The sequence below is a fragment of the Bradyrhizobium huanghuaihaiense genome, assembly GCF_007830635.1.
Classification (GTDB): domain Bacteria; phylum Pseudomonadota; class Alphaproteobacteria; order Rhizobiales; family Xanthobacteraceae; genus Bradyrhizobium; species Bradyrhizobium huanghuaihaiense.
Map to the genome: position 1 here is coordinate 1 of NZ_VLLA01000041.1, position 46,896 is coordinate 46,896.

Genomic DNA, 46,896 nt, shown 5'->3' on the forward strand with positions numbered 1-46,896 from the left:
TGTCCGATCGAGCGGGCCTATGTCGACAAGGGATACCGCGGCCACGACGCACAAAATCCCCGTCGCGTCTTCATCTCCGGCCAGAAGCGCGGCGTTTTCGGTGTCATCAAGCGCGAGCTGCGCCGCCGCTCCGCCATCGAGCCCATCATCGGACACCTGAAGGCGGAAGGCCACCTCGGGCGCTGCTACCTCAAAGGCCGCGCCGGCGATGCCGCCAACGTCGTCCTCTCAGCCGTCGGACACAACTTCCGCCGCATCCTCGCCTGGCTGAGATATCTCTTGTGCCTGTTCCTGGCCCAGCTATGGCGCACGCTCGCCCGGCCAGCCTCGATCAATCCGGCTTCTTAACGGACGACTAATTATGACGAGTTCGCTCCGGCCATCACCCAGAAGAATGCAGCCAATCGCCGGCTTGCGCGCCAGACCCGTTCGCGAAAGCTGCTCACGTAAGCCGAATCCATGGGATAATTCGCGCAAGCGGCCAGGCCGCGTCTTGACGTGGCTGCGATGCGCGCTCCTCTATGCTTAGAGCGCCGAGGCTGCGCGCAGCCAATTGCAACCGACATCCCCGAGGAACGTCACACCATGACCACCGCCACTGAAATCGCCGACGAGATCGCCAAGGCGTACAATCTGCCAAAGGCGCAAGCCAAGGCCATCGTGGACGGTGTCTTCAAGTCTATCGCCGATGCAGCAGCGAGCGACGCTGAAACCAATGTGCCGGGCTTTGGCAAGTTCAAGGTGAAGCACACCCCGGAACGCGAAGGCCGCAATCCCTCGACTGGCGCGACGATCAAGATCGCGGCGGCGAAGAAGCTGACGTTCGCCCCGGCCAAGGCCCTCAAGGATGTGCTGAACGGCTAAAGGCAGGAGCGCAGGCCGGCCCCCTTGTCCGAGGGTTCTCGATGCGAGACGGGCCGTGCCTTGACGTTGAAGGCGAGCGTGCGGATCGGACCGGTCAACTCGTTGTTGCCGGTCTTCCGGAAGATGCTGATGGTCGCCACGGTGTCCTCCATGATCTCTGTTTCCGAGCTCGCACCATCGGCGCTAAAGCCGCGGTTAGCGCAGGCTCGATGATGAAGGCTTGGTGCCAGTCTGGATGCCTGGAGCGGCCCCACCGTCCTACCGATATCAGCCGCGCGTCAAGCGGTGTTTGGCTGGTCCGCCTGCGGCCATTCCGGTGAGTCGGACGAAGGCCGTGATGCTGACGGCAATGGCCCCGACGACCGAGAAAATCGTCTGCGAGGCGGGTGAAGGTATCGCTATCTGGGCGATTCCACGAGGCCCACCGCGATGCCGCCGTGCAGCGCTTAGTGGCGTCCGGGTCAGGGGATGATTGGAGCGATCTCGTCATCCTGTATAGCTATCAGCTCATCGGGCCCAAGCCGAGCCTTTGCAACTGTTCCTCTTCGATCGGGCAGTTTAGGGTTGCAGCCTTGGCGCCGCAGTCTTTCATGGTCAACTTCCCGGCTGCCAACGGATCGGTGGCCGCAACCGCGCAAGTTACGTGCCTGAATTCCTCTTCGTCGTCGTCGCTGCCTTCCTTGAAGATGGCGACCGTCGGATTGAGAGAGACTAGTCGCCGTCAGTCACGATAGGCGCTGCACAGGTGTGTCTGGTTCAAGCTCTTTTGTTCGAGACTGGACACCGAAGCGCAAGCCTCACCTCCTCGCGGTCCGGAGCGCGTGTTTGCGCCTGTTTTCAAGCAAGCGTTGCCCATCTTTGATGGCACGTCGCTTGCTGGAACACGGTGACCGATCCGCCCGACCGTGGCGGTCTCTCCGTCGTCGGCCCAGGGATTTAGATGAGACTTGCTCGACTGATCAGAATAAGTGCAATTGCCGCGACAACGTGGAGTTGGGGGCGGCCCGAACTTTGCCGGGCGCAACGCCGGAGTCGTTGCCGTCATCCAAATTGGCTGACGCTCAAGACGATCGGATCGACCTACCATTCGGCTCAATTAGTCCCGAGCAGGCCCGAACCAGTGTGGCTGGCTGGAGCTGTCATGCGGCATGCGGAGGATCCTGCAGGGGCAATCTCGGCATCGCCCAAGAGGCAAACGAGGTTTGGCGCCCTGCGAAAGTGGCGGCTGCGGAGAAAGGAGCGAAGGGAGGTCGCGCGAAAGCTTCGTGGCTCGGAGCGAATTCGCCGAGACCACCTCCGCTTCCAACACGTCTGTGGGGAGCGCATCATTCTCTCGACGAATGCTCGCGCCCGTCGGCGCCGCCGCGCGCACAATGTTCGCACCGACAGCGACATCCTTACGTCGTCGCCGAACGAACAGAACTGCCATCGCACCTTTGCCTTAACGCAAAATCCTAAGGAGCACGAAAGATGAGTACGCCGACCTATTCCGAGGCCCTGGAATTCGCGATCGACCGCTCGTACGACATCAACATTGACATGTTAAGGTCGCGCAATTTGCACCTCGACACGTTTAACGATTACCTGGTCGGCACATATCCCCCCCTTAAGGCCATGGGGGAGATCAATCCAGACATATTGTTGGATCGCATTGCGCCGTCGATTGACCTCTATTTCCACATCCCCTTCTGTCATCAGAACTGCACCTTTTGCCACTTCGGCAAGGAGATCAATCCTCCTCCCCGACGAGTCGAACGCTACTTGGCGGCCCTGGATAAGGAGATGAGTTGGTCAGACGCGGCGCTGGCCGGCAGCGCAATTGAGACAGCCTTCATTGGAGGCGGCACTCCCTCATTCTTGACGAACAATCAGCTCAAAGCATTGTTCGGTATGATTGGGAAGCGCTTTGACTTGTCCAATTCGGAGGTGAGTTTCGAGTTACATCCGTCTCTTGCCAAGCAGGCAGACGCTGCCGATCGCATATCTACTCTCCTTAAAGGCGGCGTAAACCGCTTCGTGCTGGGTGTTCAGACTCTAGATCGAGATATTTTGCGGATACTCAACCGCGGGCATGGTGTGGACGAGGTGATGCAAACCGTAAAGTTGCTGAAGGGGATGGGTGTCGAGAACCTGTCGCTCGACCTGATGTACGGATTGCCGCAGCAGACGCTCCGGAGCTGGTACGGCTCTCTGATCGGCCTCCTCGATATGGAAGTTGAAAAGTTCAATATATTTCCATTGATGTTCAAATCGACCGACCCCATAGCTCGTCACTTGGCGCGCGGACGATATCAATTCGCCGGGGCGAAGGAGCGCGTCATGATGCATTTTATGGCCGAGCATATGCTCACGAGTCTCGGCTACCGCCATGGACCGATTTTCTATTGGACTAAGATGTCGCAACCGCACTCCTTTCAACAAGCCCGAAAATACGATTCCTGGAACGATAATAATCTGGTCCCGTTTGGGGTCAGCGGATTTGGTTTCATGAGCGAGTGTCAGTTCTACAACGAAGTGGATTTGGATCGCTACTTGTCCAGGGTCGAAGCGGGCGAGAAACCGGTGTGGAAAGGCGTCGTCCTATCGCAGGATGATCTCATGCGCAGGACGTTAATGTTCGCCCTGCGAAGCAGCGGCGTGTTGCTCTCCCGCTTCGAACGGGAATTTGGCGTATCCCTTGAAGTATACTTTGCTCGCGAGCTAAGGGCCTTGAAGGAGGCAGGACTCATCTGCATTTCGAAGGATGGCGTCCTTTCGTTAACTGATGCCGGCACTATCAATTCGGGTGCAGTGTCACTGCTGTTCTTCTCGAATAATGTGCTTGAGCAGGTCGCATACAATGACGGTCGGATAGCAGACAAACGAACGGATCTTATCGAAAAACATGATTACTCGCCGGCGGCGAGATACGGCTCAAGTGTTCAGATGAAAGAGGTCTTTCAATGACATCGGTGGTGCGCCCGACTGCGGTCGATAGTGGTTCGCCAGTCGCCCCTGAACGGTCGCCCAACCGTTCGGAGGACATTTTTTCTCATCTAACTGATAGCATTGATCGAAGTGAACGAAAGCGTCCGCTTGGACCAGTGAGCAACTTTACCGTCGAACAACTGCCGCATTGTGTTGCGGAGATCCAACGTAGTGAACGACCAAATGGAGCGATAAAGGCGTTCGGGCGTAGCGTCAACGCAATGATTGGTGAGGCAGACTACAGCGGGCTGCTGTTGAGGCTGCCGCAGTGCGATTTCGAAATAGCCAAAACAGACATCCAGTATCTCGTCAATTGCACTTATCAGATGTCGGCCTTTGCCGGCCTCGATCCTTCTGACGCCGAATTGACCGTGGGAGCGGAATTAAGCCGCCTGGCGAGCTTGACGTGCCAGCGTCAGCCTAGCGTTGGTGTCCTCTCCTACGAAGACATGATCCTTACGAATCCGGTACAGAGCGACCCCCGCCTGTATTGCCTTGGCGCAGTTGGCGTCGAGGAGCGTGATTTTTGCGCCGGCCATCAACTGATCGAGAGCGAATTGCAGTCAGCAATGGATGCGCTGCTCGACTTGCGAGACTTAGGTGGCGCGGATGCTTCTCGATGTCTTACGCAATGCGTGGCGCGGCTTGAGTCCGCACAAGATGTTTTGACGCGTTTCGAGGACCATATGTCGCCAGAACTGTTCAGCCAGTTTCGCGCGTTCTACGGAAAAAATCCTTATAGGAATACGCTTGGTCCAAGCGGCCGTTTCTCGGCTCGCGTTGTCGCGGTCTCGGTTTTGCTGGTCGGCGAAGAGCTATTTCGTCAAAAACCTCAATTTTATTGGGATCTATATCGGCTGTCCGAATACTATCCGCAGACGAGCATTGGCAAGGTGTTCTGTTGGCTGTCGCCAGACAACAGGGATGCATGGCTCAAGCCAGCCTGGCTCGAAGGGAAAGCGGACTTTCCAAGGTCTGCAACCATTTCGCCCGTGGTCGAGCGCGGCGGCCGTGAAATCGAGAGACTACACGAGGCCTGTGTTTGCGCGCTGGACCGATTTACCCGGATGCATCGTCGTGCGGCCCTGAAGCACACGGTTGAGCCAGGTCGACCACTTGTCGGAGTTGAGGCGTCGGAGAGTATTGAGGTCGTGCTTTGCCAGCGGCTATTGACACTGCCTCCGTAGGCCGAGGATTAGTATCTGCTCGGAAGAACCCGGGATCGTGTCGGAGCACCGGCGTCCGATGCCAAAGGATAAAGTATCATAGATGTCTAAGGACGAAGTGATCTTTCGTCGGTTCGCGCCAGCGGACACCGATAATGTCTGGCATCTGCATACAACCGCGTCGCAGGATGTTGGTGTATGTAGTCCGGAAGGGACATGGGGCGATGATCTACGGAATATCGGGGAGGTCTACATCAAGTCAGGCGGCGACTTCATGGTTGCGCATATCGGTTCCGATTTCGCTGCCATGGGTGGCTTGAAACCGCTTGACAATGACGTCGTAGAATTGAAGCGCATGCGGGTCCATCCCTCCTTTCAACGACGGGGGCTTGGAAGACGGATTCTTCGTGAGTTGGAATCGCGAGCCGTTGCGCTGGAATTCAAGCAGATCGTGCTCGACACGACAACGATCCAGGTAGGGGCTCAAAGACTCTATGAGAGCACTGGCTATGTTCGCCGCAGAGAAGGGATACTGGACGGATATGCGGTGATCTTTTACGAGAAGCGGCTCACCGGTCGGGACGAGTTCTCTATGCCAGGTAAGTAAGGCTGGCAGGCGCGCCGGCCCCCAGTGCTATCGACGGCTTCCTAGCGCAATACTATCATTCGGCCCTTTAATTTGCAGTTCAATGTCAAGCAATCCTTCTGGATTCGCCTGCGGCACGACGGTAGCGCTCGCGCCGTTGGCCGGGGTTGTGGAGATGGTGCGAGCGCAGCTGATACATGATCGTCGGCCAAGCATTGCACGCGCCCTGGACCTGCGGATGCCATCGCTGAGATCATGGTCCTTTCCGAGGTCGCGCAGCACCTCATGATGAGGTCCGGGGCGGACGCCTCAACGTCTGCAGCGGAGTACGGTCGAGCCGCCACCAGCCGAATGAATGAACGAGGTCGTCACAAGCACCGTCCCAGCGGGACATCGCTAGTTCGGCGGACCGTACCAGGAGCTGACAAACCGGGTCAGGCTTCCTTCGCCTGACCCCAGTCGAACGATGTGCCATTGACCCAGATGCAGTGAAGAACTATGGCGATCTTCCGCGCAATGGCGACCTTTGCCTTCCTCATGCCGATCCGCTTTGCGAGCTTCATGCCCCAGGCGTTGAGGGAGGACCATTTCTTCGTTCGATAAAGCAGGACGGCCGCGGCTTCAAACAAGTAGGTTCGGGGAAGCCGGCCACCCCATCGAGAGATCTTGCCAATGGTTGCGCCGGGCTGACTGCGCCGCGGTGTAAGGTCCAGATAAGCGCCGACGGCTGATGCCGATCGAAGGTGGGATGGGTCATCAATCGTATGTCGGATCTTTAAGGCCGTCACCACGCCGACACCAGGAACCGTCATCAGGCGGCGTGCGGTCTCGTCCAGTTTTGCCAGTCCGCGGACTTCGTCGTCGATCTTGTGGATCAACAGCAGCGGGGATATCACGCCGAGCAGTGGATGATCGCCACTCAAGATCTCGCGACCTGATACGCCAGCATCATCTGTAACCTGGAAAGGCACCGGATCGTCACCCTGCTGCCGGATCCAAGCCCGGCTCGCCCTCATCCCACGATCGCGATCGCGGCGGGGGATATGGCGAAGCTGCGGCAAAGGCCCTGCCGCACGCGGTTCAGGTCGCAGATCGTTGATGGAGAACGCCAGTCGAGCCTTCCTCGATGCCGTCCACAAATCGATGCGCCAGATCCGCAGCGCAATCGGGGTCACCGTCTCCGAACACCATAGGCAATTACCGCGGCAAAAAGAGAGCCTCGGATTTGTGAGGCTTGCCCTGATATTATTCAGGAATTGCGATTCTTACGGTAGCTGACTTCCCGCCTACGACTGCAGCCTCGAGGTCGTCACGATTGTGCGAGCCTCAACAAAAACACGCATGCTGCCGGGAGGAGTTGGCTGGAACGACATCCTCCACGAGGCGATCGCACGCGTTCTCGACGGCTCGCGCCCCTGGCCGCCAGACGTACCCATTCTTGCGTTTCTGTCGGGTGTCATGCGCAGTATCTGCAACGACCATTGGCGGCGTGCGCGGCTCGAGCAAAGGCTGCTTGTGAGCCGAGATGATCCGGACCAGAGAAGCTGGCCCGGTGACGAGGCCGATGAGGAGCCCGATCCGGAGCGGATCCTGGCCGCCGCCCAGAAGTTGGCCAACGTCTATCGGCTGTTCGAAGCCGATCCCCGGGCGCTGAAGATCATTGCGGGCATGGCCGATGGCCTGACGGCCAGAGAAATCTGCAAGGTCCATGATATGTCCGAGCTCGACTACGACACGACGCGACGGCGGATGCGGCGCACCCTGCTGCGCCATCAACAAAACTGGAGTAAGTGACACGCTAGCACCCCAGTCTCGATCTGGCCCGCCTGCTCGGAGCGCTGAGCGAGGAAATCCTCGCCGCGAGCGATGAGGAGGTACGGCAGACCTCCGCTCTGCAAGGATGGACAATTACCAACACCGCCCTCGACGTCGGAGAGGTGATCAAGGCCGCGCGCGGGGACGAGAGTGGGGGCCTTGCTCGAAATTGTGATCTGAACGAAGATCCGAGCAAACCCGGTGCAAGGCTGCGGCCGACGCGTCGGGGCCGCAGCTCAAATCGCACAATCAGCCGCATTGAGCGAGCCGCAGGCTTCTAGCCGTTAGTGTTTGCGGCAGCGCTTACGCGCCGCCAAACCTCCAGACCGGGATGCCGAGCTTCTTCGCCTTGTCGGCCAGATTGTCCTGGATACCGGTACCGGGGAAGTGAATCACGCCGATGGGTAGCGTCTCCAGCATCGCATCGTTGCGCTTGAACGGCGCGGCCTTGGCATGCTTCGTCCAGTCGGGCTTGAAGGCGATCTGCGGAACCTTGCGATTGCCGGCCCACTTGGCGGCGATCAACTCGGCGCCCTTGGGGGATCCGCCGTGCAGCAACACCATGTCCGCATGCTTGGCGTGCACCTGGTCCAGCTTGGCCCAGATCAACCGGTGATCGTTGAAGTCGAGACCACCGGTCAGCGCGACTTTCGGTCCGGGCGGCATGAGCACCTGATTGTCGGCGCGCTTCTTCGCGACCAGGAAGTCGCGGCTGTCGATCATCGCGGAGGTCAGATTGCGGTGGTTGACCCTCGACCCGTTGCGCGGCCGCCAGACGGAATGGGTGTGGCGTTCGAACTCGTCGGCGGCCTGGTCGCGCATCAGCTCGAAGGCGTTGCGTCGCTCGATCAGTGTTTGACCTTCCGCCGTCAGGCGCTCCAATTCGACGGATTTCACCTCGCTGCCGTCCTGTTCGCGCTGGGAGCGCTGCTGGGCCAGTTCATTGCCGTCGAGCTCTCGTTCGATCCTGTCGCTGGCGCGGTGGAAGACGTTCACCGTCGACCAGAGCAGGTCCTCGAGGTCGGGCTCAAGACGGGTATCGGACAGCTCCACCACGAGGGCATCGAAGATGTCGACGATGCTGCCGGCGAGGACTCGCGCTTCAGGGAGCCGCCGGGGATCGGGCTCATCGTGGAAGGGACGGTAGCCAAAGAGCTGGAGTTCCTGGAGCACTTGGTCGGTTGGGGATGAGCTTTGGTGCGGCTCGAGATCGTCGTCGTGGTCGGTGGTCATTGCGGCTTTCCCTGGTCGGATCGACCGCGCCCATCGCGGCCTCACATGAGAGTTGTTTGGTCAAGGCAAGAATGAGCGGTGGTGAACTCGAGATTATTGTGGAGTACAAATCGGACGCTTGGTGCCGGTGTAGGAGCCATCTTCGCCGTGATTGAACGTACCGATCTGAGCCATTTTCGTTTCTCCTGACTGTTCCTCGAAGCCACCCGATGCGGTCTCGATGGCGGTCGAGAGGCGATGGACGGCCGGCTTGCACCCGGAGGGCCGCAGCACAGCGGAGGACGGCGATAGCCGAGCTTCTTGTCTCGCGAGGAAGGCGTGGCACACGCCGGGGAAGAAGGTCGGCGAAGCCGTTGCTGGCATAGGCCGGACAGCGCCAGACCAGCCAAGAGAGAGGCCGCACGGTGGCTTCGTCGGCAAGTCTGCCGAGAACGACGCTGGCATTGGGCGCACCTCGATATCGTCGGCGCTGCCCCTTACCGGCCTGCTTCCCGCTCTCGAACCCAAGGTCTGAGCCGATCTGCTGATCCGCGCCAATGCACGTATCAACCTCACATCCGGTCGCCGCGCATGCGGCCGCACCAAAATCCCGCCTACGGCGGCAAAGGCTCAAGAGGACGAGACCATTCTTCGTGACGGCGTGCGAGCCAAGCCGCGATCCGGTCGTCCACCCTGGTTCCGGGCGAGCTGATTAGGCCCGGACCGAACTGGGAAGCGATGTTGTCATGGCCGAACGATGGCGCCTTCGATCACAACTCCGGCGCTAACGTATTTCCACAGAGCCACGATGAGCTTGCGCGCCAATGCCGTGATCATGACTTTCTTGAAGCGGCCGCCATTCTGGGCGACACGCTCGTTGAACCATCGGCTGAGCGCCGAGCCGGGCTGATGACGCAACCAAAGCCAAGCCATCTCCAGCAGTGTGGAGCGCAGGCGCGTGTTTCCGGACTTTCCGATTCCTTGATCCCGGTCGAACTGGCGCTTCATATGCTGCGGGAGATCTCGTCCATCACCGGTTCGCACAGCCTCGAACCGCTCGCGCCGACCACGCCGGAGTGGATCGTAATCGGTGACGCCCTGCGAGAAGAGAAGGCCCTTGATTCGGTTGCTATGCTGGATTCGCTCCTGCATCAGCACCATGCGTTCGCGTGTTATGCGGCGACGGTCCTCGTCGTCGGGCGAGGGCACACGCAGCATCGAGCAAACACGCGGCTCGCCTCGCTCAAAGGCCAGCAAGGCTCGGATGAGGGTCTCTCCATCCAGCCGGTCTGTCTTGATCCGGCGACGACGCCGCGAAACTGCGATCGAGGCGGCGTCAACAATATGGCTCTCGTGCCCTTGGGCCTGCAGAACCCGATGGACCCAAAAGCCGTCGAGTCCAGCTTCTTGAATGACGATGATGGGATAGGATTGGTCGGTTCTGTCCAATGCCTTCTGCTTCAGTCGGGCGAGACGTTCCAAAAGCCCCGCAATGTCACCACCCATCACTGTGTGACGTGACAGCTTCTCCCCCGTTCCCGGCACCAGCGATGTGACGAGCCAAGTCTTCCGGCTCAATTCGACAGAGACGAAGATTGCGTTCAGTACTTTGTTCGTCGTCTTGTTAGCATCTCCATTTAATTTCATCTGATCGCTCCCTTTTCGACGATTGGCAATGCCGATCGTATCGAAACGGACCGCCGTCGCCACTCATAGGATCTTCATGGCGACGAAAGCGGCGGGCGGAACGGACTTGCACCCGCAGCGCAGCGGAGGGCCGGAGCGTTAGCGGAGGAACGAAGGGGGCCGACTATTTTGCCTCGCGATGTAAAGGCGGCTCTGCCGCCGACGGAAAATAGTCGGTCCACGAGGTTGCCGGTCCGGGCCGCTTGCCGCCCGATCGCCCTCTCGGAAGGCCGTGGGGCGGTCCTCTCCGGCGCCGAGGGGAAGCAGGACCACCGGCCTCGCGATAACGAAGCGGCTGCGTCGCACCTCATCCCCGTTCCGGCTATGCCGCCAGCTCGATAAAGCGCGCGACGTCCTGCGCCGCGATCTGCACGCGGCTCGCGGCCCGAAGGGCGTCAAATCCGAGCAGACGAAGATCCTCGTTGAAGTCGCCAAGCCGTGGCGAGATCACGATCGCCTCGATCCCGGCCTCCTGCGCCCGATCGATCAAGGTCGCCATGGCGCCGTCACCGGCAGGATCGTCATCGCGGGCGATGTAGAGCCGGCGGAGCGTGTCCGGGAGAAGGATGGCTGAGAGATGCGCCGCCGATAGGGCCGCGACCATCGGCATGGTCGGCAGCACGCTGCGGAGCGACAGCATCGTCTCGATGCCCTCGCCGGCCGCCATGACCTCACCCGCTAGGCCAAATCGAACGGCGTGACCAAGCAGGTCGCCCATCGCCCGTTTCGGCGTGTCGATCAGCGCCTTGCCGAGCGTCGTCTCGCTGAAGCCTCCGGGGTCAAGCCAGGTGCGATGCGCGCCGGTCAGGTGGCCGCGGAGATCGGTGACGGCGGCGATCATCGCCGGCCAGGTCTCGGTCGCGCTGTGGTCGTCGGGCCTGTAGTAGCAACGTGGGTGAAAGCGCAGACTTCCGGTTTCGTGCAAAGCCGTAATGCCGCGATTGCGGAGATACGCTTCTACGAGTGTGCCTGCGATCGACTGAGACACGCCGAAGAGCCGCCGCGCCGCCTCTGGCGATCCGAGGGGCGCGGGCGACGTTCTCGACCGGAGGCGATTTGGCGCAGGCTCCGGTTCTGGACGCGGCAGGCTCAGAAAGCGTCGTGCCTCATTGGCGACGTCGCGAAAGTTCGTGAAACAGCAGCTCTCGCGGATCACGTCGAGGAGATCGCCATGCTCGGCCGAGGCAGCATCTCGCCAATGCCCAGCGGCGCCGGGTCCGGATTCCGGTCCGCTGAGCCGGACGAACATCGACCGGCCGGGCGTATTGCGGACGTCGCCCACCGTCCAATATCGGCCCTGGCGCCGCCCGTTGGACAGGTAATGGCGGCACACGGCCTCGGCGTCACGCGCAAGACGGCGGGCCAGTTCGGAGGCGTTGTCGCGGGCCATCAGGCGGCCTCCCGCTCGCCGATGCGCACGATCGGATAGTGGTCGAGCACCTTTGCCAACACGGCGGCGCCGGTCGCATCTGATGGCACGAACATGCGCAGCTTCCACGAGATGATTTCGCTGAAGAGGCCGTATGCGCGCAACCGGTCACGCATCACATCTGTAAAGCCGGACAGTTCGAAGCGATGGGCGCCCATCACGCGGACACGACGGAGCTGCAGATCCTCGGCGAGCTCAAGGACGGTGCGCCCCTCCATCAGCGCCGAGAAGGCTTCGTTCGGGGTCAAGCTGCAGGTCGCGGTCATGCAAGCGCTCGCGGCCCAAGCTGGCGAGACCCTGCGACCGATGATGCGCTCGCCAGCATCGGTCTGGAGCCGATAGACGCGCGTCGACTCGTTCGGCAACCGCTTCCAGATCGGCAGCAGCAGACCTGCGACGATGTGGAGCGTGCTCTCAGCGAACTCGGGAACGTCGACGACTTCGCCGTTCCATGCCGCGGCGAATGTCTCGCGATCCGTAGGCTGCCAGTGGCTCTCGTCCATCATCTTCATCGAAGCATGATGGTGCTCCATCGGACGAATCAGCCGCACCCGACTTTCGATCTCGCCGTCATCGAGCATGAAGCTCGGCGCCGGAATCTGCACCGCGGCGCGACCCGAGCGCTCGTTGACCAGCAGCACCGCCCGAGCATCGGCGAGATAATCGAGCGCTTGATCCAGCGTCATGGGACGGTTGCGCCGGCGTTCGGTGATCGTGAGCAGCCGGGTTTCCGCGCCGGTCGCAGGGTGCGTGTAGATCGGATGCCGACCGGTGACGACGAAGCTGTCGGCCTGTAGCGTCTCCAGGCCAATGTCGTAGACGCCGCTAGCAATGGCGCCTTCGACCTTGGCGTTCAGCAATTGCTCGAAGGCCGTGAACAGCAAAGCTTGCAGGCCTATCGTGAGCGCGAGCAGCCGGTTCAGGAACGTCGTGATCGGCGGTAGCTCGTCCTTGATGCCGTTTTCGTCGACGAGCTTCAGGCCCGTGGCGTCCTCGAACATCTCGAGCGAGCAGCCTTCGACCTTGCCGCGCACGAGCAGCAGGTAGAGCTGGCGCAGCGCATCGCGGGCGTAGTGGCTCTCGAGATTGTCCTCAGGCCGAAACAGGCCTTGGCCGCCGGTCTGGCGCTGGCCGCGCGTGATGGCACCCAGCGTGTCGAGCCGGCGCGCGATGGTCGAGAGGAAGCGCTTTTCCGCCTTCACGTCGGTCGCAATGGGGCGGAATAGAGGCGGCTGCGCCTGGTTGGTGCGGTTCGTTCGGCCGAGACCCTGGATCGCGGCATCGGCCTTCCAGCCCGGCTCGAGCAAATAATGGACCCGAAGCCGGCGATTCCGCGCCGAGAGTTCGGCATGGTAGCTGCGGCCTGTGCCGCCAGCCTCCGAGAAGACACGCACGCGCTTCAGGTCATCCATGAAGGCGGCGGTCTCTGCGAGATTGGCGGAAGCTGCACGGTTCTCGACGGTAAGGCGGTCACATCTGCGCACCACGCGCCGCGAACGGCCGGTCACTTCCGCCACGAGGTCCGTGCCGAAGCGCTGCACGATCTGGTCGAGCGCGCCGGGAACAGGCGGAAGCGACGCGAGCCGCTCGATCAGCTCATTGCGGCGGGCGACGGCCTCGCGGCTCTCGACCGGCTGGCCGTCGCGGAAGACGGGCCGCGACGAGAGATTGCCCTCGGTGTCGGTGAAGGGCTCATAGGCCTGCACCGGGAAGGAATGGGCGAGGTAATCCAGCACGTATTCGCGGGGCGTGATGTCCACGCGCACGTCGTTCCATTCCTCAGGTGGAATCTCGGCGAGCCGACGCTCCATCAGCGCCTCGCCGGTCGATACGATCTGGATCACCGCGGCATGGCCCTCGGCCAAGTCCCGCTCGATGGAGCGGACCAGGGTCGGCGTCTTCATGCTGGTGAGCAGATGACCGAAGAATCGCTGCTTGGCCGATTCGAAGGCCGAGCGCGCGGCCGACTTCGCCTGGCGGTTGAGCGTGCCGTTCTCACCGGTAATGTTGGCGGCCTCCATTGCCGCGTCGAGGTGATTGTGGATGACGCTGAAGGCAGCGGCGTAGGCATCATAGATCCGGCGCTGCTCGTCGGAGAGCTGGTGCTCGACCAGTTCATACTCGACGCCGTCGTAGGAAAGCGAGCGGGCGGTGTAGAGACCGAGCGAACGAAGATCGCGAGAGAGCACCTCCATCGCAGCGACCCCGCCCTCCTCGATCGCCTCGACGAACTCGGCGCGGGTGGCGAACGGAAAATCCTCGCCGCCCCACAGCCCGAGGCGCTGGGCGTAGGCGAGATTGTGGACGGTGGTGGCGCCGGTCGCCGAGACATAGACGACGCGGGCATTGGGCAGCGCATGCTGAAGACGCAAGCCTGCACGCCCCTGCTGCGAGGGCGCGACATCGCCCCGCTCGCCCTTGCCGCCACCGGCATTCTGCATGGCATGGCTCTCGTCGAAAATGATGACGCCGTCGAAGTCGGAGCCCAACCATTGAACAATCTGCCGGACGCGCGAAAGCTTCTCGCCGCGGTCGTCGGACCGCAGCGTAGGTTAAAAATAGGACGCCCTCGGCCAACCGGATGTCGTACCCTTGAGGGAAGCGCGAGAGCGGCGTGACCAACAGACGCTCCATGCCGAGCGCCGACCAGTCGCGCTGCGCGTCCTCGAGCAGCTTGTCGGACTTAGAGATCCAGACCGCCTTGCACCGGCCCTGGAGCCAGTTGTCGAGAATGATGCCGGCGGACTGGCGACCCTTGCCGGCGCCGGTCCCGTCACCGAGCATGAAGCCGCGACGGAAGCGGACGGCGTTCGGTGCGTCGTCGCGGGCGGCCGCGACGAGGTCGAAGGTCTCGTCTACCGTCCAGGCGCCAGCGAGATAGTTACCATGCGCCTCGCCAGCATAGATGACCGTCTCAAGCTGGGCGTCGGACAGAATGCCATCGCTGACGAGGTTTGCCGGCAGCCGTGGCCGATAGCTCGGCTTCGGCGGCGCGACCGAGGCCATCGCGGCCGACTGCACCAGCTTGGTCGGATGCGCCTGCGCACCGTGGATCCGGATCGATTGGAGCCGGTATTCTTCGTAGATGGCGTCGCTGAGGCGCGCGCCCTCGGGCGGCGCCCAATCTGTCGCCTCATAAGCGAGGTCGACGGCTTCGGGATCGGCGACCGACGCCTTAACCGGCTGTGCAGCGGCGCTCGCGAGATAGCCGCGCACGGTGCGACGCGCCGGCGAGGCTGACACGGGAAGCACACCGGTCGATGCGACGCTCAGACGAGGTGGAACGTGTTCGCCGATCCAGCGGAGCAGTGTCGCAACGTCGGGCGCCATTCCCGGCGACGCCGGGAACGCGCTCGGATCCGCGGCAGGCACTTTGTCGATGACGGTGAGACGCGTCTCGATCGTGGTGCCGTGCTTGGCATAGACCGCGCCGGCGATCGCCGCAGTGAACACCACGCGGCCGCGTTCCTGCAGTCGGGCGAAGGCGTCATGCCAGGCTGAGGCTTCGGGTGAGACGTTTGCGCCTGATATCGTGACCAGCCGGCCGCCATCGGCGAGACGCGCCAGGGCCGAGGCGATGTGACGGTACGCGGTGTCGGCCATCCGGCCCGAAACGTTTGCCATCGCCGAGAACGGCGGGTTCATCAGCACGAAACTCGGGACCACCGTGGGATCGAGGTGGTCGTCGATTTGGGCCGCGTCGAAGCGCGTGACGGAAACGGCCGGAAAGAGAGAAGAAAGTAACACGGCCCGGGTCTTGGCCAGTTCGTTCAGCACAAGCCCGCTGCCGGCAATCTCGGCGAGGATGGCGAGCAGCCCGGTGCCGGCGGACGGCTCCAGCACGCGATCCGCCGCAGTAATGGCGGCCGCAGTCAGCGCAGCCAGGCCGAGCGGAATCGGGGTCGAGAATTGCTGGAAGATTTCGCTCTCGGCAGAGCGGCGCGTGTGGGTCGGCAGAAGCCTTGCGATCTTTTCCAAAGCGGAAAGTCGTGAAGCCGCAGAATCAGCTTTGCGGAAGAGCGCCTTTCCGTATTTGCGTAAGAACAGGACGGTGGCGACCTCACAAGTGTCATAGGCCATCTTCCAGTCCCAGGCGCCCGTCGCATCGGATGCGCCGGAGGCCACTTCCATTGCGGCGCGGAGAAGCGCGGCGTCGATGCGTCGGCCACGCTCGAGATGCGGAAGGAGATGACTCGCGGCAGCGATGATGATACTGGCGCCCTCGGGAGCGCGAACAGGCGAGATCGGAGCGGCCGGGTCGGCCGCGATCGGGGAATGGTCATTCATGGAGGAAGCCTTCAGGAGAGCGGGAATGGGCGAGCCGATCGGCGCTCTCTCTGACCGCGCCGGCTCAAACCCGTCCCGGCCGTCCTCTCCCTCTCAGCATCAAGGCGGTGCCCGACATGAGAAACGGCGCCCCACCGGGTTGGCGGCGCGCCGTGTACAAAGCGTTCGTCAGTATCCGAACTGCCAGGACGGCTACGCCTGGCCTTCGTCAGCGGCGCCCGCTTCCGCGAGGTAGCTCGCATCGCCTTCGACGACGGTGACGGCGTATTTCGTCACGACGCAGCTCCTTCGATCGGATCATTTTCGCCCGCGAGAATGGCCTCGGCCTTCGCGATGGCGGCGTCTGCCCGCCGGCGCCAAAGCTCGACATCCATTGAGCCTTCCTCCGGAACGTGGATGAGTATTTTGAGCAGACCGAGCAGCAACTCGAAATGGCCGGCCTTGCGCTGGACCTGCTCGCCGAAACGTGAGGGAAACGCCAGGCGTGGGCCGCTATAGGCAGCGTCGCGGCCTTCCCAGGCACCGGTAACATAGGTATCGCCAGACGTTTCAACGTCCGACCTGTTGTCGTCCCAGCCCTCGTCGGCGATCGCAAGATCGCAGGCTTGGTCGAGCGTTTCGGCTTCGTAGGTTCGCTGCCGATAGATCGGCAAATGATAGGTCGTCTCGATGGTGAAGAAGGGCACGATAGCCTCCAGAATGCAAAAGCCCGGCTCGCGCCAGGCTTTGGTGTGAATGGCAGTGAAAAGACGCGGGACGGCCGAAGCCGCCCCGCGTGCTCGAGCTATTCGGCCGCGATCATGCGCGACTCGTCTGCTTCATCGGCCGGAGTTTCCTCGTCGTCGCCGGCGAGGAATTCCGGCAGCGCCTCGCCATCGCCCTCGGGCTCCGCAGCATCGACAGCCGCCGCCAATTGGGCGTCGGGCATCCGCAGGGGCTCGGGCAGCCAGCCGGCCTCGGCGAGGAGGCGCTCGGCCTCCTTGGCCATGTCGCCCTTCTTCAGATGATCGATGAGCTGCGCGGCCCGCTCGCCGGCCCCCTCCCGCACCGCTTCCAGGATGCGGAGCTTCGGGACGCGGCCGAGATAGTTCTCGACGGTCGGGCGCCAACCGGACTCCACCATGTCGAGGTCGACGGCCCGGGCGATGCGATCGGCCTCAGTGATCCGGTGCTCGACGGTGTGCGGCGTGATGCCGCCGCCGTAGCGGTCGCCCTTCTCGTAGAGCGCGTTGATGCCGAATGAGGCGCAGTGCGCGAAGAGCGCCGCCTGCTCGTCGCCGGTGAGGCCGGTCAGCCAATCCCAGAGTTCGGTCTTCTCCTTGGGCAGGCGCTCCTCCCACGTCTTGTGGCGCGCGTCGATCGCCTTGGCCGCTGGCGTGTCCTTCAGCCCTTGCGCTTGCACCGGGAAGCTGACGCTGCGCACCGAGACCTCCATCGCCGTCCCGTAGGAGGAATAGCGGGAGAAGACGTCGAGGCAGAATTTGTGCAGCACCGCCTGGAAGGCGACCGAAGGCGTGATCGCCAGCCTGTCGCGCAGCGCCAAAGTCCGCTCCGCCGTGAGCTCGGTCAGCAGGCGATCGGGGAGCGGCTTCACCGCATCATCATCCTCATCCTCTGCCTCCGCGAGCTGCCCGCCGATGGTGATGACGGCGCGCTGGATTCCCGGCGCTGATGGTTCGGCGCCGTCGAAGGTCGCGGCAGCGGGTTCGCCATCGCTGCCCTGCTCTGGCTCGGCCACGGGTAGCTCGTCCTCAGGGCGGACGTAACCGCGATCAACCAAGAGCGTGCCTTCGGCGTCGATGCCGACGAACACACCCGCGCGGGCGATGTCGGCAAGCTGATAGTTGATGGGTCGATCGTCAAAGACGGCGAGAGCCGTCTCGATTTCGCCAAGTCGCTGGTCAACCTCGTCGGGCAGCTCATCCGCGCCGTCATGCTCGGCTTCCAGCCTGGCAAATTCGGCCTTGAGCGCCTCGATGGTCGCCTGCTCTTCGGCGGTGAGACCGGCGGATACGCTGTCCAGCTCGCGCAAGCCACGCGTGTGGCCGTAGGGGAAGTCGATCGCGACCTCGATCCACTTCCAACCTTCGGCAGCGATCGTTTCTGCCTCCGCCTTCAACTTCTCGGCGACCAGGCGGTCGAGCAGAGCGACGTCCTCGAGCCAACCGCCGTCGTCGGACTGGAACAGGTCGCGCAGCACCACACCGCCAGCCGCCTCGTAGGCGTCGAGGCCGACAAACACGGCCCTCCGGTCGGAGGCGCGCGCCGTCTTCTCCGTCAGCATGCGGCGGATCTGATAGGGCTCCTTCTGCCAGGAGCCGGAGATGGCCTGCCAGACCTGTTCCTGGCGTCCATGATCCGCGGTGACGGTGAAGGCCATCAACTGCTCAAGCGACATGCCGTCCTCGGCATAGATGTCGAGCAACGCGGGCGAGACCGAGGCCAGGCGCAAGCGCTGCTTCACCACATTGACCGAGGTGAAGAAGACCGCAATCGCGATTGCATTGACCTGGAGTTCCACGCGTCAGGCACGCGCGCTCCTGGATGCGGCGATCGAAGCCGGACAGGAGAATGCTCGGTTCGTCGGCAACGTCATGAACGCGATGGACACGTTGCGCCATTTCGGCAGTCACTCCTGGATCAACGAGTGCTTTATGATAAGGGCGCGGGAGGTGCGTGATAACTGGCGAGCCTACGTGTTGCAACGACTGGCCTACATCGCCGTGCTCGGCCTTGCCGTCGCGCTGCAATTTGCGGTCACGCTTCTCCTTCTTATACCTGAATATCACGCCGGCGCGATCACCATTGGCGATATGGTGCTATTCAATACGCTTCTGCTTCAGCTCAATATGCCCTTTGAGACGGTCGCGAGGGCGATCTCTGACGTGGCGCGGTCGCGAGCCGACCTCATCCCTCTAGGTAGACTGTGGGCCGCACCAGAAGAGCGGCAAGCATCTCATGCTCACGATTTCAAGCCCTCCGCTGACCAGCTCTCTTTCGAGAGCATTGGTTATGCCTACGACAACGGTCGCGGCGTTACCGACGTCTCGTTTAAGGCCGGGCGCGGCGGGATTACTTTTCTTGTCGGTGAAACCGGATCGGGGAAGTCCACGATCTTTAAGCTCGCCCTGAAATCGATTGAGCCCGACTACGGCCGAATTCTCGTCGATGGAACGGATATAGCGAGCGTCGATCGCGCGGATTGGTATGCCGCAGTTGCTCTCGTGCCGCAGGAGGTGATGTTGCTCAATGAGCCGCTAGCTGACAACATTTTGTTAGGACGGCCCCGCGACGAGGTACGCCTTCGCGATGCGTCGAAAGAAGCCGCTATTCTCCCGTTGATTGAGGCGCTACCGGAAGGATTTGAAACAACCGTTGGAGAACGCGGCTTGAAGCTTTCCGGCGGGGAGCGACAGCGCGTTGCTATTGCCCGCGCGCTCTATGGACAGCCGGCGATCCTTCTTCTCGACGAGGCTAGCTCCGCGCTCGACGAACGAACCGAACGGGACGTTATGGACCATATACGCACGCTAGCTGAGGATGTGACTGTGCTAGCGATCACTCATCGGAGAGGTGTCATCTCCACGAGCGACGTCGTGGTCGATCTGACCGACTGCGCCTTGTCAGTGACTTAGACGAAGAGTGCCGCAGCCGTTTCGTAAGACGCCCAGTTTCAGGCACCCGGCATGCCCACGAGCACGACCGGCCGCTCGCCGTGCGCTGTCGGATGCGATCATTGTTGTCGTAGTGAATCTGTCTGTAGATTTCAGCGACAAACTCGCCGAGGGAAGAGAAGCGGACCGGAATCGCGAGGTCGATCTTGAATTTGTCGTAGAAACTCTCCCGGTACCCATTCTCCCAGTGACGGTCTTTCTTCGAGCGGGAGATGGCGATATTGAGCGACACAAGGAAGGCGCGGGCGGTTTTCGCGTTGTACTCGGCACCGTTGTCGGGGCGGAAGATCGCGGGACGGCCGTGCGCAAGGAGCGCATTGCCGAGAGCGGGTCGCGCAAGAATTCCTCGATCTGCCGCCGGAGCGCATGAGCGCATGGTCGCGCTCCGGCATCTTGCGTTTGTAGTACAGCGCAGGGGCTGAAACGGCGAGCGATTGCGCGCGCCTCGCGTGCGGCCACGCCGGCGTCTCTCATCTCTTTTTGGGCCTCGTTAAGCTTCAGGGTGACGAGGCGGACCATCCTCAGGAGCTCGTCGTTCTCCCCTCGGAGCTTGGCAATCTCCATGACGGAACGGCCACTTGATACCGTGCCCGCGATTAAAGAACGGGCCACTCATCGAGCTAGGCTCGAAAGGTGAAGCAGTAAAGAACGCGCAAAGGGCGTTGATTGAGCGTAAGCACGATTTTCCTCGCACGTTGACGCGCGGGCTTTTGACGGATGGCGTTCGTATCTGGCGATACTGGGCTGTTCAGGCCGTGGCGGCTTTGGGGCTCAGCCGGCAACCTGATATTGCCGCACCGGATGGCGGACCATCGCATCGATATCGATGCCGTCAAGGATCGAGTGCAATTGCTCGGTCGTCAGCGTGACGACCGCCTCTTGGCGGCGCGGCCATCGGAACTTGTCCTCGGTTAGCCGCTTCAGGACCAGCACAAAGCCGGACCGATCGAAGAACAGCAGCTTCATCCGGTCGCAACGGCGATTGCAGAACGCAAAAACCGCAAGAGCGAACGGATCGAGCGCCATCGTCTCCTGGACCAGAACCGCAAGGCTGTTGATGCCAGCCCGGAAGTCGATCGGCTCACGGTGCAGATAGACCTGAAGCTCACCGCCCAGTCTGAACATGGCCCAGTGCTCCGATGATCGCCGTCATGCATCCACATCGCCGCATTCCAGCGCAAGCTTCACGCCGTTCGGCAGGGACGCGCTCACTTGGGCTAGATTTGGTCTCTCAGGAGGTTGTCCATCTGGTCTGAACCGAGGAAGCTGAGGTTGCGAAGCTTCAGTGTTCCAAGGCAGATGAACGTCCACAAGAATGCGCCTTTGACGCTCAAAGGTCGAGAGGCGATGGTGCGAGGCGTGGTCGAGGGCGGGCTGAGCCAGGCTGATGCGGCAAATCAGTTCAACACGACACCGAAAACCGTGGCCAAATGGGTCAAGCGGTTCCGCGCAGAAGGCGTGGATGGTTTGCGCGACCGCTCGTCGCGACCTCGTTCATCGCCGAGCCAAACCCCGCCGGCCACGTGCGCCGCCGTCGAGACGTTGCGCCGGCAGCGCCACACCGGCAAGCAGATTGCTGCCGAGGTCGAGGTGTCACCGGCCACCGTCAGCCGTATCCTTCGCCGCTTGGGATTAAGCCGGATACGCGATCTGGAGCCCGCCGAGCCGGTGCGCCGGTACGAGCGCGAGCACCCCGGCGAGCTCATCCATATCGACATCAAGAAGCTCGGCAGGTTCGTAAGACCAGGCCACCGCATCACACACGATCGCCAGAAAGGCGAAGCCGCGGCGCCGGCCACGAGTTCGTCCACGTGGCCATCGACGATGCATCGCGCTTGGCCTTCTCCCAGATCCGGCGGGATCAGAAAAAGGAGAGCGCCATCGCCTTCCTCAAGGAGGCCGTCACTTACTACCGCAGCCTCGGCATGAAGGTCACCGGCATCATGACCGACAACGGCTCCTGCTACCGCGCCAAGGCCTTCGCCAGAGCGTGCAGGAAGCTCGGCCTCAAGCACATCTTCACCAGACCCTACAGACCGCAAACAAACGGCAAGGCCGAACGCTTCATCCAGACAGTGCTGCGCGAATGGGCCTACGCTCGCGCCTATGACACCTCAGACCAGCGCGCCAAAAACCTGCCAATCTGGCTTCATCACTACAACTGGCATCGCCCGCACGGCAGCCTGCAGGCCAAACCACCCATCAGCCGCCTCGGCCTCCCGAAGGACGACCTGTTGAGATTCCACAGCTAGAGAACAAAAAGCTGTAGTCCCCTTGGGTTCCGACCCGCGCACTTCATCGCAAGTCGCCGGCAAATCAACCGTCGCCACGCTGTCTTGTCGCGACAGGGCTCGATCGGCGGTCTCCTCAAGCTGAACCCGGATGAACGCCGATGGTGAAGATGGCGGCAGAGACCTGGTCGCGGTGTGCTTCTTGATCCACTTCCGAAGCAGGTTCGCGTTGACCCCGTGTTCGAGCGCAAGTCTCGATACCGAAACCCCAGGCTCAAGACAGGTCGCGACAAGACGCTCCTTCGATGCCGCCTCGTAGCGCCGGCGACCGTTCCGGCCAACAAGCCTCACTCGCAATTTCTGATCATCGTCTGCCATCACAAGGTGCCCACCTATTTTGGTGGACACCTCATGCATCAGAGTACTCAAAAGCAAAAGGTGGAGGGAAATTCGCGCTTACTGTCGATCAGCATGCTTCGACGCAGCAAGTATTTTTTCGCCGCTCTACGCCCGCTTCCTACGACGCCTGAATACTTGTTGAACTAACCCGTTTCCTGCCTTTTCTATCCATCCCCGTTGCTGATCGCTTGCCGCGATTGGTACTCGACGGGGGACGATCGTGGCGGGCACTTCACTCCATTCGGAAGCCTTCTCGCGTGGCGCGCGCATGCTGCGCACCGCGCTTGGTCCCGCGATCGCCACCTTCCTGGAAGACCCCTCGATCGTCGAGGTGATGCTCAACCCCGATGGTCGGCTCTGGGTCGACCGGCTGTCCGGCGGGCTGGAGGATAGCGGACGAACGATGTCCGCCGCCGACGGCGAGCGGATCGTGCGCCTGGTCGCGCACCATGTCGGCGCTGAGGTGCATGCCGAAAAGCCCCGCGTCTCGGCCGAGCTTCCCGAGACGGGGGAGAGGTTCGAGGGGCTTCTCCCGCCTGTCGTTGCGGCGCCGGCCTTTGCGATCCGCAAGCCTGCGGTGGCTGTTTTCACCCTGGATGACTACGCGGCGGCCGGCATCATGACGGCCGGGCAGGCGGGCATGCTCCGCGAAGCCGTCGCGGCCCGCAAGAACATCCTGGTCGCCGGCGGCACGTCGACCGGCAAGACCACCCTGACAAACGCGCTGCTGGCGGAGATCGCCGGCACCACCGATCGCGTGGTCCTGATCGAGGACACGCGTGAACTGCAGTGCCGCGCGCCGAATCTGGTCGCGCTGCGCACCAAGGACGGCGTGGCGTCCCTGTCGGATCTGGTTCGGTCTTCCCTCCGCCTACGCCCCGACCGGATTCCGATCGGCGAGGTACGGGGCAGCGAAGCCCTGGAGCTCCTCAAAGCCTGGGGCACGGGCCACCCCGGTGGGATCGGAACGATTCACGCCGGCACGGCTCTGGGCGCGCTTCGCCGCCTCGAGCAGCTCATCCAGGAAGCCGTCCTCACTGTTCCCAAGGCGCTGATCGCCGAGACCATCGATCTCGTCGCGGTTCTGCGCGGCCGCGGCAGCGAACGCCGCCTCGCTGAACTTGCTCTCGTCGCCGGCCTCGATCCCGCCACCGGCGACTACCGCGTCAACTCTGCCGCGGCGGGCGGCCCATCCTCACTTCCCGGAGACCCCTCATGATCCAGTTTCCTCCCGCGATCCGTCGCGTGCGACTCCGCTTCACGGGCCTCGCCGCAATTGCCGTCATCTCCATTGCAATCGCGCCCGCGGCCTACGCCTCCGGCTCGTCGATGCCGTGGGAGACGCCGCTCAATCAGATCCTGGAGTCGGTGCAAGGGCCGGTCGCGAAGATCATGTCGGTCATCATCATCACCGTGACCGGCCTGACGCTTGCGTTCGGCGATAGTTCCGGTGGCTTCCGCCGGCTGATCCAGATTGTCTTCGGTCTGTCGATCGCCTTCGCCGCGTCGAGCTTCTTCCTGACCTTCTTCAGCTTCTCCGGCGGAGCGCTGGTGTGATGGCCGGCATCATCGATCTAGACGTGCCGGGCTTCTTCGCGCCGGTTCATCGCGCGCTCACCGAGGCAATCCTGATGGGCGGCGCGCCCCGCACGGTTGCGATCGCCAACGGCACGTTGGCCGCGGCAATAGCGCTCGGCCTCCACCTCTGGATCCCCGGCGCGCTGATTTGGGCCGTGGGCCATGCCGCGGCGGTCTGGGCGGCCAAGCGCGACCCGCAGTTCGTGGACGTCGTTCGACGCCACCTCCGCTATCCTTCTTACCTCGGCGTGTGAGACTTCCATGCTGAACCTCGCCGAATACCGCAACCGGCCCCACAGTCTTGCCGACTTCCTGCCCTGGGCCGCTTTGGTCGAGAAGGGCGTCGTCCTCAACAAGGACGGCGCGTTCCAGCGCACGGCGCGCTTCCGCGGGCCGGATCTCGACAGCGCGACGCCTGCCGAACTGGTCGGCGTAACGGCCCGACTCAACAACGCGCTCCGCCGTCTCGGCTCAGGTTGGGCGATCTTCGTCGAGGCCCAGCGCATCGCCGCCCAGACTTATCCGCACAATACTTTTCCTGACGCCGCATCAGCGCTGGTCGATTTGGAGCGGCGGGACGCTTTCGAGGAGGCGGGCGCGCATTTCGAGAGCCGCTATTTCCTGACCTTCGTCTGGCTCCCGCCGGCTGAGGACGCCTCGCGGATCGAAGGCTGGCTCTATGAGGGCCGCGCGCAGAGCGGCGTCGATCCCCACGAGCTGCTGCGTGGTTTTGTTGATCGGACCAACCGCGTCCTGCAACTTGTCGAAGGGTTCATGCCTGAGGTGGCGTGGCTCGATGATGGCGAGACGCTGACCTACCTGCATTCGACGATCTCGACCCGGCAACAGCGCGTGCGCGTCCCCGAGACGCCGATGCATCTCGACGCGCTGCTCGCGGACGAACCGCTTGCCGGTGGCCTCGAGCCGCGGCTCGGCAACCATCATCTTCGTACACTCACGGTGGTCGGCTTTCCGACCGCGACCTATCCCGGAATCCTCGACGAGCTGAACCGGCTTGCCTTTCCTTACCGCTGGTCGACCCGCGCGATCCTCCTCGACAAGACCGAGGCGGTGAAACTCTTGACCAAGATCCGCCGGCAGTGGTTCGCCAAGCGCAAGTCGATTGCAGCCATCGTCAAGGAGGTGATGACCAACGAGGCCTCGACACTGGTCGATAGCGATGCGGCGAATAAGGCCACTGACGCCGATCTCGCCTTGCAGGAACTGGGCACCGACGACGTCGGTCAAGCCTACATCACCGCGACCGTCACCGTCTGGGACGAGGACCCCGGTCTCGCCACTGAGAAGCTTCGCCTCGTCGAGAAGGTGATCCAGGGGCGCGACTTCACCTGCATGCCGGAAGGGGTGAACGCGCTCGAAGCCTGGCTCGGCTCTCTGCCGGGTCACGCCTACGCCAACGTTCGCCAACCGCCGCTCTCGACACTGAACCTCGCTCACCTGATTCCGCTTTCAGCGGTCTGGGCCGGGTCAGATCGGGATGAGCATTTCCGCAGCTCCCCGCTCTTCTTCGGTAAGACCGAAGGCTCGACGCCGTTCCGGTTTTCGCTGCATGTCGGCGACGTCGGCCACACCCTGATCGTCGGCCCGACCGGCGCCGGCAAATCCGTGCTGCTGGCGCTGATGGCGATCCAGTTCCGGCGCTACCGGAAAAGCCAGATCTTCGCCTTCGATTTTGGTGGCTCGATCCGCACGGCGGCCCTTGCCATGGGCGGCGACTGGCACGACCTCGGCGGAAGTCTGTCCAACAGCGCCGAAGATTCAGTCTCCCTTCAACCCCTCGCACGTATCGGCGATGCGGCCGAGCGCGCCTGGGCGGCCGAATGGGTGACGGCAATCCTCGCCAAGGAGGGCGTCACCATCGATCCGACCGTGAAGGAGCACGTCTGGTCGGCATTGACGTCACTGGCGTCCTCACCGGCCGAGGAACGCACGATCACCGGTTTGACGGTTCTGTTGCAATCGACCGCACTCAAGCAGGCGCTGCAACCTTATTGCGTCGGCGGCTCCTCCGGCCGTTTGCTCGACGCGGAGGCCGAGCAGCTCGGCTTTGCGTCGGTGCAGGCGTTCGAGACCGAGGGCTTGATCGGCGCAGGCGCGGCGCCTGCCGTCCTCACCTACCTCTTCCATCGCATCGAGGGCCGGCTCGACGGCCGGCCGACCCTCCTCATCATCGACGAGGGGTGGCTCGTCCTCGACGATCCAGCCTTCGCGCAACAGCTCAGGGAATGGTTGAAGACCCTGCGGAAGAAGAACGCTTCCGTCGTCTTCGCCACTCAATCGCTTTCCGACATCGATGGCAGCAACATCGCGCCAGCGATCGTCGAGAGCTGCCCGACGCGGATATTCCTGCCGAACGAGCGCGCGATCGAACCGCAGATCACCGCCATCTACCAGCGGTTCGGCTTGAACGACCGCCAGATCGAGATCATCGCGCGGGCGACGCCGAAGCGCGACTACTATTGCCAGTCTCGTCGCGGCAATCGGCTGTTCGAGCTCGGCCTTGGGCCAGTTGCGCTCGCCTTCTGCGCCGCCTCCTCCAAGACCGACCATGCCGCAATCGAACGGCTGCTTGCCGAGCACGGCCGTGACGACTTCACGGCCGCCTGGCTCGCCGATCACGAACTGCTGTGGGCCGCCGATCTCATCCCTGACCTGACAAACCTGGAGGTGCAATCATGACCGCTCTCGAAGTGCGGCGCGCTGGCTTGGCCGCTGCGACGGCTCTCTCGCTCGCCTTTTCGATCTCGCCGCTTTCGACGACCTCGGTCCTTGCGCAGTGGATCGTCTACGACCCCACCAACTTCAGCCAGAACGTGCTGACCGCGGCGCGCGAGCTGCAGCAGATCAACAATCAGATCCAGATGCTGACCAATCAGGCCCAAAGCCTGGTGAATCAGGGAAAGAACCTCGCCAACCTGCCGTTGTCGACGCTGACCCAGCTTCAGTCATCGATTGCCAAGACCCAGTCACTGCTGACCAGGCCCAGAACATCGCCTTCAACGTCGAGCGCGTCCAGACGATGTATTCCAGCACCTACGGCACGGCGGCGGCGACGGGCTCCAATGCAACAATGTTTGCCGCGGCTCAAAGTCGTTGGCAGAACTCGGTGGGCGCTTTCGAAGACTCGCTGAAGGTGCAGGCCGGCGTCGTCGGCAATATCTCGACCAACTCCAGCGCAATGAGTACGCTGGTTACCGCCAGTCAGTCGGCAAGTGGCGCTTTGCAAGCCGCTCAAGCCGGCAACCAACTCCTCGCGCTGCAATCCCAGCAGCTATCCGATCTCGTCGCGGTGCTCGCCGCGAAGGGACGGGCGGATGCGCTGGAGCAGGCGCGCGTAACGGCGACCGAGTCGCAGGGCCAGCAGCAATACAAAATCTTCTCGACACGCAGCGGCTATCAGCCGGGCAACGTCACCATGTTCAGCGGCAACTGAGGCACCGATCATGGAGCGCTCGGATATCTTTCGCGCAGGCGCGATGATCGTCGTGTTCGTGATTTTCCTCGCCGCGCTGCACGTCATCCATCGGCGTCCAGCCGAGCGGCCGGTATCCGACGCCCCCTCTGTCTCCGCTCCCGATGACCTCTCGGCCGAGCTGCTCCGCTGCGCCGAGCTTGGACCCCAGGATGCCGAAGATCCGCACTGCCAGGCGGTTTGGAAGGAGAACCGCGCGCGCTTCTTCGGCAGGCCGGCGCGGCCACGTCTGCCGCAAGCCGCGCCGGCCACTCAGCCGATGACGGCTGTTCCAAAGGGAGAGAAGCCGTGAACAACGTCGGCGTCATCGACACCTTTCTCAATACTTTCACGACCTACATTGATTCGGGTTTCGGCCTGATCAAGGGCGAGGTCACGTATTTGTCGTCGACGTTGATCGTCATCGACATCACGCTCGCGGGCCTGTTCTGGGCTTGGGGCGCAGACGAAGACATTCTCCAGCGACCGGTGAAGAAGACCCTCTACATCGGCTTCTTTGCCTTCATCATCACTAACTTCACCAAGCTCTCAGGCATCATCTTCAACAGCTTCGCAGGCCTCGGCCTGAAGGCCGGCGGCTCGTCGATCTCGACGGCGGACTTCCTGCGGCCCGGCCGGCTTGCGCAGGTCGGCCTCGACGCCGGGCAGCCGTTGCTCGACTCCGCAAGCCAAATGATGGGCTTCACCAGCTTCTTTTCCAACTTTGTACAAATTGCCGTGCTGATGGTGTCCTGGCTGCTGGTGCTGATCGCCTTCTTCATTCTGGCGGTGCAGCTCTTCGTCACGCTGATCGAGTTCAAGCTGACGACGCTCGCCGGCTTCATCCTCATTCCGTTCGCGCTCTTCAACAAGACCGCCTTTCTCGCGGAGAAGGTGCTGGGCAATGTCGTTGCCTCCGGCGTGAAGGTCATGGTGCTCGCCGTCATCGTCGGCATCGGCACCGGGCTCTTTTCGCAGTTCACCACCGCCTATGCCGGCGGCCAGCCGACGATCGAGCAGGCGCTCTCTGTCGTGCTCGCGGCGCTCGCTATGCTGGGCCTCGGCATCTTCGGGCCCGGCATCGCGACCGGGCTTGTTTCCGGCGCGCCGCAGCTTGGTGCGGGCGCTACCGTCGGCACGGGTCTGGCTGTTGCCGGTACAGCGATGGTCGGCGGCGCGGCGCTCGGTTTGGCCGGAAGGGGAGCGATGGCAGCCAGCTCTGGTGCTGCGGCTGCCGCGCGCGGCGGTGCGGCGATGGCGGGCGGCATGTCCTCCGCCTACAGCCTCGCATCAGCCGGTCGGTCCGGCGCCGGCGGCGTCGCGTCCGGTCTCGGCGGTGCAGGCCGTGCGGCGGCTAGTCACGCGGCAGCTCCCGTCAGACGCGCCGCTGCGCAAGCGGCAGGGACAATGACGGAGAGCTTCACTTCTGGCGCCCGTGCCGGCGTCGCCAACACGGGTGGCTCCTCGACGATGGGGACCATTCGGAGCGGCGCGGCCGCAAACGATGGAGCCGCATCTCAAGTGCCGAGCGAGAGCGGTCCGCCCGCCTGGGCCCAACGCGTCAAGCGCAATCAGACCGTCATTCACGGCGCTCAGACCACCGCGCAAGCCCTCAAATCCGGCGACAGCCATGGCGGCGGCCACTCCGTCGACCTCTCGGGAGGAGAATAACGAATGTCAGTCTTCCGGCGATCGTCGGTTCGTTACGGCCGCACGCCCGAACCAGAAACCCCCTACCAGCGCGCAGCGCAAGTTTGGGATGAGCGCATTGGATCCGCCCGGGTGCAGGCCAGGAACTGGCGGCTGATGGCCTTCGGTTCGCTGATGCTGTCCTGCGGCCTTGCCGGTGGACTCGTCTGGCAATCCACGCACGGCACTGTCGTTCCCTGGGTGGTGCAGGTCGACAAGCTCGGCGAAGCGCAAGTCATGGCGCCCGCTACCGCCGACTACAGGCCGAACGACCCACAGATCGCCTGGTATCTCGCCCACTTCATTCAGATCGTTCGCTCGCTTCCGGCCGACCCGATCATCGTGCGGCACAACTGGCTGCAGGCCTATGATTTCACAACCACGGCGGGCGCGGCGGCGCTGAACGACTACGCCCGCGCCAACGACCCCTTCGCCAATCTCGGCAAGCAGCAGGTCGCGATCGACGTCTCCAGCGTCATCCGCGCCTCGCCCGACAGTTTTCGCGTGGCCTGGGTTGAGCACCGCTTTCAGGACGGGGCGCTCGCCGGCACCACGCGTTGGACCGCGATCCTCACCATCGCGATTCAGCCGCCCACCGACGCCGATCGGCTGCGCAAGAATCCACTCGGCATCTACGTCAACGCCATCAACTGGTCAAAGGAGCTGGGACAATGACCCCGCCGATTTTCGCAAAAGCCGGCGGTCCGGCTTCGCGTTTTTCCATCGTTCATCAAAACCGGAAGGACGGCGATACGTCTTTCCGTAAATCCGCTTTGACGGCTTTGCTGATATCCGTCTCAGCCCTTGGCGGCTGCGCGCACAATTTCATCCCACCCGACATCAGCTACGACACTGCGGAGCCTGCGACGCTCACCGTCGACCCGGCGCCGCCCGTCAAAATCGTGGAGTTGCCCCAGCCGCTGCCACTGCCCGGGCAGTTGAAGCCGCTCGCCGCCGGCAAACGCGTCCCGGAAGCCGCCGATCCAAAGGTTCGCGTCAAACAGGCCAACGCCGCGGCACGGGTGCAGCCGGTCCGCAATGGTTTCATCAACGCAGTACAGGTCTATCCGTTCTCCGGCGGAGCCCTCTACCAGGTCTACACGGCGCCCGGCCAGATCACAGATGTCGCCCTCCAGGAGGGTGAGCAACTCGTCGGCTCCGGTCCGGTTGCCGCCGGTGACACTGTGCGCTGGATCATCGGCGATACCGAGAGCGGCGCGGGCGCGACCAAGAAGATTCATATCCTCGTCAAGCCGACGCGGCCGGATTTGGTCACCAATCTCGTGATCAACACCGATCGGCGGACCTATCTCCTCGAGCTGTGCTCGACGGAAAAGACCTATATGGCCTCGGTCTCCTGGCAGTATCCCGAGGACCAGCTGATTGCGCTTCGGCGGCAGAATGCGGCCGCTGAAACTGCGGCGCCAATTGCGGCTGGCGTCGATCTCGCCTCGATCAACTTCCGCTACTCTATTGAGGGCGACGACCCGGCCTGGCGTCCGCTGCGCGCCTTTGATGACGGCAACAAGGTCTACATCGAGTTCCCAAGCGGTATCGCCCAGGGTGAAATGCCGCCGCTGTTCGTGATAGGTCCAGCCGGCGGCTCCGAACTGGTGAACTACCGAGCAAACCGTAACTACTACATCGTCGACCGCTTGTTCGCCGCCGCCGAATTGCGTCTTGGCGACAAGGATAGTGAGCGGCGCGTGCGCATCGTCCGCACCGACGGAAGGCCGCGCGCATGGCGATAGACAGCGAAGACGAACGTCAGGGCGACATTCCGCCCGTCGCGCCGCCGGACCTGCGGCTCCGAGGCGAGCGGCCCCGTGTCACACGGCTCTCGCGCAAGGTCCTTGTCGGCCTCGGCGCGCTGTCTGCCCTCGCGGTCGCGGGCGCGCTCGGCTACGCGCTCCAGACCGGCAACAAGGCGCAGAGCGGCCAAGAACTGCTCAGCACCCAGAACCGGCCTTCGGCCGAGGGTCTGGCCGGGTTGCCGAAAGACTATACCGGCCTGCCGCGTCAAGCACCGCCGCTCGGGCCGCCGCTGCCCGGCGATCTCGGCAAGCCGATCCTCAACACCGGCGCTGCACCGAACACGATGGCGGCGACGTCAGATCCCGAGACGCAGCGCAGGGGCCAGGAAATCGAGGCGGCGCGGGTCAGCCGCCTCTTTGCCCAAACTGCTCAGCAACCGCAGAGCGTCGGCCAACTCATCCCGAATGCCTCCGCTGGCGCCACGGCCACTCCGGCCGCGACACCGCCCGTCGATGCCGGATCTGCCCAGAACATGCAGGACCGCAAGACGGCCTTCCTCACTGCTCCGACAGACAAGCGCACGGTCAGTCCGGAACGGCTCGAAGCCAAGGCCTCACCTTACGTCGTGCAGGCGGGCACCGTGATTCCGGCTGCGCTCATCACGGGCATTCGTTCCGATCTGCCCGGCCAAGTCACCGCACAGGTGACCGAGGCGGTCTGGGACAGTCCGTCTGGCAAATATCTTCTGATCCCGCAGGGTGCCAAACTGATAGGTCAGTACGATAGCTCCGTCGCGTTCGGCCAGTCCCGCATCCTCCTGGTCTGGACCCGCATCATCATGCCGGATGGCAACTCGATCGTGCTAGAGCGCCAGCCCGGCGCCGACACCGGTGGTTATGCCGGTCTCGAGGATGAGGTCGACAACCACTGGGGCATGCTGTTCAAGGCTGCCGTCCTCTCGACCATGCTCAGCGTCGGAGGCGAGGCGGGCACGAGCCAGAATGAGAACAACCTCGTTCAAGCGATCCGTAGCGGCGCGTCCAACAGCATCAGCCAGACCGGCCAGCAGATCGTGCAGCGCCAGCTCAACATCCAGCCGACGCTGACCATCCGGCCAGGTTTCCCGGTGCGGGTCATCGTTACGCGGGATTTGGTGTTGGCTCCCTACCGCCAGGAGGCAAGCCGATGAGCAAGCTGAAGCTCGGAACCATCCTCGACGATAAGCCGGTGAAGATCGCCGTCGAGTTGCCGGCTGCCGTCCATCGCAATCTCCTCGCCTATGCCGAGGCGATCGCGCGCGAGAGCGGACAGCCGGCACCCGATCCCGCCAAGCTCATCGCTCCGATGATCCAAAGATTCATGGCAACAGACAAGGGGTTTTCAAAGGTGAAACGCGCGGCAACAAATTGATAAGGGGACGATCGTTCAGCGTTGCCTTGCAGAAACGGCCGGGACGAAAGCCCATCAAGTCAAATCCGGTCATAGACCAGCATTTTGCTCACGTAGACGCGTTCAGGTGAACAGGAAGTCAGATGCCATATATCGATGCCACGGGTGTGAAGCTTTATTTTGAGGAAGCCGGGGAAGGTCATCCGATCATTTTCCTGCACGAGTTCGGCTCAGATAGCCGCGGATGGAAAACCCAGGTTCGCTACTTTTCTCGTGCCTATCGCTGCATCACTTTCAACGCTCGCGGATATGCCCCCAGCGACGTTCCTGACGATCCGACGCTATATGGCTGGGAGCTCGCTGTGAACGACATCGCCGCCGTCATGCGTGGCCTCGCTGTCGAACACGCACACCTGGTCGGATTGAGCATGTGCGGATATGCCGCCTTGCAGTTCGGATTACGCTATCCGAAGAGAGCCAGCGCGATTGTCGCGGCCGGTGTGGGATCCGGATCGGCTCCTTCCCAGCAGGACGCCTGGTCGAGAGAAACCTCCATTCTCGCGCGGGCTTTCATCGAGCGCGGGATGGACGCGATGGCCCGGAGAATGGCGCATGGTCAGACTCGTATTCAACTCAAATACAAGGACACACGGAGCTGGGAAGAGTTCCAGGAACGCCTGCGTCACCACTCACCGCTAGGTATGTCGAATACGATGGCGCGCTGTCAGGGGGTGCGACCGCCATTGCATGATCTGGCCGATCAGTTCTCAACGATGCGAACACCGGTATTGCTGGCCCTGGGCGATGAAGACGCGCCCTGCCTTGAGACTAACCTGATGCTGAAAGCAGTGCTTCCCAACGCCGGTCTTTGGATCTGTCCCAACACCGGCCACACCATCAATCTGGAAGAGCCGACAGCATTCAATGCTCAGCTCGACAGCTTTCTAGCCGCCGTCGAGCGTGGGAGCTGGCGCCGCGGGCATCCGGAAATTGAGGCTGAATCCGATCTGAAACTTGAGATGACGTGCGATACACGCACGAAGGCAGTGGCCCGTTACTGCAACACTCCAGGCGCTTCACAGTGAGTCCTCTCATGAAATCCCGGACCGGCGTTCATCTCAGCGAATCCATGTCAACGCGGTTGACCGCCGCGGCTACACGCACGGGAGTCACAAAGTCAGAACTTATTGAAGCCGCGCTCGATAGCTTTCTCGAATCCGATAACGCTGCTGAACATTTCGCGATCGTGGCAGGCCGCCTCACTGAGTTGAACGATCAGATCGGGCGTCTCGGTGCCGATCTCAAGATGGTGAATGAGGCCGTCGCCCTTCACGCGCGCTTTCACTTGGCTGTTACGCCCTCGTTATCGGCGGCAGAGCAGCATATGGCGACTGTGGTGGGCTCAGAACGCTTCGATGAGTTCGCTGCGCAAGTAGGACGTCGTGTTGAGCGGGGGACATCCCTCCTCCGGGAGACGATGAACCGGCGCCTCGTGACGAATAAGAACCGCTGGGCGAGCCACCTTGCGGCAAGCGCGGATCGCCGCACGAATTGCAGGTCTTCAGAACCAGACCGTCGTCTGTCCGACACGGTTGATGGCGGGTCAGAGCCGAATGCTGCCGTGCGGGAGGGCGGCAGCATTCGAACCTTTCCAGACCGGACCAACATCCCGCTACAGCGAGAGATCTAACGGCGCTGAAACCACGCCTTATTCGCGGCCGCCTAGCCCAAGCCGCACCTACGTGCCGCGACGATCAGTTGCAGACGTGATGGGTGTCTCCGCACTTGTCATGCGGGTGTTTCTACCTTTTGCTGTCGGTTATTACCTCTCGTACCTCTTCAGGACAATCAACGCTTTGATCGCCGCTCCCCTGACATCGGAATTGGGGCTCGACGCTGGTGATCTTGGCTTGCTGACTTCGGTCTATTTTCTCACCTTCGCGGTAGCGCAGATACCCGTCGGCATCCTTCTGGATCGATATGGTCCGCGGCTGATCCAGAGCGTGCTGCTGGTTGCTGCTGCGGTCGGCGCCGCATTGTTTGCTACGTCAGACAATTTGCTCATGCTGCTTCTAGGCCGGGCGCTACTCGGTCTCGGCGTCGCCGCGAGCCTGACCGCCGGATTGAAAGCCCTCGTTCTCTGGTTTCCGAAGGACCGTCTTCCGTTTCTCAACGGCCTGATGGTCATGCTCGGTGCATTGGGAGCAGTCACCACGACCTCGCCGGCGCAGTGGTTGCTGGCTTGGGTTGGGTGGAGGACGCTCTTCGCATTGTTAGCTGTCTTCACGGCCGGCTGTTCGGCGATGATCTATCTCGATGATCTATCTCTTGGTGCCGGAGAGTGCATCGGCAACGCCGGTCCTGCGTGGAACAGCCGTGGCCAGCTTGAAGAAGATTTATACCGATCCGCATTTCTGGCGTCTGGCGCCGCTATCAGCGACTTCCGTCGGCACCGCCTGGGCGCTGCAGGGACTTTGGGCAGCGCAGTGGTTCACTGACGTCGAGGGACTTGATCGCGCTGCTTTGGTGCAACATTTGCTTGTCATGACCGTCGCGCTCAGCCTGGGTGCGCTCCTGCTAGGCGTTCTGGCTGATCGGCTGCGTCGCTATGGCATTGGAACAGAGGCGCTCCTCGCGGTCGTCGGCCTTATGTTCATTGCCGTGCAATTCGCGATTATCCTGCGATGGCCGTTGTCATCATACGTCCTGTGGGCCGCTGTGGCCGCCGTCGGCGCAGCTACGGTGCTTAGCTATGCGATCCTGGCTAGTTATTTCCCGAAAGAGCTTGCCGGACGGGCCAATGCTGCGCTGAACGTGTTCCATATCGGTGGAGCGTTTGTCCTGCAATATGCCACTGGCGTCGTCCTTGAACATTGGACGCCTCAGGCGGGGCATTATCCGGAGATCGCGTACCAGATAGCCTTTTTCCTCAATCTTGTCCTTCAGATCATCGCATGGGTCTGGTTCGCTTTCCCGTGGGTGCTTCGGCCGTCGACGAGCGCTAGGTTCAGCGATTAGGGGCGCGAGTCGGCGGCAGCCAAGGTTCAGCCTGCCGGGACTGTGAGCGATCACAGCAAGCACCGGCGAATGTTCGACACCGCGACGCACCTCGTCCAGGAAATGCCGCCCCCCAGGGGTGATCGTGACACCCCGATGCCGATGCTCGAACAGATGCTGCAGTCTTCAGGGATCTCAAAGCTATGCCGATTCTGACGCGTAGCGGCGGCGCGACGACGCCGACCAAGGCTGCCAAGTTGATCGCCAATGGTTGGGCGCTTTATCGCAACCGACCGCGCCTTTGCGAAGGCCCGACGAAATGCTGTTCAGCTCGCATCTGGGGCAGCGGAAATATCAGGATAGCGCTCCCGAAGCAGGTCGAGCAACGGACGCAGCGATGGATTAGCGTTGTCCTGCCGCCAATAAGCGCGCAAGCTCAGCCGCGTCGGCCCCTCGGCATCATGCACCTCGCGGAAGGTGACACCCGGATAGACTGCGCCCGTCGCACTTTCCAATACCAGTAGAATGCCCCAGTCCACGCCGACCAAGGAGAGAAGACGGTCGAGCACCACATCATGGCGAACCAGCGGGCAAGGATCGGAAGACCCCAATTTGCTGTCAAGGAGCTTCAGGAATTCCGGTCCCGGGCCTCGCTGCGACATCAAAAGCGATTCGTGCCTCAGTTCGCCCCAGTGAATTACGTCACGACCTGTCAGCGGATGGTTCGCGGGGAGGGCGGCAACGACACGCTCGCTCCAGAGCAACAATGACCTGTCGCTCCACCTTGGACTGAGGCCGGCCACAAAGGCGACGTCAATCGCGGAGCTGGCGAGATCCGAAATCAGATGGTCGCTCGCTCCGTCAACCAGTTGTCTGTCGACATCGGGGAAGCGGTGCCGGTGCTCGATGAGAGTGGCCCGGAGATTGCCGGCTGACAGGGAAGTGTGGATGCCGATGGTCAATCGGCCGCTCTCACCACGCGAGCGGTTCTTGCCACGAACCGTGATTGCTTCCGTCTCATCAACGAAACGCCGGGCAGCTTCGAGGAATTCCTGCCCTTCAACGGTAGGTCGTGTGCCGCCATTGGTACGCTTAAACAGAGTGACGCCCAACCTGTATTCGAGATTGCGCAGGCCGCGACTAAGAGTGGGTTGCTTGATTCTGAGCGCCTCTGCCGCTTGGCGGAGGCTTCGGTGCTTGGACGCGACGATCGCCCAGCGCAGGTCTCGAAATTCCACAGGCACGGTCGAAACCCTAGGGTAAGTTGCCGGTGACCAATTGACCAATTTTTGTCTTGAATGGCGCACGCCATTTGCTTGCGCTGCTTCTGGATCTTCCAATTTGGCAAGCGCAAAAATGGGCGAGGCTGGAGCCAAAAAAGTTTGGCAAGTTTGCCTTTCATTTGCTTGCGCTGCTTCAACCCGCCAATTCGGCCTCGAAAGGGCCATCAAAAGACATCCGCCCTCCGGGCCGGTTAAGACCCTGCCGCCATTTGCTCGGTACCTAGGCTCGCTGGAGGCACGAGAAGCGCAAGCTCTTCTAACTTCATGTTTCGGGTAAACTGCTATGATTCCAAATGACAGTGAACCAATCGCCAACCCAACCCGATCATGAAAAAGCCTCCCGAACGACCCGAGAAGCAGTCTTTTCGATTGAAATGGGTAGAACGGGGAAAATCCGTTTTTGTGACCGAGCGTGTGATCCTACACGAGGTAATTTTGCGACAGGGCAACAGAAACCGACTGAGCTTCAGGTCAGCTTGGTTGTCCGCCTAAATGCTGTCCGCCAACGGCGCGCAACTGAGGATCGAAGTCGACAGGTTTTTGACGACAGTTCAGGCGGCCTGAGCGAACTAGAAGTATAACTGAATCATCGGGATGAAAGCCTCCCACCTATCCAAGTTAAGGCCTAGCTGCCCGCCTTGCCTTTCTTCTAATCCGCAATTCCTTTTCTGCTACCGATTTTCGGGGTAACTCAATCTTACCCAACTTCAGCGTGAAAGGGCGCTTGAGACCAAAAAATGGCGATTAGCCTTTCAGTACTACGGCCCCTGGAAGAGGAGGGGCGCGCGGATTACGGGTCGAAGAGCCCAGGAGGGATTAATGCCAAGGACGCACGCCGTTTTTCGCGGCTATTCGATGAATCTTGCCCGAAACGCTCTCATCTGCTCCACCCTTCTGGCGCGAACGGTTGGATACAGCGACTGGGGCGGTGTCATCCCCGCTAGGGATTGTCCCGGAAGCATGACGCTGGCAGCAATTACAAGCGCGCCAGAACCATAGACGAGATAGTTGTTGGAGGAGTTTGAACTGAGCGTGGTCGTGCCTGAAGAAACAAGATTGGTTGTCACGGCTTGCTCCAAATAGATTACGGAAACTTGGACGAGCTTAATTAGTCAAATTCGGTATCGGTCCTCGCCTGCCGGATCGGCCCAGCAAGGCCACCTTGGATCCTCTGATTGTATTCCCCAACCGCGGCATGCGTGCGCAGCACGCTGTTCACCATCTCGAACATGTCGTGCATGCGCTGCTCGGAGACCGGGCTCTCGACCACGACGACGAGCTCGGGCTTGTTCGAGGACGCGCGCACCAGGCCCCAGCTGCCGTCCTCGACCGTGACGCGTCCGCCGTTGACGGTGACGAGATCGCGGATCGCCTGGCCGCCGATCCTGGCGCCCTTGGCCTGCAAGCCTTCAAAATGCTTCACCACCTGGTCGATGACGCCGTACTTGGTCTCGTCGGCGCAATGCGGCGACATGGTCGGCGACGACCAGGTTTTCGGCAGCGCGTTCTTCAAATCGGCCATCGACTTGCCCGGCGCGCGGTCGAGCATGTCGCAGATCGCGAGCGCCGACACCAGGCCGTCGTCATAGCCGCGCCCATACGGCTTGTTGAAGAAGAAGTGGCCGGACTTCTCGAAGCCCGCGAGCGCACCCGTCTCGTGGGTGCGGCGCTTCATGTAGGAATGGCCGGTCTTCCAATAAGCGACCTTGGCGCCCTGCTTCTGCAGCACGGGATCGGTGACGAACAGGCCGGTCGACTTCACGTCGACGATGAACTGCGCGTCCTTGTGGATCGCCGACATGTCGCGGGCGAGCATCACGCCGACCTTGTCGGCGAAGATTTCCTCGCCGGTGTTGTCGACGACGCCGCAGCGATCGCCGTCACCGTCGAAGCCGAGACCGACATCGGCCTTGTGATGCAGCACCGCATCGCGGATCGCGTGCAGCATCTCCATGTCTTCCGGATTCGGATTGTATTTCGGGAAGGTGTGGTCGAGCTCGGTGTCGAGCGGGATCACCTCGCAGCCGATCGCCTCCAGCACCTGCGGCGCGAACGCGCCGGCCGTGCCATTGCCGCGGGCCGCGACGACCTTGAGCTTGCGGGTCAGCTTCGGACGGCTGGTGAGGTCGGCGATGTAGCGCGCCGGATAGTTCTCGTGGAACTGGTAGGAGCCGCCGGCCTTGTTCTTGAATTCGGCGTTGAGCACGATTTCCTTCAGCCGCGTCATCTCGTCGGGGACGAAGGTCAGCGGGCGGTTGGCGCCCATCTTCACGCCGGTCCAGCCATTGTCGTTGTGCGAGGCCGTGACCATGGCGCAGCAGGGCACGTCGAGGTCGAACTGCGCGAAATAGGCCATCGGCGTCACCGCGAGCCCGATGTCGTGCACCTTGCAGCCCGCAGCCATCAGGCCGGAAATCAGCGCATATTTGATCGAGGCCGAATAGCCGCGGAAATCATGGCCGGTGACGATCTCCTGCTTGACGCCGAGCTCCGCAATCAGCGCGCCCAGCCCCATGCCGAGCGCCTGGATCCCCATCAGGTTGATTTCCTTCTGGAACAACCAGCGCGCGTCGTATTCGCGAAAACCCGTGGCCTTCACCATCGGCTCGGATTCGAAGGCATAGGTGTTGGGCAACAAGACGGATTTCGGCTTGGGGAACATTGAGACAATCTCAGAAATGCGAGGAATTGACCGCCGCCATAGCGAATGCCCAGGCCGAGGTATCGCGGGCATCACACAATGGACAAGGTAGGCTTGTTGGCTAAGTCTTGGTCAGCTTTCCGTCATCGAAAACCAGGAAACGTTGACCTGCACAGCGAGAAGAATGCAGCCGGCCGGCCAGTTTGGATGGGCGGGGTTATAGAAGCCGGGACAATAGCGAGACTAGCTCAGCTTGCCGCCTGGTCCCGGTTCGCAAAAAGACAGCTTTCAGATGGTTTCGCGCTGTCCCCGACGAAATGTTCATATAAAATGCAATTTCTTCCAGCGACTTTCCCTCCACCAGCAGCGATGCGAGACGAGCCTGCGCGGGAGTCAATCCAAAGATCTCCATGACAGAGCTCTGCGAGACGCGAGGTATTTCATTCAGATCAGTCAGGATCAGAAGGGCGCCCATGTCCGGGAGGAGGGGATCGCCTGCACTTTCCCAGTCCTGAACGATGGCATCAATGACAATCGGCCGGCGCTGACTCCGGGTGACAACTGTTTGCAAGGTGCTACGGCCCGGTTTGCCAGACAAAAAGCGGACCTGAGTGATCAGTCGGTCCAGCCTCAGTCGTGACTGAGCATCCGCTGCAAACAGACGCCGTCCCTTCACCGATAGATCGTCATCGAAAAGCTTCGACGCGTTGTCGTTGACAGCCGCCACGAAGCCATTCTGATCGATCAAAATCGCAGGCCGGCCCAATAGATCAAGCGTACCAATCATACTGGGCCGTTCCCCACGAGCGATGCGCAATTCACTCGGGCAAAACAAAGCTCCTTTCGGACCTGCCCCCGTTCTCTCGTCACCCTCAAGCATAGCAACAGTTCAAAAAATGGTTCGCATAACTAATGCTGAAAACGCCATCGTCCCATGTCTCAACTTATAGCTGCGTGCGTCAAAGTGGACAGTCCCATTTGAGATATGTTTCGCACTAATTTCTAGAGTTTCAGACTGAGTCCGTAGGCTACGGACCTTTCGGGCGCGCGATGAATAAGCGCTCGCTGCGTTTGCCCGTTCGAATTCAGCGCTTCTTCGCCGGCATTCGAGCTGCGCGATCGATGCAAAAGTGAAAATCTAACTAGTCATAGGAAGAAGCCGCTGATCTTCGCAGTCCTGCCTGCACAAATCCGGCGAACTTTCCCATTTTTGTGCTGAATTTGATCACGGCAGGCTCTCTTGAACGCGCCTCCTGATTTTGCCTCGCGCCGCGAACCCTCTAACGCAGAGCGGGCTTCACCCTGAGTGGCTCCGGGCTCTGGTACGCCACTGCTTTCGATCTCCCTAGGAGGCGTAGATGCCTTTGGGAACTTGAAAACCAAGGGAAAAATAGCCGAGACTAGCGCGTCGAGAGCACATCGCTCCTCGGACAGACGTCTTTCGACATACTGGCGGTCAAGCCCCGCGACCTCTGTTTCAAGCAAACGGCGATAGCGGTGGATGCGGTTACGGTGGGTTCGCATGGCGGCGAGCGTTTCGCTGATCATCGGCAGAATCTCATTCGAAATCAAATCCTCTCCTCCTTAACCGCGTGCCTGCGGTGGAGCATAGCTGACTCCGCGGAGCGCTGTGATTTGATGTCCTTTCTCTAGGGACAGCCCTGAAGGGTCAATTGGGTTCGTAACGCGCCGCTTCTGTACGTAACGTACAATGAATCCAGCGGGCGCCGTCCGGACAGTGAATATGGCAAGCCAGATGTTGCGCCCTGTTCTGCCGAAAGCAAGACATTCTGAGGGGCGCGCAAAGCCCGATCGCTAGCTGAGAGCTGTTCGTTTGCCCGAGGCACTCACGGGCCCTGCTCGTCATCGTCGCCGCTAGCCGATGAAGCTGAAGCCGACCTTGCTGACCTGTACGACGAGCGCGGCGACCTCAAGCCCATAGACGCTTGGCCGGAAATTTGGCGGCAAGGCCTCGTTGCCGGTGTCGAGATCGACGCGCTATACGAAGGGGCGGGCGAGGAGCGTAGGCAAGTCGGTCACGTCAAGAAGATCAGGTTGAGTGATCGACTGCGCCGCCTGGAGCTGATCGGCAAGCATGTTCGCGTCAATGCGTTCCAGGAGCGGGTTGAGTTTAGCCTGTTGGAAGGACTGGGAGAGCGCATCGATCGCGCCAAGGCTCGCGCAGCATCTCTTCCAGCGCTTCCGGCTCCGCCGATCGTGAAGGTCGCGTCTGCTCCTCTCCCTTCGCGTGTAGAGCAGCCAGCGCCAGCCGCACCACCTGCGCCGCCGTCACCACCACCGCCGCTGCCGAAGCCGGCTTACAAGCCGATCATGCCCGCGCCTGAACCCGCAGCACCGTGGCCGTCGTTCGGCGGCTTCGCTGCGACCGACTACGATCCCACCTAGCAAAAAACGAAATGCTCCATCATGGCAACAATCGCTGCCAACATCGCCACCATCCAAGCCCAAGCCGCCGTTCTCGACACGCTAATTGGGCAATTTGCCGCCGCCAAAGCGTTGATCGACGCGGCCGAACTCGACATTCGCAGTCAGCAAGCCTAAGCGTGGACTTGCACAGGTTTCGCTGCGCTGTCTGCAATCACGCACTTACGACATTCGCAGCGCATGAAGATTCCATGCATTCCAATGGCCGGTGGCTTCAAGGCGATTTGCGCCCACCGAAGTAAGCCGCGCTGCAAGTCGTGACCGAAGGCGAGACGCCGCGGCTGCCGGAAGGTTTCAGGGTCGAGCTCGACAAGGACGGTTGGCGGCACTGATTCGCGCGAAGCGCCGATGGCCTCAATGCATCTGCCGCTCTGACTGATCTTCACTAATCCGCCAGCCGCGTAGGGCATGACCATGTCCGATGACTGGACCAAACGAGCGACGAACATCCTTCGAGAACTTCATGCTGCCGAGACGGAGCTAATCGGCAGGGGGGCTATCCTGACCGACGGTAAGGCGGGGACGGTTGATCACGTCTTCCTTGACGAGGTGCACGGGCTCCGGATCTCGATCGGTGGCCACGACGGCAAGTGGCCGATTTCGACTCTGAAGCTTCTAGACTCCGGTTTCGCCAGATAGCGCAGGCGGTGTCAGCCCGTGGCAATGACCGATCAAGGCTGGGGCGCCCGTTCGAGGATGATCCGATCGAGGTAGACGGGCGCAAGCTGGGGGGTGGCATCATGTGGGCCTTGCACCTCGGAGGGCCGACACCAGATGGCGGGCCACTGCGCAAGAAGGGCAAACCGTGCAGGGTGATCCGATGAGCCAAATAAACCAGACCGGCCGTAGGATTATCTACGTCATGATGGTGGTCGTGGTGCTGGTGGTCATCTGGCAGATTCTCACGCCGCTTTGAGAAGGCCCGCCAGATAGCTTGTCCGCCCGGTCACCGTCCGCGGTGATCACTCGGTGACCGGGCGCCCAGCGCGGTGCGCGGCAGCGAGGCGGAGCCTGGCCGAGTAAGCCAGTCACAGTTTACCTGGAGTGGCAGCCATGATGCAGAACGTTGTAGCCGGATGCGTCGCAGTGGCTTTGATTATCCTGGCCTTGATTGGCTTCGCCCAAACGCACCGTGAATGTTGGCACGGGCACGTGCTCCTAACCCATGAGCCCTGCGGATCCGTCAGCCCTTCAATATAGGAACAACCATTTTCCGCTGATCTGGGCGCGGGACCGAAGCCCCGCGCTCTCGTCGTTCACCGCCTCGGCCGGCGGGCGCAAAACCGCTGTCGATCGCAGTGAGCGCTTTTCCACACCCACGACGCGCAGTAGCTCGCGCGCGGTCCGAGCCACCAGTAATCGATAATTTGACTGTCGCCCGCGCAGCGGTTGGATCTCGGCATGCCTCACCCTGCCCGCCGCCACACGCCCACGCACGCCGAGGGTCGGCCAATCAAGATCACCTTTGGCGAGATGCGCGAGATGGGCTTGCGCGGCGTCCTCATGTATTGCCCCTGCGGCCGTCACGTTGCGCTCGGCACCGATCGCTGGCCCGACGATGTTCGGCTGTCAGATGTCGAGCCGCGCTTCGTCTGCACCGCCTGCGCCGGGCGCGGCGCAGACGTACGACCGGATTTCAACTGGAACGCAAAAGGGCCGATCGGCGACATGGGCTATCGGTAGCCACCTTAAAAACGGCCCCGGCCATGGGGGCTTTTGAAGTGTGGAGGCCGGGGCCGTTGGAGGTGACCTTGGCGGTAATGGGGTCGCCAGGTGGTGACGAGCATAGGAAAAACCGGCAATCAGTTCTGTCCACTTGTGCCCAAAGCGGTATAGTTCCTCATCGGGAACGGAACCGGTCGCAATGAAGGACATGCAGGCTCAGTTAGAAAAGCTCCGCACGGATGCTGCCGAGTGCGCCTTGATCCGCGATCTTGCTACTGAACCCAAGAAGCGAGATGTTCACAAGGCTGGCCGAGCATCTGACAGTTCTGGCCGACGAGGTTGAACGCGCCATTGCTGCCGCGAGACCTGAGCTGAAGCGGAAGGAATGACGGAACGAGGCTGGGGTCGGCGTTTCGAGGATCCGATCACGATCGGCGATCGCATACTGGTGACGCAGCTCGACGCCGGCGAGTACATCGCCGCGTCGCCGAAGAAAGAGCACGCCGCATCGGAATGGCAAGCCGCGATGAAGGTGGAGGCCCGAGTATGTTTGCCAGCATCGGGGTCATGCGGGCATTGAACCGCCACCACGTCCCGGAGTTTAACCCGAAGGGCAAAGAGCCTCACTGGGGCCGGCGCAAGCTGAAGAGGGACCAATAAGGCGCCGCCAACTGAGGCGGCCTTACTCTCTCACAGGATGCAAGTCGGACGGCTGTACGGCGAGCCGATAAGCAATCTCCCGGGAGCCGTCGAAGACCTCTAGGACGCGCTCACAGATCAGGCACTTGTAGTGCCCGGCGTTGCCCTTGCGGGATTCAAGTTCGATCCGGCGAGATCCCGCCGAACAATCAGGGCACGTCACGTCGCCTTTCTTCATGTGACAGTTATGATGCAGGCTACCGCAGGGGTCAAAGGTTAGTGTTTGCCCGACGGAACGCAGCTGGGACCAGTACGCCCCGAATGGGAAAAGCCGCAGCGTGGTTCCAGCCCCACTGCGGCATTCCCGGAATAACAAAAAAATTAGTGCTCAAATCGCGCCGGTGTTCCTTCAGTAGAACACCCCGTTCCGAAAATGGAGTCCGGACAACTACCGGACTTCGGTTTTCTACGTATTGTCACTTGGAGGGCCGACATGGCTGGGCATGGCAATTCCAGCCCCAATGCTCCCGGTTGCCGATCCAATTGCGGATTTGAGCGCCGGGAGTGCTAGGCCCACCAGCGTGAACCGGCGCCCACCGTAAATTTCCCAAGGTCAAAAAAAAGAACCGCCGACCTTGGTAACTAAGGCCATCAGCTGAGGCTGCTTACCTCTGCTCGTTCCTCGCACGGGAAGCCAGTCTATCCAGCTGGCCAGCCAAACCCACGAAACTTCGGGCGATGTTTTTCAGGGCGGCGGCGCGATCCTTGGAAATGCCGCTCACGCCAGAAAGTCTCTTGTAGTGGTTAGCCTGCTCGCGGCACTCAGCAATGTTGATCAATGGCTCAGCCTTCCTGTTGCCCGCGCGGGACGTGGGATCGCCTTTCCCCGCTGGCTTGCCTTCTACCATGTTAGGCCCTTAAATCAGGTTCGGACACTGGGTTAGATACGGACAGCGCCGGCTCGAGTTTTGAAAAGGAACACAACGGTGGGCGTCTATGTGAACACCGCCAAGCAGGTCGGCGACGTCGATCACATCAAGTCTTCGCGACGGTGGACGCCGCGGAACGATGGTTCGAGGAGAACGACCCGGAGGGCGTCGCCTTCGAATACGATGTGATCGAGTGATGTGGAGCGGATAATCAGCGCCACATCGTTGGTGGGTTCAAGGCCTTGCGACCCGCCGCTTTCAACGCGTCGGTTGAGAGCTGTCCATGTGCCGCAGCATCGAGCAGCTTCGAAGCAACGTACGCTCTGGCGCCCGTTTCGCTTACAGGAATATTTTCGCAAACTTCGTCGAGCACCGCCCTGAGCAGCGCAGTCATTTCAGCATCAAACACGCCGAACTCCCGAAATTGAGAGGATCCTGAACGCTGCACAAGCGGAATATATTCGCTTGGCAGCGTTCGCCGCGTATTCCGGTCTGGGCTCCGAAATCCCAGCGCCTACAAAATTGGCACCTGTACGTCAAAGTAATGTGACAGCTTCCTCGGCCACATCAACGGGCGTTTGCAGGGCCTCCCCAAAGGCCCTTACCAAGGAGGATAGAGCGCGACGAACAGCCCGAGGCCGGCAAGAAGTATTGCCCACGCGACGGCCTGACGATTGCGAAGCGAGCCACGGTTCATTTGCGAGCCTTCTTACGAGACTTTCGCGTAACCGAGGCCGCAGGATTTGACCCGTCGAACACAATGACGTCGAAGAGCGTCTTCGCGTCATCGGATAGGATCCCCAACCAACATCGCTTCTAATTCGGCGGCTGTCGTTGGGACAATCCCACCATTCGGCCGAACAGGCATAGTCGACACTTCATCTCAGAAAAAACCAAATAGCCTCCCATAGGCCCGGGCGACGGGCTCGGTGCCAGGCGTCGTGCGTCGCTCGCTGTCGGGGCGTCATCGCGGCCAGGCGCTCGGCGCGCTGTTTGGCATATCTCTGTTGCTGCCGAACCTTGCGGTTGAACCGCGTCGCGCCGGCAGGTGTTGAGGCGTCCCCGTACTGTGGCAGATGCCAAGCCTTTCCGATCCGAAACGACAGATACGCATGCCCCTTGACGACGTTGCGCTCGACGTTTGGTGGCAGTTTGCGAGGCATGGCCTACCTCTCCCAACCAACATCGGCGTCAACGCCGGTCGCGTGCTCTTCCCCGTGGTGAGGCAGAGCGTCGATCGCGCTCGAGTTCGCGAACGTCCCAAGCCAGTCGTCTCGTACCCGGAATGACCCGCGGCTTGGGCATGCTTCCCGCCGTCACGAGAAGGTCAAACGTGTTCGGGCTAACCCAGGCATATGCTGCGGAGGCCTCACGATCGATTAGGCGCGGCGGCAGAGTTGGCGGCAATGCAGCTTGACGTGCCACTACCGCTTCTCCCCATCCTCCATTTCGAGAGCGACTGCCCCAACTCGGAGATCGGCTGCTTTTAATGGCGGCATTCCGCCGCTTCGCGGCGCTGACGACAGAAAGAGCATTGCGGTCATCATGCCAATGATGTGCAAACAGGTGTGTAATATGAATGGCCCTCTGGGGCTATCTAGCTGATTTTATTGTATTATTTTCTTTAAATGGCGCTCCCTAGCGGAATGTAACCACAGGTAATGATGAGATTTCCTATTATATTTCAATATGTTAAAATCTTGCCGTTTCGACGTGTATCTACGCGGTGTATCTACTTTTTGGGTCGGTAGCCGACTCGGCTACCGAAACTAACGAGTCGATGAGGGGCGGTAGAGCGCAAACCCATAACTATACAACTTGTAACAAAACTTGATTTGACTTTTCGTATTGCGGTTGAGGTCCCGTTCTGCTATGTACCACTCATGGCGACGTTGCGCGATTCGAGGGCGCGCCCGTGACTGCCTGACGGACACCTTGTCCGTCATCGGCTCATAGCCGAGGTAATGCAGCCGCTCAGCGGCAACGCTAACCGAAAATTCCCACACCCATGACCACTTTAAATGCGTCTGCGGTTACCGCTGATCGCCTTGACGCGGCCCTCGACCTCAGAGCTGGCCCCGGTTGTTTGGACAGCGCC

The 46,896-nt window shown here is 61.6% G+C and carries 40 protein-coding genes and 10 pseudogenes; 32 read left to right on the forward strand and 18 right to left on the reverse strand.

The features are described from left to right. Together IQ16_RS40665 and IQ16_RS40670 are read left to right on the forward strand one after the other, a co-directional pair. A partial coding sequence (locus tag IQ16_RS40665) for a transposase (RefSeq protein WP_488226083.1) occupies positions 1 to 348 on the forward strand: 348 nt, incomplete at its 5' end. 237 nt (positions 349 to 585) lie between these two features. Further along, complete coding sequence (locus tag IQ16_RS40670) at positions 586 to 864, forward strand: HU family DNA-binding protein (RefSeq protein ID WP_011091019.1); 279 nt, start codon at positions 586 to 588, stop codon at positions 862 to 864. On the opposite strand, the gene IQ16_RS46130 is transcribed toward IQ16_RS40670, so the two are convergent. Beyond that, entirely contained in the window at positions 861 to 1,016 is a 156-nt protein-coding gene (locus IQ16_RS46130) for a hypothetical protein (RefSeq protein WP_018646329.1), read from the reverse strand. The genes IQ16_RS40670 and IQ16_RS46130 overlap by 4 nt on opposite strands. Before the next feature lie 1,318 nt (positions 1,017 to 2,334). Here IQ16_RS46130 and IQ16_RS40685 point away from each other — a divergent pair. From IQ16_RS40685 to IQ16_RS40695, 3 genes are all read left to right on the forward strand, one after another. Continuing rightward, a complete protein-coding gene (locus IQ16_RS40685; RefSeq protein WP_016842696.1) occupies positions 2,335 to 3,810 on the forward strand; it encodes a coproporphyrinogen-III oxidase family protein in 1,476 nt (491 codons plus the stop codon). Continuing rightward, the gene (locus IQ16_RS40690; protein ID WP_011091015.1) at positions 3,807 to 5,018 is read left to right on the forward strand and encodes a hypothetical protein; all 1,212 of its coding nucleotides are present in this window, start codon (positions 3,807 to 3,809) and stop codon (positions 5,016 to 5,018) included. The genes IQ16_RS40685 and IQ16_RS40690 overlap by 4 nt, the downstream gene beginning before the upstream one ends. Positions 5,019 to 5,100: 82 nt before the next feature. Then, entirely contained in the window at positions 5,101 to 5,604 is a 504-nt protein-coding gene (locus IQ16_RS40695) for a GNAT family N-acetyltransferase (RefSeq protein ID WP_011091014.1), read from the forward strand. A gap of 413 nt (positions 5,605 to 6,017) precedes the next feature. Here the strand turns inward: IQ16_RS40695 and IQ16_RS47595 are convergent. Beyond that, a pseudogene (locus IQ16_RS47595) lies at positions 6,018 to 6,512 on the reverse strand (transposase); the annotation flags it as partial. A 9-nt stretch (positions 6,513 to 6,521) separates the two neighbouring features. Here IQ16_RS47595 and IQ16_RS47010 point away from each other — a divergent pair. After that, positions 6,522 to 6,750: pseudogene (locus IQ16_RS47010) on the forward strand (ISL3 family transposase); the annotation flags it as partial. Positions 6,751 to 6,924: 174 nt separating this feature from the next. Then, the gene (locus IQ16_RS40710; protein ID WP_018646330.1) at positions 6,925 to 7,377 is read left to right on the forward strand and encodes an RNA polymerase sigma factor; all 453 of its coding nucleotides are present in this window, start codon (positions 6,925 to 6,927) and stop codon (positions 7,375 to 7,377) included. A 324-nt stretch (positions 7,378 to 7,701) separates the two neighbouring features. Here the strand turns inward: IQ16_RS40710 and IQ16_RS40715 are convergent, their stop codons facing one another. From IQ16_RS40715 to IQ16_RS40750, 7 genes and pseudogenes are all read right to left on the reverse strand, one after another. Continuing rightward, entirely contained in the window at positions 7,702 to 8,631 is a 930-nt protein-coding gene (locus IQ16_RS40715) for a DUF2493 domain-containing protein (protein ID WP_011091010.1), read from the reverse strand. Between the two features lie 723 nt (positions 8,632 to 9,354). Continuing rightward, entirely contained in the window at positions 9,355 to 10,257 is a 903-nt protein-coding gene (locus IQ16_RS40725) for an IS110 family transposase (protein ID WP_018646331.1), read from the reverse strand. Between the two features lie 361 nt (positions 10,258 to 10,618). Beyond that, positions 10,619 to 11,686 (reverse strand): DUF7146 domain-containing protein, encoded by a 1,068-nt coding sequence (locus IQ16_RS40730; protein ID WP_011091007.1) that lies wholly within the window; start codon positions 11,684 to 11,686, stop codon positions 10,619 to 10,621. Beyond that, positions 11,686 to 13,746, reverse strand: a complete 2,061-nt coding sequence (locus IQ16_RS47725) for a strawberry notch C-terminal domain-containing protein (RefSeq protein WP_354267522.1) — start codon at positions 13,744 to 13,746, stop codon at positions 11,686 to 11,688. The genes IQ16_RS40730 and IQ16_RS47725 overlap by 1 nt, the downstream gene beginning before the upstream one ends. A gap of 105 nt (positions 13,747 to 13,851) precedes the next feature. Then, positions 13,852 to 16,012 (reverse strand): annotated as a pseudogene (locus IQ16_RS47730) (strawberry notch-like NTP hydrolase domain-containing protein); the annotation flags it as partial. Positions 16,013 to 16,284: 272 nt separating this feature from the next. Beyond that, positions 16,285 to 16,698, reverse strand: coding sequence for a hypothetical protein (locus tag IQ16_RS40745; RefSeq protein ID WP_011091004.1), 414 nt, complete (start codon positions 16,696 to 16,698; stop codon positions 16,285 to 16,287). A 98-nt stretch (positions 16,699 to 16,796) separates the two neighbouring features. Continuing rightward, positions 16,797 to 18,533 (reverse strand): hypothetical protein, encoded by a 1,737-nt coding sequence (locus tag IQ16_RS40750; protein ID WP_011091003.1) that lies wholly within the window; start codon positions 18,531 to 18,533, stop codon positions 16,797 to 16,799. Here IQ16_RS40750 and IQ16_RS40755 point away from each other — a divergent pair. Together IQ16_RS40755 and IQ16_RS45390 are read left to right on the forward strand one after the other, a co-directional pair. Beyond that, entirely contained in the window at positions 18,490 to 19,647 is a 1,158-nt protein-coding gene (locus IQ16_RS40755) for an ABC transporter ATP-binding protein (RefSeq protein ID WP_223153799.1), read from the forward strand. The genes IQ16_RS40750 and IQ16_RS40755 overlap by 44 nt on opposite strands. A gap of 112 nt (positions 19,648 to 19,759) precedes the next feature. After that, positions 19,760 to 20,056 (forward strand): hypothetical protein, encoded by a 297-nt coding sequence (locus tag IQ16_RS45390; protein WP_016847010.1) that lies wholly within the window; start codon positions 19,760 to 19,762, stop codon positions 20,054 to 20,056. Positions 20,057 to 20,457: 401 nt separating this feature from the next. On the opposite strand, the gene tnpB is transcribed toward IQ16_RS45390, so the two are convergent. Together tnpB and IQ16_RS47015 are read right to left on the reverse strand one after the other, a co-directional pair. Next, positions 20,458 to 20,811, reverse strand: a complete 354-nt coding sequence (tnpB, locus tag IQ16_RS40765) for an IS66 family insertion sequence element accessory protein TnpB (protein WP_011091000.1) — start codon at positions 20,809 to 20,811, stop codon at positions 20,458 to 20,460. Further along, a pseudogene (locus IQ16_RS47015) lies at positions 20,792 to 20,907 on the reverse strand (IS66-like element accessory protein TnpA); the annotation flags it as partial. The pseudogene IQ16_RS47015 and the gene tnpB, both read right to left, overlap by 20 nt. 78 nt (positions 20,908 to 20,985) lie before the next feature. Between IQ16_RS47015 and IQ16_RS40775 the strand changes: the two are divergent. Continuing rightward, positions 20,986 to 21,938: pseudogene (locus IQ16_RS40775) on the forward strand (IS481 family transposase). Between the two features lie 119 nt (positions 21,939 to 22,057). Here IQ16_RS40775 and tnpA read toward each other — a convergent pair. Then, positions 22,058 to 22,295 (reverse strand): annotated as a pseudogene (gene tnpA / locus IQ16_RS40780) (IS66-like element accessory protein TnpA); the annotation flags it as partial. A 241-nt stretch (positions 22,296 to 22,536) separates the two neighbouring features. Here tnpA and trbB point away from each other — a divergent pair. The 16 genes and pseudogenes from trbB to IQ16_RS47605 all read left to right on the forward strand — a co-directional run bounded on the left by trbB (position 22,537) and on the right by IQ16_RS47605 (position 35,559). After that, positions 22,537 to 23,535 carry a P-type conjugative transfer ATPase TrbB gene (gene trbB / locus IQ16_RS40785; RefSeq protein WP_011090996.1) on the forward strand — a complete coding sequence of 333 codons (999 nt, stop codon included), beginning with the start codon at positions 22,537 to 22,539 and terminating at the stop codon, positions 23,533 to 23,535. Next, complete coding sequence (locus tag IQ16_RS40790; RefSeq protein WP_011090995.1) at positions 23,532 to 23,873, forward strand: TrbC/VirB2 family type IV secretion system protein; 342 nt, start codon at positions 23,532 to 23,534, stop codon at positions 23,871 to 23,873. Before trbB ends, IQ16_RS40790 begins: the two co-directional genes overlap by 4 nt. Next, a complete protein-coding gene (locus tag IQ16_RS40795) occupies positions 23,873 to 24,148 on the forward strand; it encodes a VirB3 family type IV secretion system protein (RefSeq protein WP_026312513.1) in 276 nt (91 codons plus the stop codon). Before IQ16_RS40790 ends, IQ16_RS40795 begins: the two co-directional genes overlap by 1 nt. Before the next feature lie 7 nt (positions 24,149 to 24,155). Next, complete coding sequence (gene trbE / locus IQ16_RS40800) at positions 24,156 to 26,594, forward strand: conjugal transfer protein TrbE (protein WP_011090993.1); 2,439 nt, start codon at positions 24,156 to 24,158, stop codon at positions 26,592 to 26,594. Further along, positions 26,591 to 27,348: pseudogene (trbJ, locus tag IQ16_RS40805) on the forward strand (P-type conjugative transfer protein TrbJ). Before trbE ends, trbJ begins: the two are co-directional and overlap by 4 nt. Before the next feature lie 10 nt (positions 27,349 to 27,358). Then, on the forward strand, positions 27,359 to 27,679 hold the full coding sequence (gene trbK-alt, locus IQ16_RS40810; protein WP_011090991.1) for a putative entry exclusion protein TrbK-alt: 321 nt from the start codon (positions 27,359 to 27,361) through the stop codon (positions 27,677 to 27,679). Then, positions 27,676 to 29,037, forward strand: a complete 1,362-nt coding sequence (gene trbL, locus IQ16_RS40815; RefSeq protein WP_018646333.1) for a P-type conjugative transfer protein TrbL — start codon at positions 27,676 to 27,678, stop codon at positions 29,035 to 29,037. The genes trbK-alt and trbL overlap by 4 nt, the downstream gene beginning before the upstream one ends. Positions 29,038 to 29,040: 3 nt before the next feature. Then, positions 29,041 to 29,730, forward strand: coding sequence for a conjugal transfer protein TrbF (trbF, locus tag IQ16_RS40820; RefSeq protein ID WP_011090989.1), 690 nt, complete (start codon positions 29,041 to 29,043; stop codon positions 29,728 to 29,730). Then, complete coding sequence (trbG, locus tag IQ16_RS40825; RefSeq protein WP_011090988.1) at positions 29,727 to 30,806, forward strand: P-type conjugative transfer protein TrbG; 1,080 nt, start codon at positions 29,727 to 29,729, stop codon at positions 30,804 to 30,806. Before trbF ends, trbG begins: the two co-directional genes overlap by 4 nt. After that, positions 30,797 to 31,999: a TraB/TrbI/VirB10 family type IV secretion system protein gene (locus IQ16_RS40830; RefSeq protein WP_011090987.1), complete on the forward strand. Its 1,203-nt coding sequence runs from the start codon at positions 30,797 to 30,799 to the stop codon at positions 31,997 to 31,999. Before trbG ends, IQ16_RS40830 begins: the two co-directional genes overlap by 10 nt. Continuing rightward, entirely contained in the window at positions 31,996 to 32,220 is a 225-nt protein-coding gene (locus tag IQ16_RS40835; RefSeq protein ID WP_011090986.1) for a DUF2274 domain-containing protein, read from the forward strand. The genes IQ16_RS40830 and IQ16_RS40835 overlap by 4 nt, the downstream gene beginning before the upstream one ends. Before the next feature lie 122 nt (positions 32,221 to 32,342). Next, positions 32,343 to 33,284: an alpha/beta fold hydrolase gene (locus tag IQ16_RS40840; RefSeq protein WP_011090985.1), complete on the forward strand. Its 942-nt coding sequence runs from the start codon at positions 32,343 to 32,345 to the stop codon at positions 33,282 to 33,284. 8 nt (positions 33,285 to 33,292) lie between these two features. Further along, positions 33,293 to 33,889, forward strand: coding sequence for a ribbon-helix-helix domain-containing protein (locus tag IQ16_RS40845; protein WP_161170741.1), 597 nt, complete (start codon positions 33,293 to 33,295; stop codon positions 33,887 to 33,889). A gap of 100 nt (positions 33,890 to 33,989) precedes the next feature. Next, positions 33,990 to 34,454: pseudogene (locus IQ16_RS47600) on the forward strand (MFS transporter); the annotation flags it as partial. Between the two features lie 61 nt (positions 34,455 to 34,515). Beyond that, entirely contained in the window at positions 34,516 to 35,217 is a 702-nt protein-coding gene (locus tag IQ16_RS47025; RefSeq protein WP_011090982.1) for an MFS transporter, read from the forward strand. Between the two features lie 246 nt (positions 35,218 to 35,463). Continuing rightward, on the forward strand, positions 35,464 to 35,559 hold the full coding sequence (locus IQ16_RS47605) for a hypothetical protein (protein WP_301309069.1): 96 nt from the start codon (positions 35,464 to 35,466) through the stop codon (positions 35,557 to 35,559). On the opposite strand, the gene IQ16_RS40865 is transcribed toward IQ16_RS47605, so the two are convergent. From IQ16_RS40865 to IQ16_RS40885, 5 genes are all read right to left on the reverse strand, one after another. Beyond that, on the reverse strand, positions 35,523 to 36,644 hold the full coding sequence (locus tag IQ16_RS40865) for a LysR family transcriptional regulator (protein WP_011090981.1): 1,122 nt from the start codon (positions 36,642 to 36,644) through the stop codon (positions 35,523 to 35,525). The two genes, IQ16_RS47605 and IQ16_RS40865, sit on opposite strands and share 37 nt — an antisense overlap. A 683-nt stretch (positions 36,645 to 37,327) precedes the next feature. Next, positions 37,328 to 37,546, reverse strand: a complete 219-nt coding sequence (locus IQ16_RS40870) for a hypothetical protein (RefSeq protein ID WP_125459388.1) — start codon at positions 37,544 to 37,546, stop codon at positions 37,328 to 37,330. 41 nt (positions 37,547 to 37,587) lie between these two features. Then, positions 37,588 to 39,141: a phosphomannomutase/phosphoglucomutase gene (locus IQ16_RS40875; RefSeq protein WP_049801880.1), complete on the reverse strand. Its 1,554-nt coding sequence runs from the start codon at positions 39,139 to 39,141 to the stop codon at positions 37,588 to 37,590. A 196-nt stretch (positions 39,142 to 39,337) separates the two neighbouring features. After that, positions 39,338 to 39,907, reverse strand: a complete 570-nt coding sequence (locus IQ16_RS40880; RefSeq protein WP_016848068.1) for a helix-turn-helix transcriptional regulator — start codon at positions 39,905 to 39,907, stop codon at positions 39,338 to 39,340. Between the two features lie 359 nt (positions 39,908 to 40,266). Continuing rightward, positions 40,267 to 40,692, reverse strand: a complete 426-nt coding sequence (locus tag IQ16_RS40885) for a hypothetical protein (protein WP_223153798.1) — start codon at positions 40,690 to 40,692, stop codon at positions 40,267 to 40,269. Positions 40,693 to 41,007: 315 nt separating this feature from the next. Between IQ16_RS40885 and IQ16_RS46145 the strand changes: the two are divergent. From IQ16_RS46145 to IQ16_RS40920, 6 genes and pseudogenes are all read left to right on the forward strand, one after another. Continuing rightward, positions 41,008 to 41,526 (forward strand): annotated as a pseudogene (locus tag IQ16_RS46145) (terminase small subunit); the annotation flags it as partial. 21 nt (positions 41,527 to 41,547) lie between these two features. Next, complete coding sequence (locus tag IQ16_RS47420) at positions 41,548 to 41,682, forward strand: hypothetical protein (protein ID WP_016847164.1); 135 nt, start codon at positions 41,548 to 41,550, stop codon at positions 41,680 to 41,682. Between the two features lie 291 nt (positions 41,683 to 41,973). Next, positions 41,974 to 42,204 (forward strand): hypothetical protein, encoded by a 231-nt coding sequence (locus tag IQ16_RS40900; protein WP_016847165.1) that lies wholly within the window; start codon positions 41,974 to 41,976, stop codon positions 42,202 to 42,204. A gap of 762 nt (positions 42,205 to 42,966) precedes the next feature. Further along, positions 42,967 to 43,248 carry a hypothetical protein gene (locus IQ16_RS40910; RefSeq protein ID WP_011090974.1) on the forward strand — a complete coding sequence of 94 codons (282 nt, stop codon included), beginning with the start codon at positions 42,967 to 42,969 and terminating at the stop codon, positions 43,246 to 43,248. Between the two features lie 181 nt (positions 43,249 to 43,429). After that, positions 43,430 to 43,619, forward strand: a pseudogene (locus IQ16_RS47030) (hypothetical protein). Next, positions 43,616 to 43,810 carry a hypothetical protein gene (locus tag IQ16_RS40920; RefSeq protein ID WP_011090973.1) on the forward strand — a complete coding sequence of 65 codons (195 nt, stop codon included), beginning with the start codon at positions 43,616 to 43,618 and terminating at the stop codon, positions 43,808 to 43,810. Before IQ16_RS47030 ends, IQ16_RS40920 begins: the two are co-directional and overlap by 4 nt. A 1,199-nt stretch (positions 43,811 to 45,009) precedes the next feature. Here IQ16_RS40920 and IQ16_RS40935 read toward each other — a convergent pair. After that, positions 45,010 to 45,207 (reverse strand): hypothetical protein, encoded by a 198-nt coding sequence (locus IQ16_RS40935; protein WP_028144135.1) that lies wholly within the window; start codon positions 45,205 to 45,207, stop codon positions 45,010 to 45,012. Positions 45,208 to 46,896 lie beyond the last annotated feature (1,689 nt).

What these genes read in the sequence shown, in the direction of transcription:
- IQ16_RS40670 (WP_011091019.1), top strand. Translation starts at nt 586, where the DNA reads ATGACCACCGCCACTGAAATCGCCGACGAGATCGCCAAGGCGTACAAT.
- IQ16_RS46130 (WP_018646329.1), bottom strand. Translation starts at nt 1,016, where the DNA reads ATGGAGGACACCGTGGCGACCATCAGCATCTTCCGGAAGACCGGCAAC.
- IQ16_RS40685 (WP_016842696.1), top strand. Translation starts at nt 2,335, where the DNA reads ATGAGTACGCCGACCTATTCCGAGGCCCTGGAATTCGCGATCGACCGC.
- IQ16_RS40690 (WP_011091015.1), top strand. Translation starts at nt 3,807, where the DNA reads ATGACATCGGTGGTGCGCCCGACTGCGGTCGATAGTGGTTCGCCAGTC.
- IQ16_RS40695 (WP_011091014.1), top strand. Translation starts at nt 5,101, where the DNA reads ATGTCTAAGGACGAAGTGATCTTTCGTCGGTTCGCGCCAGCGGACACC.
- IQ16_RS40710 (WP_018646330.1), top strand. Translation starts at nt 6,925, where the DNA reads ATGCTGCCGGGAGGAGTTGGCTGGAACGACATCCTCCACGAGGCGATC.
- IQ16_RS40715 (WP_011091010.1), bottom strand. Translation starts at nt 8,631, where the DNA reads ATGACCACCGACCACGACGACGATCTCGAGCCGCACCAAAGCTCATCC.
- IQ16_RS40725 (WP_018646331.1), bottom strand. Translation starts at nt 10,257, where the DNA reads ATGAAATTAAATGGAGATGCTAACAAGACGACGAACAAAGTACTGAAC.
- IQ16_RS40730 (WP_011091007.1), bottom strand. Translation starts at nt 11,686, where the DNA reads ATGGCCCGCGACAACGCCTCCGAACTGGCCCGCCGTCTTGCGCGTGAC.
- IQ16_RS47725 (WP_354267522.1), bottom strand. Translation starts at nt 13,746, where the DNA reads ATGGAGGCCGCCAACATTACCGGTGAGAACGGCACGCTCAACCGCCAG.
- tnpB (WP_011091000.1), bottom strand. Translation starts at nt 20,811, where the DNA reads ATGTTCAGACTGGGCGGTGAGCTTCAGGTCTATCTGCACCGTGAGCCG.
- IQ16_RS40790 (WP_011090995.1), top strand. Translation starts at nt 23,532, where the DNA reads ATGATCCAGTTTCCTCCCGCGATCCGTCGCGTGCGACTCCGCTTCACG.
- IQ16_RS40795 (WP_026312513.1), top strand. Translation starts at nt 23,873, where the DNA reads ATGGCCGGCATCATCGATCTAGACGTGCCGGGCTTCTTCGCGCCGGTT.
- trbE (WP_011090993.1), top strand. Translation starts at nt 24,156, where the DNA reads ATGCTGAACCTCGCCGAATACCGCAACCGGCCCCACAGTCTTGCCGAC.
- trbK-alt (WP_011090991.1), top strand. Translation starts at nt 27,359, where the DNA reads ATGGAGCGCTCGGATATCTTTCGCGCAGGCGCGATGATCGTCGTGTTC.
- trbF (WP_011090989.1), top strand. Translation starts at nt 29,041, where the DNA reads ATGTCAGTCTTCCGGCGATCGTCGGTTCGTTACGGCCGCACGCCCGAA.
- trbG (WP_011090988.1), top strand. Translation starts at nt 29,727, where the DNA reads ATGACCCCGCCGATTTTCGCAAAAGCCGGCGGTCCGGCTTCGCGTTTT.
- IQ16_RS40830 (WP_011090987.1), top strand. Translation starts at nt 30,797, where the DNA reads ATGGCGATAGACAGCGAAGACGAACGTCAGGGCGACATTCCGCCCGTC.
- IQ16_RS40835 (WP_011090986.1), top strand. Translation starts at nt 31,996, where the DNA reads ATGAGCAAGCTGAAGCTCGGAACCATCCTCGACGATAAGCCGGTGAAG.
- IQ16_RS40840 (WP_011090985.1), top strand. Translation starts at nt 32,343, where the DNA reads ATGCCATATATCGATGCCACGGGTGTGAAGCTTTATTTTGAGGAAGCC.
- IQ16_RS40845 (WP_161170741.1), top strand. Translation starts at nt 33,293, where the DNA reads ATGAAATCCCGGACCGGCGTTCATCTCAGCGAATCCATGTCAACGCGG.
- IQ16_RS47025 (WP_011090982.1), top strand. Translation starts at nt 34,516, where the DNA reads ATGATCTATCTCTTGGTGCCGGAGAGTGCATCGGCAACGCCGGTCCTG.
- IQ16_RS47605 (WP_301309069.1), top strand. Translation starts at nt 35,464, where the DNA reads ATGGTTGGGCGCTTTATCGCAACCGACCGCGCCTTTGCGAAGGCCCGA.
- IQ16_RS40865 (WP_011090981.1), bottom strand. Translation starts at nt 36,644, where the DNA reads ATGGCCCTTTCGAGGCCGAATTGGCGGGTTGAAGCAGCGCAAGCAAAT.
- IQ16_RS40875 (WP_049801880.1), bottom strand. Translation starts at nt 39,141, where the DNA reads ATGTTCCCCAAGCCGAAATCCGTCTTGTTGCCCAACACCTATGCCTTC.
- IQ16_RS40880 (WP_016848068.1), bottom strand. Translation starts at nt 39,907, where the DNA reads ATGATTGGTACGCTTGATCTATTGGGCCGGCCTGCGATTTTGATCGAT.
- IQ16_RS47420 (WP_016847164.1), top strand. Translation starts at nt 41,548, where the DNA reads ATGGCAACAATCGCTGCCAACATCGCCACCATCCAAGCCCAAGCCGCC.
- IQ16_RS40900 (WP_016847165.1), top strand. Translation starts at nt 41,974, where the DNA reads ATGACCATGTCCGATGACTGGACCAAACGAGCGACGAACATCCTTCGA.
- IQ16_RS40910 (WP_011090974.1), top strand. Translation starts at nt 42,967, where the DNA reads ATGCCTCACCCTGCCCGCCGCCACACGCCCACGCACGCCGAGGGTCGG.
- IQ16_RS40920 (WP_011090973.1), top strand. Translation starts at nt 43,616, where the DNA reads ATGACGGAACGAGGCTGGGGTCGGCGTTTCGAGGATCCGATCACGATC.